General features: G+C 60.1%; 43 protein-coding genes (2 of these 43 running past the window's edge). 22 read left to right on the top strand and 21 right to left on the bottom strand.

Going from position 1 to position 57,671, the window contains the following annotated elements; translation table 11 throughout:
* Positions 1–6, bottom strand: the start of a protein-coding gene (locus tag XX99_RS01250) for a BrnA antitoxin family protein (RefSeq protein WP_082125154.1). It extends 309 nt beyond the left edge of the window; 6 of the gene's 315 nt are visible here — the first part of the coding sequence; the start codon lies at positions 4–6; its stop codon lies beyond the left edge, outside the window.
* Between the two features lie 306 nt (positions 7–312).
* Between XX99_RS01250 and XX99_RS01245 the strand changes: the two genes are divergently transcribed.
* The 5 genes from XX99_RS01245 to XX99_RS01225 all read left to right on the top strand — a co-directional run bounded on the left by XX99_RS01245 (position 313) and on the right by XX99_RS01225 (position 6,737).
* Complete coding sequence (locus tag XX99_RS01245; protein ID WP_050057560.1) at positions 313–1,287, top strand: threonine ammonia-lyase; 975 nt, start codon at positions 313–315, stop codon at positions 1,285–1,287.
* A 135-nt stretch (positions 1,288–1,422) separates the two neighbouring features.
* Positions 1,423–2,460 carry a tetratricopeptide repeat protein gene (locus XX99_RS01240; RefSeq protein ID WP_050057559.1) on the top strand — a complete coding sequence of 346 codons (1,038 nt, stop codon included), beginning with the start codon at positions 1,423–1,425 and terminating at the stop codon, positions 2,458–2,460.
* Between the two features lie 220 nt (positions 2,461–2,680).
* Positions 2,681–3,250: an NYN domain-containing protein gene (locus XX99_RS01235; RefSeq protein WP_197081810.1), complete on the top strand. Its 570-nt coding sequence runs from the start codon at positions 2,681–2,683 to the stop codon at positions 3,248–3,250.
* Positions 3,251–3,400: 150 nt separating this feature from the next.
* Positions 3,401–5,947, top strand: coding sequence for a DNA translocase FtsK (locus XX99_RS01230; protein ID WP_050057557.1), 2,547 nt, complete (start codon positions 3,401–3,403; stop codon positions 5,945–5,947).
* A gap of 157 nt (positions 5,948–6,104) precedes the next feature.
* The gene (locus XX99_RS01225) at positions 6,105–6,737 is read left to right on the top strand and encodes a TetR/AcrR family transcriptional regulator (RefSeq protein ID WP_050057556.1); all 633 of its coding nucleotides are present in this window, start codon (positions 6,105–6,107) and stop codon (positions 6,735–6,737) included.
* A 9-nt stretch (positions 6,738–6,746) separates the two neighbouring features.
* Here XX99_RS01225 and XX99_RS01220 read toward each other — a convergent pair whose 3' ends face one another.
* A complete protein-coding gene (locus tag XX99_RS01220; protein WP_050057555.1) occupies positions 6,747–8,582 on the bottom strand; it encodes a DUF2339 domain-containing protein in 1,836 nt (611 codons plus the stop codon).
* A 264-nt stretch (positions 8,583–8,846) separates the two neighbouring features.
* Complete coding sequence (locus XX99_RS01215; RefSeq protein ID WP_221302288.1) at positions 8,847–12,413, bottom strand: TonB-dependent receptor domain-containing protein; 3,567 nt, start codon at positions 12,411–12,413, stop codon at positions 8,847–8,849.
* 312 nt (positions 12,414–12,725) lie between these two features.
* Between XX99_RS01215 and XX99_RS01210 the strand changes: the two genes are divergently transcribed.
* The 5 genes from XX99_RS01210 (at position 12,726) to XX99_RS01190 (ending at position 17,823) form a co-directional block, all read left to right on the top strand.
* Positions 12,726–13,490, top strand: coding sequence for a response regulator (locus XX99_RS01210; protein WP_050057554.1), 765 nt, complete (start codon positions 12,726–12,728; stop codon positions 13,488–13,490).
* 35 nt (positions 13,491–13,525) lie between these two features.
* Positions 13,526–14,224: a response regulator gene (locus XX99_RS01205; protein ID WP_050058052.1), complete on the top strand. Its 699-nt coding sequence runs from the start codon at positions 13,526–13,528 to the stop codon at positions 14,222–14,224.
* A gap of 174 nt (positions 14,225–14,398) precedes the next feature.
* The gene (locus XX99_RS01200) at positions 14,399–16,021 is read left to right on the top strand and encodes an OmpA family protein (RefSeq protein WP_050057553.1); all 1,623 of its coding nucleotides are present in this window, start codon (positions 14,399–14,401) and stop codon (positions 16,019–16,021) included.
* Between the two features lie 129 nt (positions 16,022–16,150).
* The gene (locus XX99_RS01195; protein ID WP_050057552.1) at positions 16,151–17,032 is read left to right on the top strand and encodes an NAD(P)-dependent oxidoreductase; all 882 of its coding nucleotides are present in this window, start codon (positions 16,151–16,153) and stop codon (positions 17,030–17,032) included.
* 14 nt (positions 17,033–17,046) lie between these two features.
* The gene (locus XX99_RS01190) at positions 17,047–17,823 is read left to right on the top strand and encodes an SDR family NAD(P)-dependent oxidoreductase (protein ID WP_050057551.1); all 777 of its coding nucleotides are present in this window, start codon (positions 17,047–17,049) and stop codon (positions 17,821–17,823) included.
* Positions 17,824–17,826: 3 nt separating this feature from the next.
* On the opposite strand, the gene XX99_RS01185 is transcribed toward XX99_RS01190, so the two are convergent.
* Positions 17,827–18,069 carry a hypothetical protein gene (locus XX99_RS01185; RefSeq protein WP_050057550.1) on the bottom strand — a complete coding sequence of 81 codons (243 nt, stop codon included), beginning with the start codon at positions 18,067–18,069 and terminating at the stop codon, positions 17,827–17,829.
* Positions 18,070–18,157: 88 nt separating this feature from the next.
* Here XX99_RS01185 and XX99_RS01180 point away from each other — a divergent pair, with 88 nt between their 5' ends.
* Together XX99_RS01180 and XX99_RS01175 are read left to right on the top strand one after the other, a co-directional pair.
* Positions 18,158–19,171, top strand: coding sequence for a zinc-dependent alcohol dehydrogenase family protein (locus XX99_RS01180; protein ID WP_050057549.1), 1,014 nt, complete (start codon positions 18,158–18,160; stop codon positions 19,169–19,171).
* 133 nt (positions 19,172–19,304) lie between these two features.
* The gene (locus XX99_RS01175) at positions 19,305–19,586 is read left to right on the top strand and encodes a hypothetical protein (protein WP_050057548.1); all 282 of its coding nucleotides are present in this window, start codon (positions 19,305–19,307) and stop codon (positions 19,584–19,586) included.
* A gap of 150 nt (positions 19,587–19,736) precedes the next feature.
* Here XX99_RS01175 and XX99_RS01170 read toward each other — a convergent pair whose 3' ends face one another.
* Positions 19,737–20,942, bottom strand: a complete 1,206-nt coding sequence (locus XX99_RS01170; RefSeq protein WP_050057547.1) for an acyltransferase family protein — start codon at positions 20,940–20,942, stop codon at positions 19,737–19,739.
* A 321-nt stretch (positions 20,943–21,263) separates the two neighbouring features.
* On the opposite strand from XX99_RS01170, the gene XX99_RS01165 reads away from it, so the two are divergent.
* From XX99_RS01165 to XX99_RS01155, 3 genes are all read left to right on the top strand, one after another.
* On the top strand, positions 21,264–22,208 hold the full coding sequence (locus XX99_RS01165; RefSeq protein WP_050057546.1) for an ABC transporter ATP-binding protein: 945 nt from the start codon (positions 21,264–21,266) through the stop codon (positions 22,206–22,208).
* Entirely contained in the window at positions 22,201–23,013 is an 813-nt protein-coding gene (locus tag XX99_RS01160; RefSeq protein ID WP_331386712.1) for an ABC transporter permease, read from the top strand. The genes XX99_RS01165 and XX99_RS01160 overlap by 8 nt, the downstream gene beginning before the upstream one ends.
* Positions 23,014–23,144: 131 nt before the next feature.
* Positions 23,145–25,391, top strand: coding sequence for a chymotrypsin family serine protease (locus tag XX99_RS01155; RefSeq protein WP_050057544.1), 2,247 nt, complete (start codon positions 23,145–23,147; stop codon positions 25,389–25,391).
* 204 nt (positions 25,392–25,595) lie between these two features.
* Here XX99_RS01155 and XX99_RS01150 read toward each other — a convergent pair whose 3' ends face one another.
* Together XX99_RS01150 and XX99_RS01145 are read right to left on the bottom strand one after the other, a co-directional pair.
* On the bottom strand, positions 25,596–27,494 hold the full coding sequence (locus tag XX99_RS01150; RefSeq protein ID WP_082125151.1) for a sensor histidine kinase: 1,899 nt from the start codon (positions 27,492–27,494) through the stop codon (positions 25,596–25,598).
* 39 nt (positions 27,495–27,533) lie between these two features.
* Complete coding sequence (locus XX99_RS01145) at positions 27,534–28,571, bottom strand: YpdA family putative bacillithiol disulfide reductase (protein WP_050057542.1); 1,038 nt, start codon at positions 28,569–28,571, stop codon at positions 27,534–27,536.
* Positions 28,572–28,687: 116 nt separating this feature from the next.
* Here XX99_RS01145 and XX99_RS01140 point away from each other — a divergent pair, with 116 nt between their 5' ends.
* Positions 28,688–30,223, top strand: a complete 1,536-nt coding sequence (locus XX99_RS01140) for a fumarate hydratase (RefSeq protein WP_050057541.1) — start codon at positions 28,688–28,690, stop codon at positions 30,221–30,223.
* Positions 30,224–30,325: 102 nt separating this feature from the next.
* On the opposite strand, the gene XX99_RS01135 is transcribed toward XX99_RS01140, so the two are convergent.
* On the bottom strand, positions 30,326–31,072 hold the full coding sequence (locus XX99_RS01135; protein WP_050057540.1) for a hypothetical protein: 747 nt from the start codon (positions 31,070–31,072) through the stop codon (positions 30,326–30,328).
* A 178-nt stretch (positions 31,073–31,250) separates the two neighbouring features.
* Here XX99_RS01135 and XX99_RS01130 point away from each other — a divergent pair, with 178 nt between their 5' ends.
* Positions 31,251–31,886: a c-type cytochrome gene (locus tag XX99_RS01130; protein ID WP_050057539.1), complete on the top strand. Its 636-nt coding sequence runs from the start codon at positions 31,251–31,253 to the stop codon at positions 31,884–31,886.
* Between the two features lie 139 nt (positions 31,887–32,025).
* The gene (gene tdh / locus XX99_RS01125; protein WP_050057538.1) at positions 32,026–33,060 is read left to right on the top strand and encodes an L-threonine 3-dehydrogenase; all 1,035 of its coding nucleotides are present in this window, start codon (positions 32,026–32,028) and stop codon (positions 33,058–33,060) included.
* A gap of 198 nt (positions 33,061–33,258) precedes the next feature.
* Here the strand turns inward: tdh and XX99_RS01120 are convergent, their stop codons facing one another.
* Entirely contained in the window at positions 33,259–34,737 is a 1,479-nt protein-coding gene (locus XX99_RS01120; protein WP_050057537.1) for a glycoside hydrolase family 125 protein, read from the bottom strand.
* A gap of 3 nt (positions 34,738–34,740) precedes the next feature.
* On the bottom strand, positions 34,741–37,050 hold the full coding sequence (locus XX99_RS01115; RefSeq protein ID WP_050057536.1) for a GH92 family glycosyl hydrolase: 2,310 nt from the start codon (positions 37,048–37,050) through the stop codon (positions 34,741–34,743).
* Positions 37,051–37,366: 316 nt separating this feature from the next.
* Between XX99_RS01115 and XX99_RS01110 the strand changes: the two genes are divergently transcribed.
* On the top strand, positions 37,367–38,446 hold the full coding sequence (locus XX99_RS01110) for a glycoside hydrolase family 43 protein (protein WP_231581103.1): 1,080 nt from the start codon (positions 37,367–37,369) through the stop codon (positions 38,444–38,446).
* 294 nt (positions 38,447–38,740) lie between these two features.
* On the opposite strand, the gene tsaE is transcribed toward XX99_RS01110, so the two are convergent.
* From tsaE to XX99_RS01080, 6 genes are all read right to left on the bottom strand, one after another.
* Complete coding sequence (gene tsaE, locus XX99_RS01105) at positions 38,741–39,214, bottom strand: tRNA (adenosine(37)-N6)-threonylcarbamoyltransferase complex ATPase subunit type 1 TsaE (protein ID WP_050057534.1); 474 nt, start codon at positions 39,212–39,214, stop codon at positions 38,741–38,743.
* The gene (locus tag XX99_RS01100; RefSeq protein WP_050057533.1) at positions 39,211–40,809 is read right to left on the bottom strand and encodes a bifunctional ADP-dependent NAD(P)H-hydrate dehydratase/NAD(P)H-hydrate epimerase; all 1,599 of its coding nucleotides are present in this window, start codon (positions 40,807–40,809) and stop codon (positions 39,211–39,213) included. Before XX99_RS01100 ends, tsaE begins: the two co-directional genes overlap by 4 nt.
* 338 nt (positions 40,810–41,147) lie before the next feature.
* On the bottom strand, positions 41,148–42,437 hold the full coding sequence (locus tag XX99_RS01095) for a penicillin-binding transpeptidase domain-containing protein (protein ID WP_050057532.1): 1,290 nt from the start codon (positions 42,435–42,437) through the stop codon (positions 41,148–41,150).
* 379 nt (positions 42,438–42,816) lie between these two features.
* Positions 42,817–44,139 (bottom strand): cell division protein FtsZ, encoded by a 1,323-nt coding sequence (gene ftsZ / locus XX99_RS01090; RefSeq protein WP_050057531.1) that lies wholly within the window; start codon positions 44,137–44,139, stop codon positions 42,817–42,819.
* A gap of 86 nt (positions 44,140–44,225) precedes the next feature.
* On the bottom strand, positions 44,226–45,443 hold the full coding sequence (gene ftsA, locus XX99_RS01085; RefSeq protein ID WP_050057530.1) for a cell division protein FtsA: 1,218 nt from the start codon (positions 45,441–45,443) through the stop codon (positions 44,226–44,228).
* Positions 45,440–46,645 (bottom strand): cell division protein FtsQ/DivIB, encoded by a 1,206-nt coding sequence (locus XX99_RS01080; protein WP_050057529.1) that lies wholly within the window; start codon positions 46,643–46,645, stop codon positions 45,440–45,442. The genes ftsA and XX99_RS01080 overlap by 4 nt, the downstream gene beginning before the upstream one ends.
* 253 nt (positions 46,646–46,898) lie before the next feature.
* On the opposite strand from XX99_RS01080, the gene XX99_RS01075 reads away from it, so the two are divergent.
* On the top strand, positions 46,899–49,349 hold the full coding sequence (locus XX99_RS01075) for an ABC transporter permease (protein ID WP_050057528.1): 2,451 nt from the start codon (positions 46,899–46,901) through the stop codon (positions 49,347–49,349).
* Positions 49,350–49,427: 78 nt separating this feature from the next.
* Here XX99_RS01075 and XX99_RS01070 read toward each other — a convergent pair whose 3' ends face one another.
* A complete protein-coding gene (locus XX99_RS01070; protein ID WP_050057527.1) occupies positions 49,428–50,930 on the bottom strand; it encodes a carotenoid oxygenase family protein in 1,503 nt (500 codons plus the stop codon).
* 66 nt (positions 50,931–50,996) lie between these two features.
* Between XX99_RS01070 and XX99_RS01065 the strand changes: the two genes are divergently transcribed.
* Positions 50,997–51,629, top strand: coding sequence for a PadR family transcriptional regulator (locus tag XX99_RS01065; RefSeq protein WP_184084460.1), 633 nt, complete (start codon positions 50,997–50,999; stop codon positions 51,627–51,629).
* Positions 51,630–51,635: 6 nt separating this feature from the next.
* On the opposite strand, the gene murC is transcribed toward XX99_RS01065, so the two are convergent.
* Positions 51,636–53,009, bottom strand: a complete 1,374-nt coding sequence (gene murC / locus XX99_RS01060; protein WP_050057525.1) for a UDP-N-acetylmuramate--L-alanine ligase — start codon at positions 53,007–53,009, stop codon at positions 51,636–51,638.
* A 166-nt stretch (positions 53,010–53,175) separates the two neighbouring features.
* On the opposite strand from murC, the gene XX99_RS01055 reads away from it, so the two are divergent.
* On the top strand, positions 53,176–54,849 hold the full coding sequence (locus XX99_RS01055; RefSeq protein WP_050057524.1) for a carboxylesterase/lipase family protein: 1,674 nt from the start codon (positions 53,176–53,178) through the stop codon (positions 54,847–54,849).
* A 7-nt stretch (positions 54,850–54,856) separates the two neighbouring features.
* Here XX99_RS01055 and larB read toward each other — a convergent pair whose 3' ends face one another.
* The 3 genes in view from larB to larE are tightly spaced (at most 33 nt apart) and all read right to left on the bottom strand, a layout consistent with a single transcriptional unit that may run on beyond the window.
* Complete coding sequence (larB, locus tag XX99_RS01050; RefSeq protein ID WP_050057523.1) at positions 54,857–55,618, bottom strand: nickel pincer cofactor biosynthesis protein LarB; 762 nt, start codon at positions 55,616–55,618, stop codon at positions 54,857–54,859.
* Complete coding sequence (gene larC / locus XX99_RS01045) at positions 55,615–56,997, bottom strand: nickel pincer cofactor biosynthesis protein LarC (protein ID WP_050057522.1); 1,383 nt, start codon at positions 56,995–56,997, stop codon at positions 55,615–55,617. The genes larB and larC overlap by 4 nt, the downstream gene beginning before the upstream one ends.
* Before the next feature lie 33 nt (positions 56,998–57,030).
* Positions 57,031–57,671 carry the 3' portion of an ATP-dependent sacrificial sulfur transferase LarE gene (gene larE / locus XX99_RS01040; RefSeq protein WP_050057521.1) on the bottom strand. Its footprint extends 214 nt past the window's final position, so the window shows 641 of its 855 coding nt (coding positions 215–855); the start codon falls outside the window, past its right edge; the stop codon is at positions 57,031–57,033.

The raw sequence follows: 57,671 nt of genomic DNA, 5'->3' as shown, positions 1-57,671 counted from the left end.
TTTCATCGCGGTCGGCCTTTCTTACAGAAATAAATCGGATATCGTCGCCACGCACACATAGATCGCTGTGACGAGAATTTGCCCAGCGAGGCCGATGCGATCCAGCGGGTCTCGCCATAATCCTCGCTGTCTTCCAGACGCTCTAGACGATTGGAGTCCTTAAAGACTTTCGTCGCGAAAGAAAAGCTCACCCCGTGCAGCCTTGCGTGTGTCCCACTGGAACCCCACGGAATTATGTTGCTACATTTGTAGCTACATCACTTGACCAAACCAGAAATACTCGTTGCCTCCTCGCCTATGATGAAAAGAGACATGACCGACGAAGCCTTGCTCACTCTCGATCAGTTTCAAGCCGCTCAGGCCCGCATACGCGGGGTAGCCGCGCACACTCCTCTGGTCTCTCTCTCTTTCTCCGGCATTGCCGGCGAGGCTTGGATCAAGGACGAATCGAAGCAGCCGATTGGCAGCTTCAAACTACGCGGCGCTTACAACAAGATTGCTCAACTCAGCGATGACCAGCGGCGGCGCGGCGTGATCACCTATTCCAGCGGCAACCATGCGCAGGGGGTGGCGTATGCGGCGCGGGCGGTAGGCGCGAAGGCGGTGATCGTGATGCCGTCAAATGCTCCTGAAGTCAAAAAGCAGGCCACGGCCGCGCTGGGCGCGGAGATCATTGAAGTAGGGCCGGCGAGCTCCGATCGCAAACTTAAAGCCGAGGAACTCGAAGCGAAGTTCGGCTACGTGATGATTCCACCCTATGACGATCCGCAGATCATCGCCGGACAGGGCACGTGCGGCCTGGAAATTCTCGAAGACCTTCCCGACGTTGACCTGGTCCTGTCTCCGGTAAGCGGCGGCGGATTGTTGAGCGGCGTTGCCGCAGCCATTAAGCATCTGAAGCCGGAGGTACGGGTGTTGGGCATCGAACCCGAGCTCGCCGCCGACGCGCAGGAGAGCTTTCGCGGAGGCAAGCTGGTGAGCTGGCCCGCGGAGATGACCACGCGCACCCTCTGCGACGGGCTGCGCACGCAGAGCCTGGGCGAGCTGAATTTTCTGCATGTGCGGGCCTTCGTCGACGACATCCTGACCGTAACCGAGGACCAGATACGCCAGGCCATGCGAACGCTGTACGCTGGCGGGCTGACACCGGAGCCGAGCGGCGCGGTGACAACGGCAGCGGTTCTGTTTCATCAGACCGAGCTGCTTCCCTACCGCAAAGTGGTTGCCATCCTGAGCGGCGGCAACGTCGAGCCTGAGGTACTGCGGGCGATTCTGGCTGATCGCTGACGCTGGGTGTCCACATCTCAGTTGCGAGATGTGGACACCCAGCGTGGTGCGGAAGACCGCACCTGGCGTGATGCGGAAACGTGAGAACCGGCGACGAGGCGGCATTTGATGGGGCGTATATTGAAGTCGAAACCAATGCTGACCAATCGACGTCTCACCATCGTCATGCGACACCTGCGACTCCTCCCCACTCTTCTGCTGATGCTCGGTGCGGCCTGCGCTTTCGCGCAGAAACGCATGCCTCAGCTGCAGATGCCGAAAAACGGTACGCAGGCGACCGTCATCCGCGTCGCCAACCTGTATGTGCAGGCGGATGAATCTGCAGATCGCGGAGGCCAGATCACTCCGGGACGCGAGCTGATCATCGTCGAACGCAGCGGGAAGTGGCTACGAGTCTTTGCCAACGTGGATGCGCCGGAATCGCGCAAGGCCGACCAACCAGTGATGGAGGAGAACCAGCAGGTAACGCCCGTCTCCGGCTGGATGATCGACAAGGGCGTCGTCGATACGAATACGCCGCACGGGGATCAGATTCTCTTTGGCGAAGGAGTAGCAGCGGAGAACGCCGCGACCGAGCCGCACCCTCCGCCGCGCGCCGCGCTGGATGCGCGACTACTCTACCGTCGCGTGGTCGAGATGTATCCGCAATCGCCGTTGACGCCGGAGGCTATGTGGCGCGCTGCGGATGTTCGCTGGCAGCTGCAGCGAGCCGATGCCGCGACCCTGCCCTCGGCGCACGAGAAAGAGAACTATCTCCGCGAGCAGATGGACGAAGACGAGATGCGGAAGATCGAGAAGTATTTTCCGCATACTAAGTGGGCCGACCTCGCTGCTTACGACCTGATCGACAACAAGCTGTGCGGCGACTGGCAGGGAGCGGAGAAGTGTCCCGAAAAAGAGACGGATATCTACCTCAAATACGTAGACGAGCATCCCGACTCGCCGCGCGCGCCTGAAGCGCTCTACAACGCCGCATGGCGCATGGCCGCAGCCGGCGATATGTGGACTGCCGACGGCAACGAGGGCCGCGCCAAAGAGGATCGCGCGCATTCCCAGGACATCGCCGGGCGTCTGCAGTCGAAATACCCACAGTCGGTGTCGGCGTCGCGGGCAGCGGACTTGGCATTCAAGGTGCAGCAGGGGATCGCGATTTACGGCAGCGACAGAGAGTGACTAGATCGGCGGAATGTGTTCTAACAGCTCTTTTGGCAGAGGGTCAGATTAACTGTTGAAACTCTAAAGCGGGAAACGATCACTGTATAACAAACGATGACGATTGATGGCGTTTGTAATACAATGACGCTATATCCGTTACGCTCGTAGGCGAGCATGTATCCAGCCCCCAGAAATGGGGGCTTTATATTTTCTAACTATGAACAGTTCTAAGATTGTTGTGCTGATTGACGGCGGACACCTCCGCGCTCTAGCAAACAAGGCCAAGAAGACTTACGTACCCGATTTCATCGAGAAGTTTGCACACTCCTGCAAATCTGCCGACGAGGATCTTTTTCGGATTCTCTATTACGACTGCGCTCCCTATGTTGGCGTTCAGAAGCTTCCGGTTTCAGGAATGGACTTTCAATTTCAAGGTTCAGATAAGTGGCTACACGAGCTTTCGCACAAAGATCTTTTCGCCGTGAGAAAAGGCGTCTTGAAGTTTCGGGGATTCAAACCGAAGAAGACTCCAGTCTCCTCTCCGGCACAGCTCTCCGATGCCGATTTCGAACCACTCTTCGAGCAAAAGGGCGTTGACATGCGAATCGGCCTCGATATAGCTGCGTACGCCGGCAATCATTCGGTAGATCGGATTGTCTTGATTTCCAACGATACGGATTGCGTTCCAGCACTGAAATACGCCAGGAAGGCTGGACTCCAAACAGTAATGATTGAACTGCCGGGAGTGCGCCTTGCGCCCGAGCTTCTAGCTCATTGCGATTTTAAGCGAGGAGTGCCTTGGCCTTAGAAGGATTACCCGGACGGCAAGTCCCTTAGCGAGGTCGATTCCTCCCCGGCTTTTTCTCCAACCGTTCGCTCTGCTCTGAAATAATGAGAATGCTCTGGGGGTTCGGACTGTTTGGCCGTCTTTCGGCGGCGAACACTGCGTTGTGCCTGAATGAAACCCCTGAAACTCGTTACTACGCCCACCCGCAATCGCCGCCTGAATGAACTGATCGGCCTGCTGGTGCTGGTCTCCGCGATCCTCCTTTTCCTCGCCCTCGTCTCCTATCGACCTACCGACCCGTCCTTCGATACGGTTGGCGGCCTCGGCAACGGACGCCCCGCGCATAACTGGACGGGCCTCATCGGCGCGTGGATTGCCGACCTTCTACTACAAGTTGAAGGGCTCACGGCATTCTGTGTGCCTCTGCTGGCCGGCGCGCTGGGATGGACCTGGCTGCGTTCGCGTCCCGCAGGATCTCCGGGCGCGAAGCTCTTCGGCATTCTTCTGTGCACCATCTTCGGACCGGCGTTGCTGGGACTACTGCCGGGCCACCTGCGCTTTCTCTACGGCCTGCCCATCGCCGGATTGGTGGGACGCCTCACTTCCGACGCGCTGGTCGCGTGGCTGAACTATCCCGGCGCCTGCGTGATTTCGGCCAGCATGGTGGCCATCGCCATCTACCTTTCGACCACCTTCAGCTTCAACACGGCGCGCGAGTGGCTGGCCATCCGCTTCGCCTTCCTGATGGCCTGGCGCGATCGCTGGCGCAACTGGCGCACCGCAGGCGCCCGGGCCAAAGAGTTAAAGGCCGAAGCGCGACAGGACAAGATCCGAGAAAAAGAGCTGGCCAAGGCCCGCAAGGCGGCGGCCAAGCTGGAGAAACAGGATTTCCAACGCGGTAAGATCGTCGAGCCGATTGCCGAACCGTTTGCAGATGCCAGCGAAAGCGACGCGCCAAGCAACGAAAGCAGACCCCGGGAAAGCAGACCCCGGCAGCAAGGCTTCGCCGAGATGTTCGCCGAGGAGCCGGCCGCGCCCAGCATCTGGGAGCAGATTCCTCAGGCCCGGATTCCCGATCCTGAGCCAATTCCGGAGCTGGTAGCCGAGCAGGCGCCTCAGCCGGTAATGAAGCCGCTGCTCGTAACCAAGCGTGAACCCAGGCCCGATCCGACATCCGACCCGAATATTGCCGTGGCCGGCCGCGCCGACGCCGATGCGCGGCCGGTGACCGTCGCGCCCAAATCGGTGAGCGGCTTCAAGCTGCCGCCCAGCACGCTGCTACACCGCAGCGAAGATACGCAGACCGTTCGCGAAGACGAGCTGCGCGTGGAAGCGCAAATCCTGGTGGAGAAATGCGCCGAGTTCGATGTGACCGGCCAGGTGGAGCGGATCAATCCCGGACCAGTGGTGACGACATTCGAATTCCGCCCCGATGCGGGCGTGAAGTACAGCCGCGTGACGGGGCTTGCGGAAGACCTCTGCCTCGCCATGCGCGCGGAGAGCATCCTGATCGAGCGCATGGCGGGCAAGAGCACGGTCGGCATCCAGGTGCCGAACCTTGACCGCGAGACCATCTGGCTGCGCGATGTGATCGAAGCGGAAAGCTTCCGCACCGGCAAGAGCAAGCTAACGCTGGCCATGGGCAAGGACATCAACGGACGCATCGTCGTGGCCGACCTGGCCACGATGCCGCACGTGCTGATCGCCGGATCGACGGGCAGCGGCAAATCCGTCGCCATCAACGCCATGATCATGTCGGTGCTGTTCAAGGCCACGCCGGCGCAGGTGCGGCTGATCCTGGTCGATCCCAAACGCGTGGAACTGGGCATGTACGAAGGCATTCCGCACCTCTTTACGCCGATCATCACCGAGCCCAAGCTGGCGGCGAATGCGTTAAGAAATGCTGTCCGCGAGATGGAGCGCCGGCTGAAGCTGCTGGCTTCGCGCAGCGTGCGCAATATCGACCAGTACAACAAGCTCTTTGAGACTGGATTGCCCAGCCTCTTCGACGACGCTCCGGACGAAGAGCCGCTGCCTTACATCATGATCATCATCGACGAGCTGGCCGACCTGATGATGCTGGACAAGGCCAATGTCGAAGAGGCCATCACGCGCCTCGCGCAGATGGCGCGCGCGGTCGGCATTCACCTCGTTCTCGCTACGCAACGGCCTTCTGTCGACGTGATTACCGGATTGATCAAGGCGAACGTGCCGACGCGCATGTCCTTCCGGTTGGCAACTAAAGTCGACTCGCGCACCATTCTGGACTCGAACGGCGCCGAATCGCTGCTGGGACGAGGCGACATGCTCTTCCTGCCGCCGGGCACTTCGCGCCTGCAGCGCGTGCATGCTCCGTTCGTGACGGAAAAAGAAATCGCTGCAGTTACAGATTTCTGGAAGAAGCAGGGACAGGCCGAGTACGTGCAAGGCTTCCTCGAACCGCCCAAGGATGCGCAGGGTCGCGACCTTGATGCTGGCGGAGATGGTGACGACAACGACGACGAGCTCTTCCAGGATGCGGTGCGCTTGGTGCTGGAGTTCGGCAAGGCATCCACTTCCCTGCTGCAGCGGCGGCTGCGCATCGGCTATGGACGCGCCGCGCACCTGATCGACATGATGGAGCGCGACGGCATCGTCGGTCCGGCCGAGGGATCGAAGCCGCGCGAGATTCTCAAACCGCCGGACTGGCTGAACGAGATGGAGACATCGTTGCGATAACAGAAAAGCGTGACCCCTGGGTCACGCTTTTTTGCTGCAACAAATTCGCATGCAGATCGATGTCTCTTCAGATTTCAGCGGGTGAGCAGAGCGATACGTCGTGTATCGTATCCGGCAGCGTATCCGATTTATACTCGACGGTTGAGGAATTGGAGTCTTGAAGACATCCACAAACGTAAGCCGCCGGCGTGAAGAGAGCGAGAGAACGGCAGCCAAGGGCGGACGCCCGAGAAGCGAACAGCTCCATCAGGCGATTCTCCAGGCTGCCGTGCATCTGGTTTTGACCTCCGGCTTTCGCTCGTTGAGCATGGATGCGATCGCCGCCGAGGCTGGTGTCGGCCGCATGACCATCTATCGGCGCTGGCCCAACAAAGCAGCCATCATCATGGCCGCGTTCGTCATGCGCGTCGACCCGGGCACGCTCTTCAAGCCCGCCGATAACTTTATCGAGAGCATTCGCCTGCAGATGCGGACCATGGCCAAGGCCTTTCGCGGAAGGGACGGAGCACTCATCCGTGTTCTTCTGGCCGAGGCGCAATTCGATCCGGAACTGGCCAAGGCTCTTCGCGAGCAATGGACCCTGCCACGGCGAAAGATGGCGGCCGAATACTTCCGCAGCGGCATACGCGACGGGATTCTACGCGCCGATATCGACCCCGAAGCCATGATCGATATCCTCTATGCTCCGCTTTACTACCGCTTGCAGATGGGTGTCGGCGCACTCTCTGACGCCTATGTGGATGAGGTCTTTGAGCATGCCATGAAAGGGCTGCTCCATGGCACAAAATAGTCGTTCCGCCTATTTTGCGTTTGGGCTGCGCAGGCTGAGCCAGTCTTTCTGATAGGCGAAGCTCACGGTGAGCAGGAGTGCGCCAAGCCCGAGAAAGCTGAAGATGCGATAGCCCTGGCTAAGCTGGCGTGTATCGAAGAGGAAGACCTTGGCGATGCTGAGCGCAAGCAGCACCAGCCCCTGCCAGCGAAGAAATGCTGACTTCTTCCAGAAGCCCGCAGCGAGCAGCGCCGCTCCCGACAACATGAACCAGGCGGAATAGCTGAATTGCTCGTCAATGGAGTTCCCTCCTGAAGTCAATCCAGACGCCCAGTAAGCGTGAATCTCGATGCAGACGGCGATCATCAGCAGCAGCGTTGCGGTCAAGCCGGAAGCCCCGGCGAGGGAACGCCATGACAGGAGCGCATCTTGAATCGGCGTCTCCTCTGCGCTCTTGCTCATGGCCAGTCGCGCCGCGAAGAGGCAGGCCGCGATGGCCCATGCGTATGTCGCGAAGCGGGTATTCAGCAGAATGGTGTTTGCAGCAGGAGGGTTGAAGAAAGCCGTAGGCATGACGAGTGCAACCACTCCCAGCGCCAGCAAGCAGATTGCGAGCGGCCGAAAGACGCGGACATTCCGCTTTGCCGCGAACCACAACAGAATCGCGAATTCGAGAAACCAGCCGATGGCGATCCAGCGCCCGTGCGCTTCCATGGGAATCGCGAGGGTGATGAAGAAGACGCTGAGGATGAGATAGATCGAGGGCAGCACGACCGGTGCACCGGACGACGCTCCCTGGCGGCCGAGGCGCAGCATCCCCAGGTAGAAGGCCGCGAAGGGCAGGGCGATCCAATGCCGCAATTCCAGATGCTGCGGGTTGCTCAACAGAATGAAGACTTCGAGGAAAGCAATCGTCGCATTGAGTGCGGGCAGGATGCGAAGCGTCAGGCTATCTTCGATGAGATAGCCGCCGGAGCCGGTGGAAAACCTGAGACTGCGCAGCAGCTGCGGCGAGATGGCGAAGATCAGAAAGAAGGCCAGGATGAAGAACAGCGTGAGCCCGAATCTCTCGTCGGCGTAGTCGCTCGCATACCATCCGACGGCGTAAAAGGTGGTTCCCGCGAATGCGGCGATCAGCAGCCGCGACCATGGCCGGAGCGTGATCAATGCCACCACCGCAATATCCAGCACCAGGAGATAGCTGAAGAGGGTCAGCTCGTTGCCTACATGCACGGAGAGCAGCATGGGGGTGATGAATCCGCCGATGGCCGCATAGAAGGCGAGCACCTCCGAATTCTGCATCCAGCACATCAAGGCATTCATGGCGGTGATGAGAATCATCGCGACAAACGCCGCGCTGCCGGGGACCAGATGAAAGAGCGCATAGGCCGCCCACATGGAGAGATAGAGCACTCCGGTGGCGATGGCTTTGAGCGAGTAGGAGAAGGCGCGATATCCGGTGATGCGGAAGCGCTCGGAAAAGGCGATGAGACAAGCGCCAGCGACGAGACCGACGATCACCCGGCCAGGCGGCCCGATCCATCGATTATCGATGGCCAGCTTGAGGAACCAGGCCGCGCCGATGAGCACCGCGACGATGCCGATGCGGTTGAAGAGCTGCGAGCCGATGCGCGACTCGAGCGACCTGCCCGAGTTGTCGGCCTGCGAAGGGACAGCACGCGGAGCTTTCGGAGGATTTGCGGCCGGGCTGGCCGGGCTGGGCCATAGTGCGGCCGGCATCGGTGCGGCCGGCATCGGCGCTGAAGTTGCAGAAACCGGCGATTCAACGAATCGTGCCTCCAGCCGGGCGACGCGCTCTTTAAGATCGGCGATTTGCTGACGGAGCTCTTCGTTTTCGCTGCTCATCCCGGCGACTCTAGTTCAATGTACAGGTTGCGGCGAAAAAGAAAAAAGGGAGCCCGATGGGGGCTCCCGGATGGAGGACGAATCTTTGGTGCGAGCGGGCGTTCCCCTCAGCGGCTGAAGCCGCACTCATTTTGCTTGATTGAGTATGGCCTGAAGGCCGTACCCTTCCAAGACCAAGACTTTGGCAACGACCAAGACTTTGGCAACAAATTTGGGAGCCCGATGGGGCTCCCAAATTTGATGCAGTTAAATCTCGTTTGCGGCTCAGTAGATGATCTTCAGGCCGAACTGGATGATGCGGGGCTCGTAGGTGCTGGAGATCTGTCCGCCGCTGGTCGGGATACCGCCAGTGATGGCCGAGATGGGCGTGGTTGCGCCCGTTCCCAGAACTGAGGTCGTCGTTCCCTGCGTGCCGCTGATGGTGCTGGGCAGGTACAGGTTGGTGTGGTTGAAGAGGTTGTAGAACTCGGTACGGAACTCGACCTTCAGGCTCTCGATCGGTGTGCTGAATCTCTTGTTCAGAGCAAGATCGGTTTCGTTGAAGGGCGGCGTGCGTCCGGGATTGCGCGAGGCATTGCCGAAGGGGCTCAGGGCGTTACCCGCCGCATCCTTGATCGCGGGCAGCACGAAGGCGTTGTAGTTGATGTAGTTCACGTAGCCGGAGTTGGCCGCGCGATGCGACGTCCCCTGCGTGACCCTCTGTCCCGCGACCCGGTTGGGACGGTATTCGTTGGCTCCGCGATAGGTAGCCGAAATCTGCTGCGAGACCTGCTGGGCGGAGTTGGGAGTGTAGGTGATGTTGAAGGGCGTTCCGGCATCGGCCGTGTTGATCACGCTCACCTGCCATCCGCCCAAGATCGCATCCGTCGGCGCGTTGATACCGGAGAAGTATTGCCGGTTGCGGCCGAAGGGCAGCTCGTAGACCAGGCTGGTCACGTTGGAGATGGGCAGGTTGTAGTCCGATTGCGAATAATCGGCCGCGATGTTGTAGGCATTCTGGGGCGAGGGCGTATTGCCTTCGAGCGACGCACTGGCGTTATCCAGCGAGTGCGACCAGGTGAAGGAGTTCAGCAGCGTAAGACCGGAGACGAAGCGCTGCTCATACCGCACCTGCAGCGCGTTGTAGTTCGACCAGAATTGGTTCAGCGCTTCGGTGATGTCGCTCGGCCAGTTGCCGAAGGGACGCGCGAAGCCGTTCGCCGGATTCTTCTGGTTTCCGTTGAGGAAGCCCTGCAGCTTCAGGCCGTGGTTGCCGACATACGCGATGTCGAGAACGGTGTTTTTGGCCAACTGCTGCTGAACGCTCAGGAAGTAGCTCTCGACATAGCTGTCGCGCGTATTCTTCGGAACCCAGGTGATGTTGTCGGTGGCGGGATTGAAGGTGGTGACCAGGCCGGTAGGAAAGCCCTGGCTGGCCGTGGCATAGCAGCTTGGAGTTGCCTTACCGACCGCAATGATCTGTGCGGGCAGTGGCGTGGTGCACTGGTTGGTCGTCGACGGAGCGATCTGAGTGACGGCCGCGAACTGCGCCTGCGGCGCGTTAATGCCCAGGATGTCGCCCGAGCCGGCGCGAGTGTAGTGGACGTACGAGGTACCGAAGCCTCCGCGGACTGCAGTTTTCGACGTCGCGGCATAAGCGAAGCCGACGCGCGGCGCGAAGTCGTTCAGGTCGGGATTGACCAGGGTGCTGCCATAAACGCCGCCTTTGCTGACCGGCGTAATGCCCGTTCCCGATGCGCCCGGAGTGGTGGTGAACACGGTCTGCGAGGCGGGGTCGAAGTTCGAGATGAAGTGATTCTGCTCCGAATAGGGCGAGCCGTACTCCCAGCGCAATCCCAGGTTCAGGGTCAGGTTGGGAAGGACCTTCCAGTCGTCCTGCGCGTAGGCGCTGTCCAGCGTCTGGCGCAGGTGGGCGACGAAGTAGTTCGCGAGCTGATAGCTGGTGGTGGTGCCGAAGAGGAAGTCCGCCCAGTAGGTATCGGATACGGGTGAGGTCGGCGCTGCGGTGCCCGACGAAGTCTTGGCGCACGCTGCGTTGATCGCCGGGTCGCACAAGCTGTAGCCGCTGCCGTAGGTCCATGACCCGTACAGCGGATTGTTGTCGTTCACCGCCATCCATACGTGTTCGTATTCATAGCCGAACTTCAGCGAATGATTGCCCTTCACCCAGGTGAAGTTCGCCTTGGGATCGAGCAGCGCCGGGTTCTGCCACTGCGGATTGGTGCTCTGCCGTCCGAAGCCGGTAAAGCCGGAGATGCCGATCGATGGCAGGCCGCCGGAGACTACAGAGTTCTGGGGCAGTCCTGGAATCGAAAAGGCGTTGTCGCCAATCGACAGGCTGAACTTGCCGGCCTTGGTGCGCGAGAGTCCCACACGCGCGTCCAGGATCTTGTTGGCGCCGAAGAGATGCGTGTAGCCCAGCGCCACCTGCTGGTCCAGGATGCGGATGGTGCCGTTGGTCTGCCCATCCAGCGGCAGGGGAATAGCAGGGAAGTTGACGCCGGTCTCTTTACGGTCGCTGATGCGCAGGAACCACGAGCTGCTGGGGTTCTGCTGATAATCGAGGCGAAGATCGCCCTTGTCGGAGTTGTCGGTGAAGGGAATCTGCGCGGAGTAGTCGTTGGTGTTCAGACCGGTGCTGGCAAGCCCCGAAGCCGGCAGCTGGTTCTCGAAGGTCTTGAAGGAACCGACGATGGCGCGGGACAAAGGATCGATGGCTGCGGCCGGAATCGGCTGGCCTGCCTGATAGACCGCGCCCGTCGCTGCATCCTTCACTGGGACCACCAGAATTCCATTGAGCTCGTTCTGGGTCGGAAGCGTGAACACGTTGAGCGGGGTAAGGGTCTGCCGGAAGCCTTCGTAGTCGACGAAGAAGAACAGCTTGTCCTTCATAATGGGACCGCCGAAGTCCATGCCGAACTGGTTGCGGTTGAAGGCAGGCTTCTTGAAAGGAACCACGGCGCCCGTGTTGCTGACTACGTTGGGCTTGAAAAAGCCGTCCGCGTTCAGATCGGTATTGCGGAGGAACTCATACAGCGTGGCGTGGTATTGATTCGTGCCGTTGGCGGAGGCCACGTTGACGGTGGCGCCCGAAGAGCGGCCGTATTCCGCGCTCTCGTTGTTGGTCACCACGCTGAACTGCGCCACCGAATCCGGCGGAACGGCGATGATCTGGTTGTCGAAACCCTGGTTGCTCTCGCCGTAGGCGTTGTTGTCCATGCCGTCGAGCAGGAAGTTGTTGAACATGCTGCGCTGGCCGTTGATGTTGTACGCGCCCTGGCGCACCAGGCTGTTGATCGAGCTGGTGGTTGCTGCGGTCGGAGCCTGGCGGGAGCCGGTCACCAGGCCCAGCAGGTCGGAATAGTTGCGGGTGACCAGGGGCAGAGCCTCGGTCTGGTAGTTCGTAATGTTCTGGCCGCGCTGACTGGAATCGGTCTCGAGCTGGAGCGCTACACCGTTCACTTCGACGGTAGTCTGGGTCTGCCCGGGCTGCACCTTCAGGTCGATACGCTGCCGCTCGCCTACCGAAATGGTGATGTTGTCGGCTGCCGCGGGTGCAAATCCGGTTGCCGTCGCGGTGATGCGATAGGTGCCTCCGCGCAGGGAGGGAACTTCGTATTCGCCGTTGCCATTGGTGGTGGCGGTGTTTTTAATTCCCGTTGCGGTATTTAAGACTTCGATCGCTGCGCCGGAAACCGCGGCTCCGCTGGAGTCGGTGATGGAGCCGACGAGGCTTCCGTTTTCGAATTGAGCGTGAGCTAAGCCACAGAATATAAACGATATAATAAGGCCAACCCAAAATTTAAGTGCTACATTCTGTTTTTTGTACATAGTTCATAGGATAAAAATTCATTGCAAAGACCCGGTGAACTTGTTGCGAACGCACGGTAAATCGGCCCGCTTCCCGGCCGAAAAACATCGCATTTAGGGCAACGCGCATCGAAGCAGTAACTGGGTTCTGTTACTTTTTTCTGTTACCGTCATCGGTTTTTGATTTTGAATCACGCTGTCGGCCCTTATCGCTTTTAGGCCTGCGAGCCAATTCTCTCGTCCTAGCGATGTTTTCTCGGGAAACGAACTAATGCCCGGAAGCACCATTACATCTACATCGTTTCCTCAATCTGTTTTCAGGGAGTACACCTCATGCCGGACAAGGTCCGCAGCCGGGAGCAGCCAACGGTTCTGGTCATCGACGATGACGAGGTGAGCCTTGAGGTCATCAGCGTGATGCTCGATTCGGCCGGCTATCGAGTGCTGCAGGCTCCGGCAGGCGACAAGGCGTTGAAACAGCTGGCCGGGCTTCCAGCGGGAAGCGGACCATCTGTCGTTCTGGCCGATCTTCGGATGCCTGGGCTGTGCGGCCGGGAGTTGGCCTTGGCCATACGGGCTTTGCTGCCGAAGGCGATGATCGTGGCCATGAGCGCGACACCCGGAGACGAGGACGGCTATGACGGATTTGTCGGCAAGCCGTTCCATCCCGCCTCGCTGCAAAAGCTCACTCTGCAGCGGCAGCGAGCCGGTCAACGCGCGCGAGGGAAGACTGCTCCTCTCGACGATCCTAAAGCGCCTGTGCTCGACGAGCAGATCTACAGCAAGCTGCAGCGCATGATGCCGGCCGCGTCATTGGCGGAGGTTTATCGGGTCTGCATCGGAGACGCTCGTACCCGGGCGCTGGAGATGCGGGACTTGGTGTCCAAAGATAAAGCGGACGCGCAAACGCTGCGGCGATTGGCCCATTCGATCAAGGGCGGAGCCGGCATGGTGGGAGCGCGGCTGCTGGCCAAAACCGCGGCCCAGATTGAACTCGGCAGTTACCGAAAGGATGATCTTCCGGATTCGATAAATAATTTGTTGGACTGCTGTGACCAACTCCAGCGTATCCTGATGTCGAAAGTTAAAGCCGGTTGACCAATTAATTGACCATGACCCTGCGGACCAAACCAATGAAAAATCCCCCTGCCCGTAGCAAAACGTCCGGCTTGCCCGATGTTCGCATTCTGCTTGCGGATGACCATCCCGTGGTACGCATCGGCGTACGCAACATGCTGCAATCCGATGAAGGATTCAGCGTGGTCGGCGAAGCTGGCGACGGCGATGAGGCCATCACCCAGACGCTCGACCTGCTCCCCGACATTCTCCTGCTTGACCTGAACATGCCGCGACTCCCTGGTCTCGAAGCGATGCGCGCCATCATGAGCGGATCGCCCACGGTGAAGATCATCCTGCTCACCAGCACCGTCACGCCCCAGGAGATCATCGAGGCGCTGCAGATCGGCGCCCGGGGAATCGTGCTCAAGGATGCCCTTGCCGATCACCTGAGCAATGCGATTCGCACCGTAGTCGCCGGCGATTACTGGATCGGCGGACGGCGCGTCGTGAATCTGGTGGGCGCACTGCACGAACTGATGAAGCAAGCCGCCGTTCCGGAGCGTAAAACCTTCGGTCTCACGCCTCGAGAGATGGAAGTGGTGGGCTGCATCGTGGAAGGCTGCAGCAATCGCGACATCGCCAAGCAATTCACGCTGAGCGAAGAAACCGTCAAGCGGCACTTATCGAATATCTTCGATAAGACGGGCGTTTCGACGCGATTGGAACTTGCGATGTTTGCGCTTGCGCACCGATTGGTTGCCCCGCAAGCATAATTTTTCCTTACCATAGTTACACTTCTTCCGGCTTCGAGCGCTTATGAAAGGCGCTTGAGCCACCCCTATCTTCATTCTTCGCATCCATGCTTATCGGACGCGCGCAATAAGAGCCCTTCAAGCGCGCGATACCCCTGGGCCGCTTCGCGCGCCGGAGAAAGATGGATTGAAGATATGAAGAAGAAACAACTCTTGACTTGGATAACATGTGCGGCGTGCGGAGTAGCCGGCGCGCAGGAAATGAATCCCACAGCGAATCACCAATGGCCTCAACAGCAGCAGCAACAGCCGCAGGCAGAAATGCGGGACGGCGTGCCTGTTTACAAGGTAACTGTGGTCGGCCGGGATATTCCCGCGATCAACTACTTCCATCGCAGCGGAGCGACCAAGATCGGCTTCCAGGGAACGAGCTTGATGGCTCAAAGCAAGGGTTCGGCATCGGTCGAAAGCCGGCGCGGCCGCATGGTCATCGACGCTAAATTCGAAGGTTTGGTTCCGGCCAACAGCTTCGGCGTTGAATATCTCACTTATGTTCTTTGGGCGATTACTCCCGAAGGACGTCCCATCAACTTAGGTGAAGTTCTTCCCGATGGATCGAAGAGCGCGATCACGGTGACCACCGACCTGCAGGCCTACGGACTTATCGTGACCGCGGAGCCATATTACGCAGTGACGATGCCCAGCGATCTCGTCGTTCTGCAAAACTTTGTCGTGCCGGATAAGACCCAGGGAATCATTGAGCAGGTGAATGCTCACTTCTCTCTGTTGCCGCGCGGAGCTTATGTGCAGACCGCGGGCGAGCATTCGGTGCTTCATCCCATCAATCGGAATGAGCGTTCTCCTCTCGAGTTGTACGAGGCTATCAACGCCATACAGATCGCGGAAGCCGAGGGAGCCGATAAGTACGCGGCGGATACCCTGGCGACGGCCAAGCAGGATCTGGGGAACGCTCAGGATTTCGACGAGCACAAGAAAGACCGCAAGCAGGAGATCACCTACGCGCGCGAGGCGGTGCAGACCGCGGAAGATGCGCGCATCATGACCATCCGCAAGATGAAGGCAGAAGACGACCTGCATCAGCAGCAGGCTCGCATGCAGGCCGAACAGTCCGCGCAGCAATCGGCGCTGGCGGCACAGCAAGCGGCAGCCGAAAAGGCTCAAGCGGAAGCCCGCGCTGCGGAGGCGGAGGCGGCGGCAGAGCGAGCGAAGGCAGAACAGGCCGCAGCCCAGCACCAGGCGCAGCAGGCTACCGACCAGACCGAACAGATGCGCGAGAAGCTGAAGACCCAGCTCAGCGCCGTTCTCGAGACTCGGGAAACAGCGCGGGGACTGATCGTGAACATGTCGGATGTATTGTTCGATTTCAATAAGTACACGCTTAAGACGGACGCCCGCGAGAAGCTGGCCAAGGTATCGGGCATTCTTCTCTCCTATCCTGGATTGAATCTGCAGGTGGAGGGCTATACCGACAACGTGGGCACGGATGAATATAACCAGAAGCTCTCCGAAGAGCGCGCCGACGCGGTTCGCGACTACCTGCAGAGCCAGGGCGTATCCCAGAGCAACATCAGCGCCGCGGGCTATGGCAAGAGCGATCCGGTAGCGGATAACTCCAGCGCCTCGGGCCGTGCGGAGAATCGCCGCGTGCAGTTGGTCGTCTCCGGCAACTCGATCGGCGTGCAGGAGTCGGCTCCCACCTCGGGCGGTGCGGCATCGATGAATTCGCCGCAACCTCCTGCTCAACAGCAACCGGCCAAGCCCTATGCCACCGGGGTTTCAAGCGAGCCCCAGCAATAAGACTTCTCTCGTGAACAAACCTATGGCCGCTCGTTCAGAGCGGCCATTTTTTTCTGCCTCGATTCCCTTTGGGTCGATTTCTCTCTGTGCGTCATCCAATCAAGAAAACGGCATTTCGCAGGAGATTGCATGCGCATCGCATTTTTGGGCCTGGGCAAGATGGGGAGCGCCATCGCGCGTCATCTCATCGGGGCGGGTCATGAACTGACAGTCTGGAATCGTAGCCTGGATAAGACGCAGACGCTCAAGAGCGCGGGAGCGAATGTCGGCGGCACGCCGTCAGAAGCGGTGGCCGGCGCTGAGATCGTCTTCACCATGTTGATGGACGACACATCTCTCGTTCACGTTGTCTACGAGAGCGGCTTGCTCGCGGCAATTGCGCCGGGAGCCATTCACGTCTCTCTCAGCACGATCAGCGTTGCGCTTTCCGATCGGCTGACCGCCGATCATCGTGCGAGAGGCCAGGACTTCGTAGCTGCTCCGGTCTTCGGACGGCCGAATGTCGCCGAAGATGGAAAGCTTTGGGTGGTGGCGGCAGGCGCCGACGCTTCAATCCAGCCGGTTCGGCCGCTGCTCCAATCCTTTAGCCGGGGCGTGACCGTCGTCTCGGAAAAACCCTCAAGCGCACATGCCCTCAAGCTCGGCGGAAATTTCCTCATCACCGCAATGATCGCCTCGCTCTCCGAAACGCTGGTGTATGCGGAGGCCAACGGCATCGAGCCTGCGCTTTTTTTAGAGACCATCAACAGCGCGCTCTTCCAATCGCCGTTCTACCAGGCTTATAGCAAGATCATTCTCAACCCGCCTCAACCGCCGGGAGGAACAATCGGCCTGGGCGAAAAGGATATGCGCCTTTTTCGCGAAGCGGCACATAACGCGGGAGTCAAAACTCCTCTGGGCGATGCCTTCGCCGCTCATCTGGAGAATGCCATCGAAGCCGGAATGCGGGACGAAGACTGGGCTGCCGGATACTATCGGCTGGCCAAAGCCAAGACGCTCGAGCAGCAGTGACTTACGATACCTCTATGGGAAAGCTGCAAGGAAAGACTGTCTTCATTACCGGAGCGAGCGCCGGCATCGGCGCAGCCTGCGCACAGGCTTTTGCTCAGGAGGGCGCTCGTTTGCTGCTGGCGGCGCGCCGTATCGATCGTTTGAATGAAATGACGCCCGGACTCAAGCAGGCAGGTGCTGCGGACGTGCATGCCTTTGCGCTCGATGTTCAGCAGAACGCCGCAGTAACGAGTGCAGTCGAGAATCTTCCCGAGGAATGGAAGCGGATCGATGTGCTGGTCAACAATGCCGGCCTCAGCCGCGGCCTGGACAAGCTCTATGCAGGTCACACCGAAGACTGGGACGAGATGATCGACACCAACGTGAAGGGACTGCTCTACGTCACGCGCGCCGTGGTGCCCGGCATGGTGGAGCGCGGGTCAGGGCACGTGATCAATATGGGCTCGACCGCCGGAGAGATGACGTATCCCAGCGGCGCGGTCTACTGCGCCACCAAGGCTGCCGAGAGAGCCATCAACGATGGGTTGCGCCAGGACCTGCTCGGAACGCCGGTGCGCGTGACCAGCATCGATCCAGGCATGGTCGAAACCGACTTCAGCCTGGTTCGTTTTCGCGGCGACGATGAGCGCGCCGCCAAGGTCTATCAGAACATCACGCCGCTTTCACCCGCGGACGTTGCAGACGCGATTGTATGGACGGCAACGCGGCCGTCGCACGTCAACATCGCCCGCGTGTCGATGACATCCATCGATCAGGCGAATTCCATGATGTTCAATAGAAAGCAACGGTAGCAGTTACGGAATTTGATTCAGGCGCGCCTCGATGTCGGCCAAAGCGGCCTCCAGCGCAGCGCGCCGGTGGGGACTCGAGGTACGTTCATCCAAAATGCGCTCACGCTGTAACTCAAGTGCTTGGCGTTGACGCTGTCGTTCGGCGTGCGCGGCACTGGCCACACGGTGGTTGATTGCGTTCGAAGACGCGGCTTCCTGATCGGCGACCTGATCTTCGACTGACTTGCTTTCCCATCCTCTGGCCATACCTTTATGCTAACCCCAAAGCGCCCTATCCGCCGCAGATATGGCGCTTCCCTGAAGAAAAGCGGCAGTCTTTTGTAACGGAGAAACGATGAAAGTTTGGGAAATATCTGCCTTCGGCCTCGACCATCTTGCACTTACAGAACGGCCTATGCCTCAACCCTCGGGCACCCAGGTCGTGGTCAAGGTCTACGCTGTTTCGCTCAATTATCGCGATCTGCTGACGGTCTCGGGCCGCTACAACCCGAAGATGGCGTTGCCACGGATTCCCTGCTCCGATGGCGCGGGTGAGGTTGTTGCGATCGGCGAAAAGGTGACGCGCGTAAAAATCAGGCAGCGTGTGGCCGGCATTTTCATGCAGAACTGGATCGATGGACCTCCCGAGGCGGCCAAGCAGCGCGGCGCACTGGGCGGCGATATCGATGGGACCCTGGCTGAATTCGTGCTGGTGGACGAAAACGGACTGGTTGAGATTCCTGCTCATCTCAGCTGGGAGGAGGCCGCGACTCTACCCTGCGCCGCCGTTACCGCATGGAATGCGGTGGTTCACGCAGGACAAACCAAGGCGGGAGATACCGTCGTGATTCAGGGGACGGGCGGGGTTTCCATCTTCGCCCTGCAATTCGCCAAGATGCTGGGAGCGCGAGTGTTAGGGACTTCGAGCAGCGACGAAAAACTGGCTCGCGCCGGGAAACTGGGGCTCGATGCCGGCCTCAACTACAAGCGCCAGGAGGATTGGGCGAAGTGGGTCGTAGAACAGACCGGCGGCCGGGGAGCGGACCTGGTAATCGAAGTGGGCGGCGCTGGCACGTTTGGGCAATCCGTGAGAGCGATTCGCGTGGGCGGCCGGATCGCACAGATTGGGGTCCTGGCGGAATCACCTCACCCAATCGAAATCCGATCCCTCCTTCACAAGCAGGCTCACCTGCACGGCATTTATGTCGGCTCCCGGGCAGATTTCGAGGAGATGAACCGGGCCATTGCTCTCAACAAGCTTCAACCCCAGGTGGATCAGCGGTTTAGCTTCGACGATGCGCCTAAAGCCTTAGCCCTGATGGAGAAAGCTTCGCACTTCGGCAAGATCGTAATCCGCCTGACAACGTAATTTTTGCCTCCCCAAGCGACATTTTTCCCGGTCGCGCATCCAATAAAGGCGCTTAGTAGCCCTCACTGCCCGCGCACTGCAGGTCCCTCCGAGTGGCACCTCGGATACGAGACGAAAAGGGGAGGCCAGAAAAATGAATATTTTCCTTACGATTTTCAATTTCTTCTATGAGATTTTTTTCGGGTGTAGCCACGAAAGGCTGACTCGTCCCTTCACGCTTCAGGAACAGACCTACAAAGTCTGCCTTGATTGCGGAAACCAAGTTTATTACTCACCCATCACCATGCGCCCGCTCAGCGCGCGCGAAGTTCGCCGCATGAAAGCTGTGCAGGCCAGCGAAGTGAGAGTGATGGCGCCGGTTTCAAGCACGCCTTCGATGATTCAGCCGAACGAGCGCAAGTCGAACGCTGCTTGATTTCATCCGCTCTCTCGAGAGGGCGGGATCCGTGTAAGGGAGTGCATCCGCACTCCTTTTTTATTGCAGGAACAGTTTTCCGCTCCTTACGGCAGAGATAACTCAAGATTCGATCAAGCGCGTTCCCATACCAAAGTAGAAGCCGCGTCTCTACGCCACGGTAAGGTCCTGCGCGCCAGGATTTGCATCTCGGACAGTGAAACGATCTTTCATCCTCAGGAATGGAAGCTCAATGAGGTGATAGCTACACACCGAAACGAACAGGACGATGAGGAAATACAACGCCACGGCGAGCGCTTCACCGAAGGAGCGGACGTGGGCTGGAAAGAGTTTGAGAACAGGCTGGAAAGAATGCCGGAGGAGAGGCTGCAACGGCACATGGTAGACGTAAAAGCCATAGCTGTATCTGCCGAGAAAACGCAGGGGCGGTAACGTCATCACGCGACTCACCACGGACGATGGCCGCAACGAGCAGAGAATAAGGCCGGCCGCCGCAAAGTCGATAAGGCTGAAGCCATACGTAGACACCCAGCCGGAAGAAGTGGACAGATAGCCAAGCCGCCAATGGTTATTCGCCAGATAGGCTGCAACGAAGAGAACCAACGAGACCCCAAAAATCTTATTGGAATGACGCAGCATGCGGTCTTTTTCGGGACCTCTCAGCCAGAGCGCCAACAGTCCGCCGAGAAGGAATGCGTCGCACTGAGTAAAGGTCATGCGGTACAGAAAGTCCATCGATAAAGTGTTTTCCGGCAGAAGCTTCCAGAGAACGGCACGGAGGATCGGCACAAACACGATGGTCAAAATACAAATTCGGATAAGCTTTTTACGTTCGCGGAGATGAAACACAATGAATGGCCAGATCAGATAGAACTGCTCTTCGACAGCAAGAGACCAAAAATGTCCGATTTCCAGAGGCAGCCGAGGACCATTGAAGGTGTAGATCCGATCAGGAAGCTTATTACCGGCGATGAGTCGGATGTAGTTGCCCAGATAGGTCAACCAGAGGAAGTGAATCGGCCTCCACTGCCCTGCTAGCAGCAAAGCCGCCAACAGAATCAATATCCAGGCGAAATAGTACAGCGGGAATATTCTGAGAGTCCGGCGGACGTAGAAATTACGAAAGCGATGAAGTTCGCTCCGATTGTCATAAAGAATGCCGGTGATTAGAAATCCGGAGAGGACGAAGAAGATGGGGACGCCGGTCCATCCTACCGCCAGCGTTCGAGCGCCCAGGTAGTGGAGAGTAAATACCAAAGTCACGGCTATCGCACGAACGCCATCCAGACCCGCATACCAGTGCCTGGGTGAACTCGCAGTGGCGGCAGGTTGTTCGATCACATTGGCCAGGGCCAATCCAGGCTCCTTCTCTCCAGCCACTAAAACCGAATCAGCTGGGACTTGATTACAGATCGCCTCATGGCGGTTTTAAGAGACAATCCTGCGATCAGGTTCGAAATAGCTGAAGGCCAGAACTATTTCCGGGGTCGATCTATCGACGCTTTCGTATCCATACCCGATGCAACACAACGAGCCAAGAGCGAACATGCTCCGCAAGATTCTCGAATATTCATTGTGACCGAAGCCAATCGGCATGCACAATGCCGCGCCAGCTAGCTGCTTTCGTATACTGGAGTCAATGTCTCCTTACTCTTTCGCCGACTGGACAACACCCCGGTGATCGTCGAAATCTCCGGCCTCAGCAAGGTCTATCAGGACAAGCAGCAGCGCGTGACGGCGGTCGACGGCATCGACCTCACCGTCGAAAAAGGCGAGTTATTCGGGCTGTTGGGCCCGAATGGCGCGGGCAAGACCACCACCATCGGCATCTGCACGACGCGCGTTCTTCCTACCAGCGGCAAGGTCACGATTGCCGGTATCGACGTGGTGGCGCATCCGGCGGCTGCGCGCCGCAATATCGGAGTGGTTCCGCAATACAACACCCTCGATCGTTCGCTCACCATCTTCGAGAACCTCTACTTCCATTGCAAATATTTCGGCTACAGCGGTGCGGATGCGCAGCAGCGATCGAAAGACTTGCTGGCCCAGTTCCATCTCGAAGAGCGCGGCACGAACTTTCCTAATCAGCTCTCCGGCGGACTGCAGCAGCGCGTGCAGATCGCTCGCGCGATTGCACATCGGCCGGCAGTGCTCTTTCTCGATGAGCCCAGCGCCGGCCTCGATCCGCAAAGCCGCATCGCCATGTGGGACGCGGTGCGTTCGCTGCGCGAGGAAGGCATCACCGTGGTTCTGACCACGCATTACATGGAAGAAGCCGATGAGCTCTGCGAACGCGTGGCGATCATCGATCACGGCAAGGTGCTGGCGCTCGATGCGCCTGCTCATCTCAAGACGACTCTCGGCGCGGACACGGTAATCGAGTTGACTCTGCGCCAGAACGACGGCAAGCAGCCGCTCATCGACAGGCTGAACGCGTTGCCGCAGATCAGAGGCCTGGAGATGACCAGCGCCGGGCTGCGGCTCTTCGCGCAAGGCGTCGACGGCCTGCTTCCCGAGATCCTGCAGGCAGCGAACAACTACGGGGTGCGCGATATCCGGATGAACGAGCCCAATCTGGAAACGGTATTCATCCGTCTGACCGGGAGAGATCTTCGTGAGTAGCGCGATGGAAACAAAAAATCACTCTTTTGCTTCGGCATTCGCCGGGATGATGCTGCGCGACCTGCGCGTTTTAAGGCGCGAGATCGGTCCCTTCGTGCTCCGCATCATCATGCAGCCGCTGCTTTTTCTCTTCGTGTTCACTTATATTTTCCCGCGCATTGGACAGGGCAACGCTGTAGGCGGCGCAAACTTCGCCACCGTGTTGCTGCCGGGACTGATGGCTGTCGCCATTATGTTCAGCGGGATTGCCGCCGTCGCCCTGCCGCTGTCGCAGGAGTTCGGCATAACACGCGAGATCGACGACCGTGTGATGTGCCCGCTGCCGGTGGCCGCAGTGGCCATCGAGAAGATCTGTTTCAGCTCCGTCCAAAGCATCCTTGCCGCTCTGCTGGTCGTTCCTCTCGCGTATCTGATTCCGGCGACGCCGGTGCACGCGCATGTGGCCAGCTGGCCGATGCTGGTGGCCACCCTGATCCTGGCCAGCCTGGTCTCCGGTGCGTTGGGCTTGACCATCGGCTCCAACGTAAAGCCGCAGCAGATCGGCCTGGTCTTCTCCATTGTCGTGGTGCCAATCACCTTCCTGGGCTGCGTGTACTACCCCTGGGCGGTGCTGAGCCATGTCCGGTGGCTGCAGATTGCGGTGCTGCTCAATCCCATCGTTTATATGAGCGAGGGGTTGCGGGCGGCGCTTACACCCGGGGTGCCGCACATGCCTTCCCTGCTGATTCTGGTCGCGCTTTTGGCCTCGCTGGGGCTGCTCGGGACTTTTGGAATCAAAGGTTTCCTGCGACGGGTTATTTCCTGAAACTAACCTTCTCGCTCCGGCGCTGGTTACGGAAGTGCAAATGTGTTCACCTCAGAGTTAAGCTTCCCATCTAAGATGGAGGCTTCCAGGATGGAAAATTCCAGGACCAGGATTACCCCCTCCTGACGTGTATGTCGAAGCGCTTAAGCCGAAAATTCGCAGCCGCACTGCCGTCTCTGCTCCTGGCCATTGCCGGATGCGGCGTGGGCCAGTACAGCGGCCTGGGCGCAAACGGCGGCTCTTTCTCCATCGCGTCGTCTTCGAATTCCATCGCAACCAACGGGCAGGTGCAATTTACGGCTTTGCTGCCCAGCGGCGAACCCGCGGCGGTGAGCTGGTCGATTGCCGAAGGCGAGAATGCCTCTTCTCTTGGAGAGGGACATGTCGACGCCAATGGCCTGTACACGCCGCCCAGCGCCGTGGCTCGCGACACCGTGCATATTCGTGTTCTGGCTACACTCAAGAGCGATCCGACCTCGCAGGCCAGCCAGCTGATTACTGTCTCTCCGGGATTCGTTCAGTCGCTTCTGCCGCAAAATGCCGCTCTGACCGCGGGGAATTCGGTGGAAGTAACGGCGGAGGTCGCGGAGGTCAACGCGGGGAAGGTGAGCTGGTCGTTAAGTGGCAGTTCGGGAAATGGCGGTTCGGGCGCCGGAGCAGCGGGAGTTCTCACCAACCCAAGCTGCAGCTATAGTCTCGATCAATACACGACCTGCAAGGTCACTTATACCGCGCCCAGCGTGATATCCAGCAAGGAGAGCGTCTCGCTTTCCGCATCAGTGAACGGAACCAACGTGGCATCGCCGCTGAGAATTCTTCTCAACGCGGACGGCTGGAACAGCAATCCCGCGATCAATCAATCCGAACAGAGCGGCGCCATCGCTCTCGGCTCGTCAGGCGGCAACGACAACGACTACGACACCTTCGAAGACCGGGCCGGCACGCCGTATATCGCCAACTGCTGCGGTGGAACCCTCGGCGCGCTGGTCGAGGACACAGCGAAGAACCAATACATCCTGAGCAATAACCATGTGCTCGCGGAATCCGACCAGGGAAAGCCCGGCGACACCATCGACGAGCCCGGCCTGATCGACAACGGCTGCGTGCCGTTGAGCCAGGCGGGGTCTACGCTGCGGCCGGTGGGCACGCTGAAGTATTTCGTTCCCCTGGCCAGCCATCAGAGCAATGTTGACGCGGCGCTCGCCGCTGTCTCCTCAGGCGCAGTCGACCCCGCCGGCAGCATTCTGCAGCTTGGGGAATCAACCGGCAGCGGCGTGCTCGCCTCGGCTCCTCCGGTAGCGGGGACCGGCGAAAAGCTCGACGCCGACAACCTGGGCAGCCTGGAGCTGGTCAAGAGCGGACGAACCACCGGCCTTACCTGCTCCAGCGTGGAGAGTGTGGATCTAAGCATCCGTATCAACTACTTTCAGGACTGCGCCGAGACTCGTCCCTACTCCACCAAAACATTTACCGGCCAGATTGGCATTGCCGGCGATCACTTCTCCGATAGCGGTGACTCGGGAGCGCTGGTTGTGGACGCCAGCAATGCCGAGCCGGTTGCGCTGCTCTTCTCCGGAGGCACGGATGGAAACGGAGCCGGGCTGAGCGTAGCCAACCCCATCTCCGATGTACTGCAGGAACTAAGCTCGCAGGCTGGAAGCCGTCTCACCATCGCCGGCACCAATCAGCCGCACAAGGTGGCGTGCGTGCAGTACGAGACCAAGCCATCCGATCCCTTTGCCAAGCTGGTTGTTCCGCCGGATGCGGCCGCACACGCGAAGTTCATTGCCGAAACCAGCGGCCAGTCGCTGCTGCAGCGGGAGGCAGGCGTGCTGGCCATCGCCAGCGGCAAGAGCCTCGACAGCCCGGGCGAAGCGGCGCTCATCGTCTACACCGATCAGAGCAAGAGCTTTGTCAGCGTGCCCCAGTCCTTCGATGGATTGCGCACGCAGATCGTTCCAACCACCGCCGCTGCAATCGCTCGCGATCAGGCACCCGATCATCCGGCGCCCACGACTGGCATTCATCTCTCCGCGAATGTTCTTGCCGGAGCATCTGCCGTCGTGAAGCAATACGCGCCGGAGATGCTTCGCGACCCGGCGATCTTCGGCGCCGGAGTTACCGAGAGCCAGGACAACCCCAACGAACCAGCCCTGCTGGTGCTCGTAGATATGGACCGCGCTCCGGCATCCATGCCGCAGAGCCTGGGAGGGCTGCGCGTTCGTTATCTCAAGCTGCATCCATTCCACGTGACCCAATCGAAATACTCCAGCGCGAATCATGCCTCAAGCTGCGCGCTGCGCGGGCTGAAGGCGGTCCGGACGGGAAGAGACGCCTCCGCGATCGATAGCGGCTCACCTGGATTCCCGTTGAACTAGCGCCACCTTTGAAGATGGGAAAAAGTGCCCGTCATCCTGAGTGATCCGGGGTCCCCGGCACGCGCGATGTTCGCGTGTTGGGGCGGTGAAGCGAGGAATCTCAGCGATGTGAAATTATTCACGTCGCTGAGATTCTTCCTCCCGTTGGTCGTCAGAATGACGGTGTGAGGCCAATACTCGCGGGATAACTATTCACAGCAACGCTCAAACCGCGTCGGATGGCTGCAATTCCACGGCTTCGGACTGCAGCATCTGCTCCAGATCCGACGGGAAGAAAAGCGAAAAAACCGTCCATCCGCCCCTGCCGTTCTCATTGCGCGCGAGGCTGCGAATTGACACCGAGCCTTTGTGCTTTTGAATGATTTCGGCGCTCACCCATAAGCCGAGGCCGGTGCCGGTGTCTTCTTTGGTGGTGAAGAACGGCTCGAAGATATGGCGGCGCACCTCGCGGCTCATGCCGGAGCCGGTATCCGCAACGGTAACGCGCACTCCGGCGCTGCCGGAGAGCGGATGACGGCGAACCTGCTGCACGCGCATGGACAGACGGCCGCCTCCGGGCGTCATCGCATCGATCGCATTGGCGATCAGGTTGTTAAGCAGCTGGCGCATCTCGCCGGAAAAGCAGAACAGCTCGACGTCAGATTTGTAACTGCGCACGATCTCTATTTGCAGCGCAGCGGCGCGGCGCTGATGCAGCGCCATGACCGAGTCGAGCAGCGCGCAAACATTCGAGAGCACGGGCTTGGTCGACTGGCGGTAGAAGCGAAGCATCTGCTGCGTGATCTCCGACATACGGACGATTTCGTCCTGTGCGAGCTCGACATACTGCATCGAATTCCGATCGAGCTCGCCATGCCGGATGAGATAGAGCAGGTTGGTGACTGCCTCCAGGGGATTGTTGATCTCATGGGCGATGGACGCAGCCAGACGTCCGGTGGCGGCCAGCTTCTCCGACTTGCGCAGCACCTCTTCGGCGCGGCGGCGCTCCGTGGTCTCGACAAGGATCACGCCCACCCAGCGCACCGTCTGCGTGTCGGTGCGTACGGGATAGATATTCGCCAGCCAGCTGCGAGCGTCCGATACCCCCGCGGCCGGCAACTGTCCGGGCTCTTCGTTGAGCAGCTCCAGATCGCGTACTGCGTATCCTTCATGAAAGACCTGCTTGATGCCCGCGCTCAGCCTACTGGCTGCGGCAGGCGCAAACACATCCTCGATCGCTTTTCCCAAATGCCTGCTGACCGGAAGATCGTTCATCCGAGCCAGGAACTGATTGACCCGCACCATGCGCAGCCGATGATCGAAGAAGGCAAAGCCGATGGGAGCATTGGCCAGCATGGAATCGAGCAGAGCCAGTGTGTCGTTCAGCCCCGCGCGCTGTTCGGCCATCGAGGCCACCATGAGATTGAAGGCGAGTGTGAGATCGGCGGCTTCATTGGCGGAGGAAACAGGAATGGGAAAAGAGCTGGTGTCCTCCGGATCGTGAACCAGCTTTCGCGTCGCCTGCATGAGCACTCCGAGCGGACGCGCAATTGCCCCGGCCATGAAGCTGGCGAAGAGGGTACACGCGGCGATTGCCAGAACCGCCGAAAACAGAGTGATGCGCATCAGGCTCTGCAACTGCTTGCGGTCGCGCGAGTCATCCGGATAGATCCAAACCAGCGCCTGCAATTCGCCATGGATGCGGATCGGCGCGACGGCTTCGCGAGCGTGCGGAGCAGACCAGAAGATCGCAGGCTTACTCAGCTCGTGTAAAAATGTCCGCTCATAGGGCGACAGACTCATGCCGCCCTTGGCTTCCGGCCCATTGCTGACCAGGGTCCGTCCCCGCATGTCTGTGATTTGAACAGAGCGGATGCCGGGGGCTGCCCGCATCGCATTGACAATATGCTCGATCGAAGAGAGCTGCTTATCTTCGAGAGCGGTGCCGCTCTGCAGCGCGATGGTGGATGCCTGATATTCAAGGCGCTGGTCGGTGCGCGACTGAAGCTCCTGTCGCTGCTCTTGAAAGATCAGGACCGAGAGAATCACCAGCACGAGAATTTCGAAGAGGATGAGCCCACCCATCAACTGACCGCGAATTGTGCGGGGTCTCAAAATTCTCATGTACCACCTTTCCTGCGCAGCGCACGCAGCAGGTTCTTCTTAACGAGCCGCTGCCGGAAGCGCGCCGCTCAGCGACATCTTTCTGCTTAAATCGACTGCAATCTGGCGGCCATGAAAGCGACCGTTCTCGATAAATATCTCGCTGGTCCGCGATCCCGCAACGATGACCCCGGCCAGGTAGATTCCTGGCACATTACTCTCCAGTGTCTCGGGATTGCAATCCGGAAGAAGATCTTTGCCTTCGAGATGCACGCCCATCTCTCTCAGAAAGTCGAAATCGGGATGATAGCCGGTGAGCGCGAAGACATAATCGTTGGGGATGGTAAGCTCTCCGCGCCGCGTGTCGAGCGTCACACTGTCGGCTTCAATGCGGAGAACCTGGCTCTTGAAGTGGGCGGTGATTTCACCATTCTTGATGCGATTCTCGATGTCGGGCAGGATCCAATACTTCACGTTCTTGTGAATCTCGGGCCCGCGATGGATCAGAGTTACACGAGCGCCGTGCCTCCACAGATCGAGAGCCGCGATCGCTGCGGAGTTCTTTCCCCCGATGATGACTATGTCGAGGTTGTAGTACGGGTGCGGATCGTCATAGTAGTGGTGTACCTTGGGCAGCTCTTCGCCCGGGATATTCATGTAGTTCGGCAGATCGTAATAGCCCGTGGCAACGATCAGCTTGCGCGTGCGATAGACGCTCTCGCGGCCGAACTTGTCCCGGATAAGCACGCGAAAATCTCCATCGCTTCCGCTGATAGAGAGAACCAGACGGTACTGCCGCGTGTCGAGGTGATAGTGATCCGCGACCTTGCGGTAATACTCCAGCGCTTCGTTGCGCGTGGGCTTGGAGTTGGGACTTGGAAACGGGATGTCTCCGATCTCGAGCAGCTCGGAGGTGGTGAAGAACGTCATGTGCGATGGATAATGGAACAAAGAATTGCAGAGACAGCCCTTATCCAACAGAACGGTGCGAAAGCCCGCGCGCTGCGACTCGATGGCGCACGCCAGGCCGGTAGGACCTGCGCCAATCACCAGTACGTCGAAGTTCTCCTCCGCGGCGATTCCGTTCCGATGGCTCATCTCTTAACTATAGACAATGCGTCTCGGTTGCGAGAAGAACCACCGGGGGCAGCGACGCCCTGCATCCCGTTTGCATTTCATTTAACCTAAGAAAAGGGAATAAAAGGCGCAGAAAAATGGCGACGATTCAGCAGGAAGACCTCATCGAGAGCGTGGCAAACGCGCTGCAGTACATCAGCTACTACCATCCGGTGGATTACATCACCAGCCTGGCCAAAGCGTATGAGATGGAAGAGTCTTCCGCGGCCAAGGATGCGATTGCGCAGATCCTGATCAACTCGCGCATGTGCGCCGAAGGCCATCGGCCGATCTGCCAGGACACGGGCATCGTCACCGTCTTTCTCAAGGTCGGCATGGATGTCCGCTGGAACGCGCAGATGAGCGTCGAGGAGATGGTGAATGAAGGCGTTCGCCGCGCCTATCTGCAACCCGACAACAAGCTGCGCGCCTCCATTCTCGCCGACCCCGCAGGCGCGCGCCGCAACACGCTGGACAACACGCCGGCGGTCATCAATGTGCAATTGGTTCGCGGCGGCGAGGTCGAGGTCACGGTTGCTGCCAAGGGCGGAGGCTCGGAGGCAAAATCGAAGTTCGCCATGCTCAATCCTTCCGACTCGGTTGTCGACTGGGTGCTGAAAACTGTGCCGACCATGGGCGCGGGATGGTGCCCGCCGGGCATGCTGGGCATCGGCATCGGGGGCACCGCGGAGAAGGCCATGCTGATGGCCAAGGAATCGCTCATGGATCCCATCGACATCCAGGACGTGATCGCGCGCGGCCCGCAAAACAACATTGAGGCCATGCGCATCGAGCTCTATCGCAAGGTGAATGAGCTGGGCATCGGTGCGCAGGGGCTGGGCGGATTGACCACCGTTCTCGACGTCAAGATCTACGACTATCCCACGCACGCGGCGAATTTGCCGGTGGCCATGATCCCCAACTGCGCAGCCACACGCCATGCGCACTTCGTTCTCGATGGGTCGGGGCCGGTGGCGCTCGATCCGCCGTCGCTCGAAGACTGGCCAAAGCTCACTTACGACGTTTCGACGGCTCGTCGAGTGAACCTCGACGCCGTGACGCGCGAGGAAGTGGCAACGTGGAAGCCCGGCGAAGTGCTGCTGCTCAATGGCAAGCTGCTCACCGGCCGCGACGCCGCGCACAAGCGCATGACCGACATGCTCAACCGCGGCGAAAAGCTGCCCGTGGACTTCACCAATCGCTTCATCTACTACGTGGGCCCGGTCGATCCGGTAGGCAATGAGGTTGTCGGCCCGGCCGGCCCCACAACAGCTACCAGGATGGACAAGTTCACACGCCAGATGCTGGAGCAGACCGGACTTCTCGGCATGGTGGGCAAGGCCGAGCGCGGGCCGGCGGCCATCGAAGCCATTCGCGACAACAAAGCCGTTTATCTCATGGCCGTCGGCGGAGCTGCGTACCTGGTGTCGAAGGCCATCAAAGCTTCGCGCGTGCTGGCCTTCGAAGACCTGGGCATGGAGGCGATCTACGAGTTCGAGGTCGTGGATATGCCGGTGACCGTTGCCGTGAACTCCGAAGGCATTTCCGTACATCAGACAGGTCCGAAGGAATGGCAGGCCAAGATTCAGAGCCGTATTCAGTCGGGGCTGGCGGGGATTCCGATTCTGGCTTGAAAAGACTCAACTAGGGGCCGATCGATCTTCTGCCCTCCGCTGTGAAATAGAAAAGGGGCTGCTCACGCAGCCCCTTTTCTATGACGCATACGACCGGAGTTTTTACTGCCGTCCAAAGCGATAGACGATACCGGCGTTGAATCCCAGATTGTGCTGCAGTTCGCTGCCGTAATCGGTCATCAGGTAATTCGGCGTGAGGCGGATTGCGAGGCCGGGTCCGAGGTTGTAGTCCAGGCTGGCTCCAACGCTCAGATTGACCGAGTTGCCGTCCGGATAGAGGCCGATGAGCGTCGGCGGCAGACCGCCGGTGCCAGTGCCGAAATTGCCGTGGCCGACGCCGACCAGGACATTGCCGCTCCAGGCCCAGTGCTGGCTCTCATAGAACCGCGCCTGCGGGCCCGCCATGAAGCTGTACTGGCTGATGCTGGGCGCGAAGACCTGAAACTCATTGACGTTTGTGTATGTGGTGCCGTAGTAGCCGCGGAAATCGGCGGTCACACCAAGTTTGCCGCGCACATAGTCGGTGACGCCGATATTCCAGTTCGACTCGTTGATCTTCTGCAGCGACGAGCCGGGGCGAAAGCGCAGATAGCCACCGCCGAAGTAGGTCTCGTACTTATGAGAGTAGGTGTCCTGGATGATCTGCTGGACGCGCAGCTTGCGTCTCGCTCGCACTCTGGCCTGGGCTGCGCGGAGCACTTCCGCCCGCTGTTGCGGGGGCTGAGTCGTCGGAGCCTGGGTCTGGCTCTGGTCCGGCTGCTGCTGCTGATCGGTTGTGCTCTGCGCACACGCTAGAGCTGGCGCGATAGAGAGTACGAGCGCCAAAAACTTACGCTTGCTGAAATGCATGAATCTTGAAGCCTCCACTGCCTGCTAACTCTGGGGGTGGTGAAAGATGACAAAAAATTCCTTACTTCTGTATTAAAGCACTTGCGCCGCCCCTCGCGCCCTGCTCTCCTGAAGATTAGACTCTTCGGATCGGCAAATCCGGTGAGATCGAGTCCGAAAACGAGGCATAAAACAGATCATGAAGGCATTTTTGCTGGGGCTCATCCTGGGACTTTGTATTCTTCCTCTTGCGGTTTTCACATATTTCCACGCCGGACACCCGCCCGTAGCCGTCGCTGACAAGTCCTTTGTGATGGAAAAAGAGCTGGTCAGTGTGCCGCTGCACGCCCGCATCGACAAAGAGATGCCCAAGTCGCCCCCCATCGAAGCCAACGCGACGAACCTCGAGACCGGCGCACACATTTATCGCCAGCAATGCGCGGCCTGCCACGGCTTGTATGGACGCCCCTCCAGCTTTGCTTCGCACATGTACCCGAATGCTCCGCAACTGTGGGCTCCGCACGAGGACGGCGTTGTAGGAGTCAGCGACGACCCTCCGGGCGAAACCTACTGGAAGGTGTCGAACGGCATCCGCCTGACCGGCATGCCGGCTTACGACAAGGTCCTGAATCCAACTCAGATGTGGCAGGTCAGCCTGCTGCTGGCCAATGCCGACAAGCCGCTGCCGCCCGGCGTGCTGGATCTCCTGAAGCAGCCGCTCGATCTCGATCCGGCCACGCTGACGCCCGCTTCCGCAGCTACCGGGCCGGCGCAGAAGATCACCGACATCCAGATGAACTCCATGCCTCCGGCCATTCCTGCCGAGCAGAAGTGAGCAATGCTTCACTCGCGGCGCCGGCTCTCCCCAGCAGCCGGATCGCGAGCGAAGCGTGACTGGATATGTAAAGATATCTGGTGGCGTTTCGATTGCTTGAGTCTTTCAGCGCCCGATCGAACTTTTGAAGGCTGACTGAATGAAGGCACTTGTAAAGTCTTACGCCAAGCCCGGTCTGTGGATCGAGGACGTGCCCGAGCCGGAAATCGGCATCAACGACGTCAAAATTCGCGTGCTGGCTGCCGGCATTTGCGGAACCGATCTCCACATCTATTTATGGGACGAGTGGTCGCAGAAGACCATCCCCGTTCCTCTGGTCATCGGGCACGAATTCGTCGGCGAGATCGTCGAGGTAGGCTTCAACGTCACCGACTTTCGCCCCGGCGATCGCGTCAGCGGTGAGGGCCATGTAGTCTGCGGACGCTGCCGCAACTGCCTCGCCGGACGTCGCCATCTTTGCGCGCATACCCAGGGCGTGGGGGTGAATCGCGCCGGCGCATTCGCCGAATACATCGTGCTGCCCATGACGAATATCTGGCGGCATGCTCCCGAAATTCCTCTCGAAGTGGCCGCCATCTTCGATCCCTTCGGCAACGCGGTGCACACGGCGCTGGCCTTCCCTGTCCTCGGTGAAGATGTGCTGGTCACCGGAGCCGGTCCCATCGGCATCATGGCCGCGGCCGTCGCTCGCCATGCTGGTGCACGCAACGTGGTCATCACCGACCTGAATCCCTATCGCCGCGAACTCGCGATCAAGGCGGCGAAAGTCACGCGAGCCATCGATCCGCGCGAGACCACACTGCAGCAGGTGCAAGACGATCTGGACATGCAGGAGGGCTTCGACGTAGGCCTGGAGATGTCCGGCAATTCAAGAGCGTTTTCCGATATGCTGGCCAGCCTCAGCCACGGCGCGAAGGTCGCGATGCTCGGCATTCCTTCCCCTTCGGAGATGTCGATCGACTGGAACAAAGTCATCTTCAATCAACTCACCATTCGCGGCATCTATGGCCGCGAGATGTACGAGACCTGGTACAAGATGACGGCGATGCTGCAGTCCGGACTCGATATCGGCAAGGTCATCACGCATCGCTTTGCATGGCAGGATTTCGATGAAGGATTCCAGGCCATGCGCAGCGGCAACTCCGGCAAAGTGATTCTGGACTGGACGGTTTAGCCGCCCACCTCACCTCCGCTGTCATTCTGACTGATAGCCACGTCATTCTGAACGATCCGGGGTCCCCGACACGCGCGATGTTCGCGTGTTGGGGTGGTGAAGTGAAGAATCTCAGCTCCGTTGGTATGCAAACAGAGCTGAGATTCTTCCTCCCGTTGGTTGTCAGAATGACGTGTTGACTTGAGTTCTGCGCGTCTGTCAGCTCAGGTTCTGCCGCAAAAGCGCTGGCGAGGTCTTCGCCAGATGCAGAATCAGTTCGCCAAACAGCCCGTTGGCCCAGGCGAACCAGGGGCGTGTGTATTTGGCCGGATCGTCCTTGTGAAACGACTCGTGCATGAAGTTTGTTCCCGCGGTCGTGTTGCGCAGCCAGCGCAGGCATTGCAGGGTTTCCGCATCGCTGGTTGAAGAAAAGGCGCGGAAGACGATCGACATCGGCCAGATGTAATCCAGCCCCTGGTGCGGTCCGCCGATTCCCTCCGCAGCCGTGCCCGCGAAGAAGTAAGGGTTGCCCTTGCTGAGCACGAAGCTGCGCGAGGCGCGATAGAGCGGATCGTTGCGCTCGCTGCATCCGAGATAGACCAGCGAAAGGATTCCCGGAGCATTGGCGTCGTCCATCAGCGACGTGCCGCCGTAGCCATCAACCTCGTAAGCCCAGATAGTGCCGTGATCGCCGTGGCGCACTCGCCCGTAGCGTTCCAACGCAGCTGAGACCTCCGATGCAAGCTGATGGCATTCCTGCGCGAAGGCCGGATCGTGATAGACCTGATCGGCAATCGAGGCAAGCTGCTGCAGGCTTTGCACCGCGAACAGATTCGCCGGCACGAAGAGCGGATAGATGCAGGCATCGTCGGACGGGCGGAACATGGAGAAGATCATGCCCACCGGCAGCGCGGGATTGCCATAGCCGCCCAGCGCCAACGTCTCGGTGGGAGTCGGGGAAGCGCGCTGGAAGTGATAGGGGCCGTGATCGGCCTTGCGCTGCTGCTCACGAAATGTCTTCACGATGCTCTGCGCGGCCTGCTTCCATTCGGCATCGAAGGGGCGAACGTTTCCTGTGGCCTGCCAGTATCCATGCGCAAGGCGGATGGGATAGCACAGAGAGTCGACCTCCCACTTGCGCTCGCCGACACCCGGCTTCATCTCGGTATCGTCGTGAACGCTCCAGGAGAGCGGAGTCTCCGATGGCGAACGCAGAAACGCATTCGCATAGGGATCGAGAGCGATGCAGCGCGCGTGCCGATGCATCATGCCTTCGATCAGATCGGCCAGATGAGGGTCCTGCTTGCAGAACTGCAGATAGGGCCACATCTGCGCGGAAGAGTCGCGCATCCACATCGCATCGATGTCGCCGGTGATGACAAAGGTGTCGGGCTTGCCTCCAAACACATCGGGAGACACCGTGGTATCCAGCGTGTTGGGAAGGCAATTCTCGAACATGACCGCCAGTTGCGGATCGGCGATCTGTGCCTTCACCTGAGCAATGGTCTCTTCGACGGCGGTGCTGCGAAAACGCCTGTCGGCCACGGCCGGACGCTCGTGCAACACGGGAGATGCGCTGTCCTGCGCAGCAAAAAGTGAGTGGCTCGTAACGCTGGCCGCACCTACGGCGAGACCTCCACGAAGAAGGTCGCGCCGGGTGATGCCTGAGGAAGCTGCTGCGTTCTTTCGTTCCTCCATCGTCTAGACCTCGAGCGATGGCGGAGCAACGCTCTCTGCCGTTCCGAGCTTGAGATCCGGCTCGCTGCTCATGGTGAAAACGATCTTTGCGCCCTTGGCGATGTCCGCATGCGAGACCCAGAGCCGGTCGTGCTTCTCGCCATTAATGGTCACAGCCTTGATGTACTTCTCGTCCGGCGATTTCCGCTTCGCCTCGATGACCAGCTCGTGGCCGCCGCCGAGATTGACCGTTGCGCGATCGAAGAGCGGTGAGCCGAAGACATAGTTGCCGCTCACCGGATCGACAGCGTAAAGCCCCATCGCACTCATCACATACCATGCCGACATCTGGCCGCAATCTTCATTGCCGGCAAGACCATCGGGCTCGTTGCGATACATGGTGTCGAGCAGCATGCGTATGCGCTCCTGCGTCTTGTGCGGCTGGCCCGCATACAGGTAGAGATATGCCATGTGGTGGCAGGGCTCGTTGCCGTGCGCGTACATGCCTATCAGTCCGGCGATATCCGGCGGCGCATCTGCCGGCAACTCCGAGCTCTGGTTGAAGAGGTTATCGAGCTTCGCGACGAAGGCCTCGCGACCGCCGAAGAGCTCGATGTACGACTTCACGTCATGCTGCACGCCGAAGGTCGACTCCCAGGAATTCGACTCGGTGTAGTCGCGCCACTTCTTCGAGTGGCCCATCTCCTTCGGGTCGTACGGCGTTGCCCACTGCCCATCGCGCAGCTTGGCGCGGATGAACTTGGTCTGAGGATCGAAGAGATGCTGATAGTTCCGCGAGCGCTTCTTGAGCAGCTCAACATCGTCAGTCCGTCCGATGGATTGTGCAACCTGCGAGCAGGCCCAATCACCGTAGTCATATTCGAGCGTCTTGCTGACCGATTCTTCTTCGAGATCGGCGGGGATGTATCCAAACTCGCGATAGTAGCCCAGGCCGCGATAGTTATCGTCCATCGCACGTTTGCGCATTGCCTTGTAGGCGCGCTGGTAATCGATGCCCTCGAACTTCTTCACGCAGGCTTCGGCCATCACCGACGCCGAATGATAGCCGGTCATGGTGCCCGTCTCCCGCGCCTGCAGCGGCCATACCGGCATGCCCGCGGGGCTCTGCTCGGCCATGGTAATCAGGCAGTTGACCAGCGACGGCACACGCTGCGGCTGGAACAAGGTGAAGGCCGGATGCAGGGCGCGATAGGTATCCCACAGCGAGTAGCTGCTGTAGTTGTGCTGCCCGGGATCGAGCTGATGGATCTGGTCGTCCATGCCGCGATAGCTGCCGTCCACGTCATCCATCAGGGTTGGCGCAACCATCATGTGATACAGCGACGAATAGAAGATTTCCTTCTGCTTGCTGTCGCCACCCTCGATGCGAATGCGGCTCAACTCCGTCTGCCACGAGTCGTGCGCGCTCATGCGCGTTGCATCGAAGTTCCAGCCCGGCTGCTCGGCGCGGAGATTCTTGAGCGCGTTCTCGGCGCTCACCGCGGAGATGCCGGTCTTCACATATACGATTTCATTCCTGGCGGTAGTCACGTGCAACACAGCTTTGAGCGCTACGCCTTTGAGCTCGCGCGCGGTTTCCGGCTGCGTCGTACCATCCGCAACCAGCTGCAACTTCTCGAAGGGCTTGGAGAACTGCATGGCGAAGAAAATCTTCCGTCCATTGGCCCAGGAGTTGACGGTTCTTCCGCCGACGATCGTGTCCTCACCGACTACCGAGAGGTTCGCGTCGACAACAGGGTTCTTGGGATCGGCGTATGAGTGGCTCCAGTCCAGGATGAAATGGCTCTTGTCGCTGGCCGGGAAGGTGTACTTGTGAAGGCCGGTGCGTTCGGTCGCCGTCAGTTCCGCGAGAACGTCGTAGTCCTTGAGGCGGACGGAATAGTAGCCGGGCCGCGTGATCTCATCGGCGTGCGAGAAGCGCGAGCGGTATCCGCTCTCCGGATTTTCGCGTGTACCTGGATCGAGCTTCACCTCGCCCACGCATGGCATCAACAGCACATCGAGCAGATCGCCGCAGCCGGTGCCGCTGAGATGTGTGTGGCTGAAGCCCATGATCGAGCTATCGGAGAAATGATAGCCCGAGCACCAGTCCCAACCGGAGTTGAATGTATCCGGACTCAATTGCACCGCCCCGAAGGGAACGGTCGCGCCAGGATATGTGTGCCCGTGACCGCCGGTTCCAACCGCGATATTTACGTACTGCGTCACATCCTCGTCCGATGCTGAGCGAGCGCCTTTGAGCAGTGGTGCAGCGATGAGATCCTTGCAGGCAGTGAGAGACATCAATTCGAGGAAGGTGCGTCGAGAAACCATGCAGCAGTAGATCCTTTCTGTGGCGGACAGGGGGCTGATATCGTTATCATAACGGTTACGGAAGCTAAAAATTCCGCAACCAGACGACAGTTTCCAGCCATCAGACCGTTCTGACCTTATTGTATGACTGCGAAGGCGCAGAAAGGATAAAGCGAGCTGCGTCCACTCCCCGAAGTATTTCATCTAATCTGGAAACAGCGCCGATCCGGATCGTTGAATTCGATTCCGATCTGTGCTTGCTGCATCTGCAGGTTTGAGGTATCTGAGATTGTCTTGGAAATTTCGTTCGCCGGTTCGAAGTCTCCTGCCGGCTTTCGTGCTTTTTGTAATCGCCGTGGGCAGCGCATGGGCCAGCAGCAAAGACCCCCACTTCGACTACGAAAACCCTATTCAGACTGAGCCCATTCGCGATCCTCAGATCGTCAAGGTGGGCAAGACCTGGTACATGACCGGGACCGCATCTCCCTTTGTGGAAGGAACTTCGCAGGGGCCGATTCCGGGGGTCAAGCTGTGGTCGTCGACCAATCTCACCGAATGGAAATTCGTATCCCTGCTGATCACGCCCAGTAAAGATCACTGGTACAAGCGCGGCTTTCATGCGCCCGAACTCTTTCCATACAAAGGCAAGTGGTACCTGACCTTCAGCTGTTCCTCGGGAGAGAGTCCCGACAGCGCGGCAGCGGTTGGACTGGCAGTAGCGGACAAGATCGCCGGCCCCTATCGCGTGCTCACCGAAGATGCTCCCCTGACCGATGGCAATGACGCGACGCTCTTCCAGGATGACGACGGCAAGGTTTATCTCTTTCGCGCCGGCATCTCAGCGATCCAGGTAGATCTGGGAGACGCGGCAACGATCGGCTCGGCCTTCAACGTCATCGAACGCGGCCCCGACTCAGCGTGGGACGGCACCGGCCCCGGCGGTCCGCAAGTTGGCGTCGAAGGTCCTTCGGTGTTCAAGCACGACCACAACTACTACCTGCTCTACGCCTCGTGGGGCCGCGGCTACGAAGAAGGCTATGCCACCGCACCCAGGATCACCGGCCCCTGGCTCAAGTACCACAACAATCCCGTCTACGGTGCGCAGGACGAGGATTGGAGCAGGATCTACAAGCACGAATACACGCAGGCCGCGTCTGTCCCCTACGGGCAGCTCGGCCACGGCACGCCATTCATCGGTCCCGATGGAAATCTATGGTTCGGCTGTCACGGCTACCTGAAGGGAAAAGGACAGCAGCCGCATCTGGTGATCACGCCGCTGACCTTCGATCACGAGGTAATCAACCTGACCGCGACCTGGACACCGCAGGTGATCTTTCTGCCGCATCACTTTCGCGTGCACCTGAACGATACGCGGCTGGCGTCACCCGATCTAGTCAAGCTTGCCGCCCAGCCATGACGGCAAGTGCGCAGCTGCGGGCTTCCAGCACACGTAACATTCGCTTGTTGGGCAGACGTGAAGGATCTCAGCAGGTCATTGCCGCATCGCTGAGATTCTTCCTCGCCCTGATCGCCAGAATGACGATTTATTCCGAAGACCCGGCGCTGACTCTAGTCTCCTGAGTCAGAAGTGCGCCGTATATTTACCAGCTCTGTAATGGCAGAGAGCTTGAGGGAAACTGCAGGTCCCTCCACTTCGCTTCGCTACGGTCGGGATGACAAAATTTGTGCAAGAAATCAATGACTCAGGAGACTAATCTTTGAGCGTAAGGGTGATCTTGCGCGCGTCTCCGCCCGCCGAGAGCATCACGATCTCGCCCTGGCTGCGCTTGACCACACTGGGAAATTTCTCTCCCCACTCCACCAGAACGATGCTGTCCGGAGCGGCCAGCTCATCGATGCCCAGCGTATCGAGCTGGCGCTCGCCCTCGATCCTGTAGAGATCGAGATGGTAGAGCTTGACCGGGATCTTGTGGCCATCCGAACCCTGTGTGCCTTCGTATTCGTGGATCAGCGTGAAGGTCGGGCTGGTCACCTCGTCCGGAGCGGCCGCGTCCAGCGCTTCGGCAATGCCCTTCACCAGCGTGGTCTTCCCTGCTCCCAGATCGCCGCGCAGGATCAAAAACTTCGGTGGATTCAAAAATTTGGCGATCTGATGACCGACGCGAATGGTCTCCGCAGCGCTCGAGCTTTGATATTCGTGAACCTTCGCCGTCTCTGTCGTCATCGCTTCTCCACTGTGGATCGAGGTAAGCCCTGCACCCAAACATAGCCCGCTGCATCCTGTGGACGAAAGCGGAAAGCGCGCCACAGATGCGCTACCGTATCCGTCGCCAGCAGCGTGTGTTCATCCTGCTCGCGCACTGCCAGATCGGCAGCCAAGCCATGCAGATAGACCGCCGCATTCACTGCGTCGGCAATCCGGTCCGGATGCTGCGCCACCATGGCCGCAACGATTCCGGTAAGGATGTCGCCGCTGCCGCCCTTCGCCATTCCCGGATTGCCCGTGGTGTTGATGGCCATCGAACCGTCCGGATGCGCTATGAGTGTACGCCAGCCTTTTAACACCAGTGTTACTTGATGACGAATAGCAAATTCCCGCGCCAGCGGCTCGCGGTTTGCCTGCACTTCCCTGGTGCTGATCCGAGCCAGGCGCGCCATCTCCCCGGGATGCGGCGTCAGCACCATCGCCCGGCCTCTGCCATCGATCTTCTCTGAATGCCTGGCCAGAATATTCAGCGCATCGGCGTCGAGCACCAGTGGAACCTTTGCCTTCTCCAACAGCTTCAGCACCAAGTCTTCGGCAGCCAGGCTCTGACCCAATCCCGGCCCGATGGCCAGTACAGTCATCCTATCGAGCAGCTCATCGAAGTCGACGTGATCGGAATCGATGGAACCATCTGCCGCTTCCTTCAATGCGATGGTCATCAGCTCAGGCGTAACACCCGCAACCTCGGGAAGAATGGACTCGGCGACGGCAGCCGTCACCAGTCCCGCGCCTGTCCGCAGGGCGGCAAGCGACGCCATGGAAGGCGCGCCCGATTTGCCCCTCGCGCCGCCGATCAGCAAAACGTGGCCGTACATGCCCTTGTTGCTGTCGGCCTTGCGCGGCGCGTCTGTGATTTGTTTAAATGCGCCCGCCCAGCTGAGATTCAAATCAGACTGGATTGCCCCTTCCGGCGAACCGATCTGAGCGACGACAATCGCTCCATAGACGCCGCCGGTCAGATCGCCGCAGACGTGAGCCAGCTTGGGAGCGGTAAAGGTTACGACGGCATCGGCGCGATAGGCGCCCTCAGCGTTGAACTCCCGCGAATCCGCGTCCCACCCCGAAGGCAGGTCGACCGCGATCACCGGAGTCGTCATCGCATTCAGGCGATCGCGCAGTGTAGCAGCGATGCCGCGCAGGGGAGGCTTGAATCCCGTGCCGACTACCGCGTCAAGAATCAGCTCCGCATTCTCAAGAATCTTTCGGACTTCGCTGCTCTCGAGATCAGCATCGCTCCCAATGACAACCGGCGCAATGCCCATCTCGTCGAATGCAGTCTTGGCGTCGCCTTTCAGATCTTCCGGAGAGCCTATGAGCAACACCTGCACCTCGCAGCCGCTCGCGGCTAGATTGCGGGCGGCAACAAAGCCATCGCCGCCGTTGTTGCCTTTGCCGCACAGCGCGACGATCCGCCGGCAGCCGGCGTATTCGCGCTCCACAAAGCGCGCCACCGCCGCTCCGGCGTGGCGCATCAGGTCGATCGAGGCAACGCCAAACTTCTCCACCGTCACGCGATCGGTCGCGCGCATCTCTTCTGCCGTCAAAATCTTCATCACGAAAGCATCCTATCTGATCCAAGATGCACGAAAGCGTGGAGGGTATTCACAGCGGGGCCGAAAGAAATCCTTTTGCCCAGGTCCCGTTTTTGAGATGTGGAGCTTTCGCCCGATAGATAACGGCCTCCGCGCGGGAGGCTGAGCGGGCGTTCCCTCAGCGGCTGAAGCCGCACTCCTTTTGCTTGATTTACGTACGGCTTGAAGGCCGTACCCTTCAAGAGAAAGTTGCTTGATTTATTTACTGCTGAAGGCCGTACCCTTCCAAGACCACGACTTTCTCAGCAAGCAAACGGCCTCCACAAGAGGAGGCCGTTTTTGCGTTACGAGAGGAAGTTTTACTGAGGGATGCCCTGGGCGGGAGCACCCATCGCGGGATTAGCAGTCTCGGTCGGCTGCTTGGCTGCGAAGTAGCTGTGATCCCAGAGATTGCGGTAGAAATGGCCAGTCAGCTCCGCCGCCTTGGGGCCGAAGGTGGGCCGTCCGCCTTCGAGGAAGATGACGGTGACGATGCGTCCGTACTGCGTGTCCGCGTAGGAGGCGAACCAGCCGAAGCGCGTGCCGTTGTTGGAGCAGGTGCCGGTCTTGCCCATCACCGGGAACTGATTGAAGTTGGCCTTCAGCGAGCGAGCAGTGCCATACTGGACGGCGCCATGCATGCCATCCTGAATTTCGGGAATCAGCCGGGCAATGTCCAGGGTGCGCTTGATGCGGGGCTGGAAGTTCAAGACCTGGTCGGGCGTGGTCGGATGCTGCAGATAATAGAGGGTTCCGCCGTTTGAAATCGAAGCCACCAGAGCGCCTAGCTGCAGCGGCGTCATGGAGACGCTCTCACCGAAGGAGCACATGCGGCCTACGCCGCCGCGATCGTCGGGCAACGGCTGATCGGGATAGACACCGAGCTGCTCGCCGGGAATGTTGTAGCCGGCCAGCTCGCCCAGCCCGAATTCGTTGGCATAGTGGCGGACGCGTTCGAAGCCAAGGCGACGGCCCAGCGTCTCAAAATATGGATTGATCGAGAGCGCCAGCGCCTCGGTCAGATTTACGTGATACGAACCGCCCAGATTGACCGGCGTGTCCTTGGTGATGATGCCCTCTTCCAGGGCAGCCAGCGCGACGGAAACCTTGATGGTCGAGCAGGGCTCAGCGCCACTCGACAGGGCCAGCTTCTGGTTGACCATGGCCAGGATGCGGCCATTGCTGGGATCGATCGCAACCACCGTGCCGTTCATATTGCCGAGCGCGGCAATCGCGGCCTCGCGGACCACCGGATCTTCCCCGGCCGTCACATCGCCGATGGTCTGATCGGTATCCGTAAAAGAGCTGGCATAGAAGCGTTCATAGCCGCCGCGACGAACGACCAGGCTGGCACGGCGCAGGCGAGCGCCGCCGCGAACCGACGCGCCACGAATCGAAGCTGTGCGCATGGATGTGGTCCGGACCGATGCGGTGCGGATCGAAGCCACTCTCCGGCTGTGCTGCAGGCTGGAAATATGCCTTTGCGCTGCCGCCGACTCATGCACATGCGCTCTCCGGCGTACAGGGCGATGCGTCGTCGCCGACTCGGCGAAGCAGAAGGAGGAGCCCAGGAGGGCAAGCGAAAATACGAATAAAAAGAGGCGTTTCATCGATATCAAACCCTGAGGCCCAGACACCTCTGCTCCATCTTGCCCACAGAACAGCCTGGTAAAACCATTGAAATATGGCTACTTAACGTGACATCCCCGGAAGAAAAACGAGCCGAACGGGGATTGCTGTTCTACACATCGTCTCAACTACTAACAACACGAGAAAATCGCGGATGTTCTCGGTAAAAGAACGTCGACCTAACGATCGGAACAAGTACGAGCGTACGGGGTGAATTGCTTCACTTTACTTTAGAGTAATTCTTTTTGGTAACCAAATGTCTCGGAAAAGCCATTTCTGCATCAAAAGTTGCACTTTGGGATGGCGTTCCAGACCCCAATACGGGCATCTAACGCCATCCCATGCTCGAACAAAAATCGCTTACAGGCCGCCCCGCCGCAGATACGCGGGAATGTCCAGGCTCTCGCCATTCTCGTCGTGATGATCCTCAAGAAACACCTCCGGCTGCATCGCAGGCTCGGCTATGGCTACGGCTGCCTCTGGCGCAGTCTCCTCCATATCCGAAAAGCTCTCGAACAGCGGCTCTTCTACACGGATCGGCTCACGGCGTACGGCCGTCGCGAACGCAGGCTCGTCGTCCGTCTCTTCGCTGGCGAAGCGCGGAGTAATGGGACGGGCGCTGACTTCGACGCCGCCCATCGTTGACCGGGGAGCAATCGGCTCGCGCAGCGATGCGTTCAGCAGGCGCTCGCGGCGCTCCGGCATCTCGCCCTGGCGGAAGCCCGTCGCGATCACTGTGATCTTGACCTCGTCGCCCATGCTCTCGTCGAGCACCGCGCCGAAGATGATGTTGGCTTCCTCGTGCGCCGCGTTCTGGATCAGGGTCGAGGCCTCGTTGACCTCATTCAGCTTGAGCGAGCTCGATCCGCTGATGTTGATCAGAATGCCGCGCGCTCCATCGATGGCGCCCGCTTCGAGCAGCGGAGAGGCCATCGCCGCCTGCGCCGCATCGATGGCGCGGTTCTCGCCCGCGCGCACCGCCGTGCCCATCACCGCATAGCCCATGCCGGCCATGGTGGTCTTCACGTCGGCGAAGTCGCGGTTGATGATGCCGGGGATGGTGATGATGTCGGAAATTCCCTGCACGCCCTGTCGCAGCACATCGTCGGCGATGCGGAAGGACTCGAAGAAGCCGGCATCTTTCGCCACCGCCAGCAGCTTCTCGTTGGGGATGACGATCATGGTGTCGACTGAATCCAGCAGCTCCTGCATGCCGCGCTCCGCCTGCGCCATACGCCGCTTGCCTTCGAAGCTGAAAGGCCGCGTGACTACGGCGACAGTGAGTGCGCCCATTTCGCTGGCCAAGGATGCGATCACCGGAGCTGCGCCGGTGCCGGTTCCGCCGCCGAGACCAGCGGTGACGAAGACCATGTCCGCGCCTTCGAGGGCTTCGATGATCTTCTCCGAATCTTCGAGCGCCGCGCGACGGCCCACATCGGGATTCGCGCCTGCACCCAGACCGCTGGTGAGCTTGGTGCCCAGCTGCAGCTTGACCGGCGCCTGCGAAAGCTGCAGCGCCTGGCGGTCGGTGTTGGCGGCGATGAACTCCACGCCCTCGACGCGCGCCGAAATCATGCGGTTCACGGCGTTGCCGCCGCCTCCACCCACGCCGATGACCTTGATCTTCGCCCCGCGCGGGACCTCATCGTGATACTGAATGCGAATTTCTTCTGAATGACTCATCGGCTTCGACTCCTGATTTCGATTTCCTGTTGGACTTTCGCTTTCTAGTTTCCCTTGAACTGCTCCGTTCGATTTCTTGCGAATTTCTATAAGCTTCCGGCAAAGATGGCGCGCAGCTTGGCGCGCAGGCTATGGTCTTCCGCCGCACGGATCACGCTGGTGCGGTGGGTATAGAGCAAGGTTCCAATCAGCGCCGCGCACTCCGGCTGCGCCAGCTCTTCCGGCATCTTCGAGAGCGGGACAGGCGATCCGATCCGCGCCGGCACGCGCAGCAGGCTCTCGGCCACATCGAGCAATCCAGGCAGCCGCGCGCCTCCCCCGGTCATCACGCATCCCGCACCCAAAGCTTCGAGTACTCCACCCTGGCGGAGGTTGTCACGCAGCATGTGGAAGAGCTCGCGCGCACGAGGTTCGAGAATCTCGCAGATCAGCCGCTGCTTGACCACGCGAGGCTGAAAGCCGGGCATTCCGCTGAGCTCGATCTCCGTAAGCTGCGGAACAGCCGTCACCACCGCATGGCCGTAGTGGCACTTCACCCACTCCGCCTCGGGCGGCGTAACGTGCAAGCCGACCGCCAGATCGTTCGTAAAGTGATCGCCTCCGATAGGAATGACGGACGTGTGCGCTACGGAGCCTTCGAAGAAGACGATCAGCTCGGTCGAGCTGGCTCCGACATCGATCAGGCATACGCCCAGTTCGCGCTCGTCCGCGGAGATGGTGGCCTCGGCTGCCGCGACCGCTTCAAAAACCGTCTCCGTCACTTCCAGCCCGGCCTTGTTGGCGCAGGTCACGACGCTCTGCTGCGCGCTCGCCGAACAGGTGGCGATATGCAGATTCACCTCGAGGCGGCTGCCTACCATGCCCACCGGATCATGAATGCCCGGCTGCTCGTCGAGAATGAACTGCTGCGGCAGCAGGTGAATCACCTCGCGGTCATTCGGTAGAGAAACGCTCCGGGCGCGATCCACCGCGGCTCTCACATCTTCGCGGGTAATCTCGCGCAGACGCGTGCCCAGGCTGATACCGCCGCGGCTGTTCACGCCGCGCGCGTGCGGGCCGCCGATGGAGATTACGCATTTCTCGATGGTGACGTCGGCCCGCTTTTCAGCGAGCGTCGCGGCCTTGTTGATGGATTCCGCTGCCAGCTTCAACTCTGCAATCAAGCCCTTGCGCATTCCCGCCGCATCCACAATGGCGTGTCCAAGATAGCGGAGCGCGCCGTCGTTCAGCTCGGCGATAAGCATGCGCGTCTTCGAGCTTCCCGCGTCGAGCACGGCAATCAGGTTGTCCGCCTTCTGGCTCATCGCTGCGCCTCGCGACGTTGCCGAGCCGCGTGCTTTTTTGCCGCGATAGATTTCGCAGCAGCCATCGTCGCAGGTTTGCTCGCGGGCTTCGCTACCGGGGCATCGGCCTTTGCAGGAGCAGGAGAAGTGTTCGACGTATCAGCCGTTTTGCCATCGCCCGTTTTGCCATCCGCCATCTTCAGGACCACCTGGCCGTCATAGCGCAGATCGACGGCGGCCAGCCGGGGATATTGCTGCTCCCACTCGCTCAGATGCGATTGATACACGCGATACCGCGCGAGGAAATTCTGCTCGCCGAAATGCAGCAGCAGGTCCGTGCTCTTGGCCGGCACCGTGGCGCGCACATCTTCGGGATCGGAGAGATCGATCTCGCTCATCTGCTCGGAGAGCTTCTCGCCGCTTGCGTCCAGCTCGGCGAGAAACTTTTGGTACATCTGCATGCGCGGCTTACGCGCCGACAGCAGATCACCAGGATGAATCCCGGTCACCACGGGAAAGGAAAAATGTTTGGCGGCCATCATGGCCGGCGGCATATCGAGAATGACGCCCTCGGCATCGACCAGCTTGACCTGATCGGCCACGCGAACGAAGGCAATCGGCGTCCGCTCCGTTACAGCGACGCGCAGCTCATTCGGCAGCAGACGCATGACGGTCGCATGCTGCACCCAGGGGATCTGCTCCAACTCGGCTCGCCTCTGCACCAGCGGCACATAGAACAGGTTGCGTCCGATATCCGAGCCGAAGACTGACAGCAGATCGGTGCGGCTCAGTTGGCTGTTGCCGACGGTCTGAATCGAGGAGGCGGTGTCGATGCGAAAGCACGGGTCGTGATCGAAGAAGCTCTTCACCGAGAACACCAGCGCCACTCCTCCAGCCAGCACTGCGATCGCGGCTCCTGCCAGCGCAATCCGTCCCCAGCGCGTTTTGGTCCAGAGTGGAAGAAGACCTTTCTTGACCGGCACCCGCCGGCGCGTGCGCAGAAAGGGCTCATCGTCCTCGATGCGCTGCCCCAGCCCTTCGGCAGCTTTGTCCAGCAGCCGGTCAGACGCCTGGCCGCGCGAAGCATCGCGCTCCGCATTGCGCGACGCGCGAGCACGAGAGGATGGGGCCGCGGACGGCTGAGCGGGACGCAAATATGCGTCATCCGCATCGTCGTCGACGTACGCCGAGCCACGGGTTGAGTATGAATCGTTTTTCGCCACGCCCGAGCCAGGTCGTGAGAGTCGCCATCTCGACTATAGCCTTCCTCCCCTTGTGAATCGCATAGCGAATCGGGGAGGAATCAAGAGAGGGAACGGGTGGAGTGTTGTCCAATTCCGGACTGATCAAACCAAATTCGGACAGGCGAAGAAGCCTCGATGCGCTCCGGCACCGGATAAGGCCTTCCCTTCCAACGCCTGCCGCCAGCAGAGTCCGGCTCTCCGATTGCTTTCTGTAGGCTGAGGATTGCTCCCGGTGATCAAACTCTGGCGCGATATGCGATTCGGCCTGCGCATGCTGGCCCGCAATAAGGGATTTACAGCCATTGCCATCCTGGCCCTGGCGCTCGGCATCGGCCCCAACGTCGCCATCTTCAGCATCGTGTGGGCTACCTTTCTGTCCCCGCTCCCCTATCCCCACTCCGATCAGCTCGTCGTGGCCTGGAAGCATTACCGGGGCCAGCGCAACGGCGTTCCTGCCGAAATCTACGCAGAGTACGCTGCGCAGAGCCATTCTTTTCAGATTCTAGGATTCACCTCCTGGACGACTCTCCACTTCACCGGCGCAGATCATTCCGTTGAGGAAGTTGCCGGGCGCGCCAACACCCCCGGCTCCATAACCAAGTTGCTCGGCTTGCCCATGGCTCTCGGCCGCGATTTTCTGCCGGGTGAAGGCACTCCGGGTAACGATCATGTGGTGCTCCTCACGCACAGCCTGTGGGAGACGCACTTCCACGCCGATCCAAGCATCCTGGGCAAGCCGATTCTGATCGAGGATCAACCTTACACCGTGGTCGGAGTCATCCCCGCCGGCCCTCTCGACCGCATCCCCGGAACCCAATTCACGGTGCCCATGTCCCCGCAGCCCGGTGTGACCAGCAACGAGTGGGGAGACATCATCGGACGTCTCAGCCCGGGCGTCACTCGGGAGCAGGCGCAAGCCGAGCTCTCCATCATCGACCATCGCGTCGAGGAGCGGCGTCACGGAGCCACAGAGGCGAAAAACTGGTCCATGAGCGTGGAGCCGCTCCATAATGACTGGCTCGACCACAAGCTGGAGCGTAATCTCTGGCTGCTGCTGGCCGCGGTCGGACTGGTATTGCTCATCGCCTGCGCCAATGTGGCCAACCTGCTGCTCGCGCGCGGAGCGGCCCGGCAGCAGGAGCTGGCTCTACGCTCTGCTCTCGGCGCCACCCGGCGGCAGATCTTCGCACAGCTCCTCACCGAAAGCCTCACGCTCTCCATACTTGGGGGAGCGATTGGCCTCGGCCTGGGCTGGGGGATCATGAAGCTCAGCATGGCCATACTGCCGCTGGTCCGGCAGACCGCCGAAGCGGTCGTTCAGGTGGACGTGCCGGTGCTCTGCTTCGCCATCGGCCTCAGTGTTCTCGGCGGCATTCTTTTCGGCTGCGCGCCTGCCTGGCAGGCGGCCGGCGTCAACCTCAGCGAAACCCTCAAGCAGGGTTCACGCTCCATCTCCGGGCGCGACCGCAATCATACGCAGGGCATTCTCGTGACTGCGGAGTTCGCTCTCGCGCTCACGCTTCTGGCTGGCGCCGGAATGGCCCTTCACAGCTTCTGGAACCTGAGCCGCATCGACCTCGGCATCACCCCCGAGCATGTGCTGACCGCAGATCTCCAGCGGCGCAGCATCAGCCGCAACCAGCGCGACGCGACGCCGCCCCCAGAGGAAATCATTGCCCGCCAGCGCGCGTTGATCGACAAGCTCGGCTCGATTCCCGGTGTCGAGAATGCCGTTCTCGCAACGAACATGCCCCTGCGTGGCTTCGACTCCTTCCCGTTCGCCGTCGCCGGCCATCCTGCCGATCCCCAACATCCACCGGTTGCCGACCTCCAGGCGGTGACCCCGGGGTTCTTCGCGACATTCGGCATCCGACTGCTTCGCGGCCGCTTTCTTAACGATTCCGATGTCCAGTCCGCGCCGCTCGCCGTAATCGTCAACGAGAGTTTCGTGCGCCGCTATCTGGGCGGCATGGATCCGCTTCAACAGCGTCTTCTCATTGCGTTGCCCGGATCGGGCGAAAACCATCCCGGCGCCATCGTCCCCTTTGAAATCGTCGGCATCTATCACGACGTACTGGACAACAACCATCTCACCGGCGCGACACAACCTGCTATTTACGTCTCCATGTGGCAGGTGCCGGTGCCGTATTTCTCGATCGCGGTGCGCACCGCCCTCGATCCAGGGTCCGTAAGCAGCGGTATGCGCGCTGCCGTGGCCCAGGCTGAGCCCAACACCACGGTTGCCGATCTGCAAACCATGAACGAGGTGGTCGAATCCCAGCTCACTAGCGACCGCTTCGGAATGGTGCTCTTCGGAAGCTTCGCCGGAATCGCTCTGCTCCTCGCCGCGCTGGGCATCTACGGAGTAATGTCGTTCGCCGTCGCACAACGCACCCATGAGATGGGACTGCGCATGGCGCTCGGCGCTCAGAAGAGCGATGTGGTAGCGATGGTGGTGCGCGGCGGTATTCGGCTGGCTCTGCCCGGAATGGCACTCGGGCTCATCGGAGCATTTGCGCTGGGGCAACTGATGCACTCAACGCTTTATGGTGTGGGCTCAGTCGACTTTCTCAGCACTCTGCTGGTGGCCGCGCTGCTATTGGCCGTTGCCGTATTCGCATGCTGGCTGCCGGCAAGGCGCTCAGCGCAGGTAGATCCCATGATCGCCCTGCGCGAGCAATGAGGTGACTCGCGCATTTTTCTCGCGAAGATTTTCAGGTGCCGGTGCCAACAGTTCACGCGCTCCGAAGCCTGACGCGCCCTACACGTCGTAATAAAAATTCCCATGAAATCCGATGGGGAAATGCTGCCCGGTCCACACCCGCGCAGCACGATCGAGCGTAGCTGCGTCGCGAATGTCTAAATATGTTTCGTTGCGCACGGCGCTGTAACCCTGATGCAGCAGCCAGCCGTCATCCTCGCTCGATTTGCCATGCCGCGGCACGAACACCGCCTCTTCGAAGGCATTCCCCGCACCGGCATCGACATGCTGTGTGGTTGCCGAGGCGAAATCGTGGCGAACCAGCGTTTGCTGGGTGAAGTTCTCGCCGCCCTGCATCGTGTAAAGGTGCCGCGTAGCTTTGCCGCTCATGCGCGTGTCGAAGCGCGGAAACTCCTGGCCCTCGCCGATCACGCTGCGTCCGGTCACCCGCTTCTGCTTGAGGTCGAGCGTAAGTCGCGTGAGTTGCGGAAGCTGCGCCTGGGGAGGATTGCTCTCCGACCACGCGGCGAGGTGTTGAAAAATCGAGGCGTCGGGACTGAGCAGGCTGTCCATGGTCATGAGGTCGCCGGCCTCGGCCAGATTCCCGTGGTGAAAGACCATGCCCGCGGGCTGTTCGAGAATGACCGGCTCGCCCGTCCCGTCTTTGCGCAGAACGATTAGCCGCGTCGGATCACTGGCCGCGTAGCGCAGCGCGTCCGCCGGGGTGACGCGCCCGGAGAAGAGTGACGGCAGGTCGTAATGCACGGGCGGAACGACAAAGACCAGGTGCTCGCTGCCCAGCAGCATGTCGTGGACCATGAAGTAGTCGGGCTGCGGAAGCGACGCAATCTGAGTCAGCCGGCCATCGAGCTCCATGCGAAAAACGGTCAGGGCAAGGTCGCGTCCTTTGTGGGTCCCGAAGGCATATCCCACGCCGGTCTCGGGATCGAACTTGGGATGTGCGGTGAAGCTCATATCCTTGGGCAGCGTGCCATGGAAGTCCCAATAGCCTTCAAATGCCAGCGTCTGCTCGTTCACCGCGCTGGGGTGTCCGCCCTCGGAGAGCGCCAGCAGCCGCCCATCCCAGCGGATCACATTGATGCTGGGTTGATTTTTGCCGCCCTTGCCGGGAGCCGGAGCGAGCGTACCAAATTCGTTGTAAAGCATCGTTCCAGTGGCGGCTTCTTCCAGACGCTCGGGCGTTTCGACGAAGCGGGCGCTCACTGTCGCGTTGCCTTCGCGCAGCTGATACTTCACCAGCAATGCATCGCCGTCGAAGAGATGGCGCAGCTGCACGCCATGGTTTGTCTTCTGTCCTGGCGCGACGCGGTAGAGCGTACCGTTTAAATCCTTTGGAATCGCGCCTTCGACATGCAGCGAGGACCACGTGCCTTCGGAGCTCGGCGCCTGCACGGCAAGGCGGCCCAGGTCGCGTTCTCCAGCAAGAACGGAGGCGACCAGCTGCGGCTCGATCAGCCCCGCGGCAGTAAGCATGGAAAGGCTGGCAAGCAGCGAACGGCGGTTGAGAGTGGGCAATGGACGATGGAGAAGAGAGGAATTCATGGAGTCGACCCTCCTATCGAGTCGATATATTGAATAGATATATATCAGCTCGATATAATGCTGGCAATGGGAAAAGAAAAAAAATCTGCGCCTAAAAAGCCGGCCGCTGAGGCCAAGCTGCCGTTATCCGATGGAAATCCCCGTCAAAGCCGCGAAAAAGCCAGCCGCTTCGCTGTCCTGGGCATGCTCAGCCTGGGCAAGAAATCGGGCTACGACATCAAGAAACAGATCGAGACCAGCACCTCGAACTTCTGGAGCGAGAGCTACGGCAATATCTATCCAATGTTGAAAAAACTGCTGGCGGAGGGTGCCATCCGGGAAGAAAAAAGCACTCCGACCGCGGGAGGCCGTCAGAAACAGCTGTACAGCATTACCGCAAACGGGCTGCATGCGTTGCAGGAGTGGCTGCGGCAGCCGGCATTGCCCGGACCGGAAGACAATGAGCTGCTGCTGAAGCTTTTCTTCAGCGCCATCGTGAAACCACAGGATTCGCGCGCCCTGCTCAAGAGCTTCCGCAACCAGGTTGCCGGCGAACTCGCCAGATATGGCGGGATTGAGGACTACATCCTCTCCCTGCAGGCAACGAAGGCCCAGAAAACATATTGGCTGGCCACTCTGCACTACGGCCAGGCGGTCAGCCGCGCGCTTCTGCAGTGGAGCGAAGCCACGGACAAGGCTATCAAGGAGCTGGACGAATAACCTGCCCTAGCCGCGAGTCCCGGCGAGCTTCTCCAATACCAACGGAGCGATCCCCGAGACGCTTCCTGCGCCTAGCGTGAGGATCACATCACCCTCTTCCGCGCGGGCCACAACACGGTCGACGGCTTCTTCAGCGGATGACGCGTACTCGACGCCGTCGCGGCCGATCCTGCGCACCAGCGCCTGAGCCGTCACGCCTTCGATCGGCTCCTCACTGGCCGCATAGATGTCGAGGATCTCGACGCTAGCCGCGTCATCGAACGACGTGGCAAATTCTTCCATCAAATCGTGCGTACGGGTGTAGCGGTGTGGCTGGAAGATGACATGCACATGCCGATAGCCGCAATCTTTCGCCGCACGCAGCGTCGCGCGAATCTCCGTCGGATGATGCCCGTAGTCGTCGACAACTGCAACCTCGCGCACACAGCCCTTCATCTGAAAGCGCCGGTCGACGCCGCGGAAATTCTTCAGACCGAGCGCAATGGCCTCAGGTGCAATCTCCAGTTGCGAAGCAATGGCGACTGCGGCGGTGGCATTCAACACATTGTGCATGCCCGGAACGTAGAGATCGAAGGGGCCCATCACCTTGCCGTTCGCCACTACTTCGAAGCGCGACCGCACTCCTTCGCAAGGCGGCAAGGAACGCAGGATGTAGTCGGCTTTCGATGTTGCGCCGTAGGTGAATACCCGGCGCCGCACGCGCGGCAGAATGCCCGCTAACTGCTCATTGTCCAGACACGCGACGCAGGCGCCGTAGAACGGAACACGGTCCATAAATTCGACGAAGGCGTCTTCCACATCCGCCATATCGCGATAGCAATCCATGTGCTCGCGATCCAGGTTGGTCACGACCGACAGAATCGGCGACAGCTTCAGGAACGACCGGTCGCTTTCGTCGGCCTCGGCCACCAGATACTGCGATTTTCCCAGACGGGCATTCGAACCCAGCGCATCGACTCGGCCGCCAACCACCACCGTGGGATCGAGTTCGCCGGCCGCCAGCACCGTTGCGATCATCGAAGTCGTCGTGGTCTTACCGTGCATGCCGGCGATGGCGATGCCGTACTTTAGCCGCATCAGCTCGGCCAGCATCTCAGCGCGGGCAATCACCGGAATCTTGCGGGTGCGAGCCTCCGCCACCTCGGGATTGCGCTCGTTTACCGCGGAGCTGGCCACGACCACGCCCGAGCCCACCACATTGGCGGCTGTGTGCCCTTCGAAGACGGTCGCGCCCAGCGAGACCAGCCGCTCGGTGATCGGAGAGCGGCGCAGGTCCGACCCGCTTACCGGGTAGCCGAGGTTCAGCAGGATCTCGGCGATCCCGCTCATCCCGATGCCGCCGATGCCGATGAAATGTACGCGCTGCGCTTTTGCAAACATGACTGGTTTAATCGCTTCCGTTACTCTATCAGCGGCACTGCGCGTCCCGCGATCTGCGCGCTTTGCGCGCCATCCGGCCCAGCGCGAGAGTGCTGCTGTGAATGGAGCCCGCCGGGTGCACTGTGTCTCGATTTTGAGACGTGGGTAATATTGTTCCGATAACGCCATGCGACCGCTCTTCGTCAGCTATCTGCTCGCCGCCGCCTCCCTCCTTACGCCTGCCATCGCCGCTGCTCAGGACGAAGCTCCTGGAGAGGCGAAGACCGTCGTCCGCGTGGCCCAAGGCGATCTGGCCGGGATACCCGCGCAGCCCTATTCCCCAATTCTGGTCTTTAAGGCGATTCCCTATGCCGCTCCGCCAACTGGTGATCTTCGCTGGCGTGAGCCGCAGCCGCCAGCATCCTGGAACGGGGTTCGCGATGCAACGCACTACGGCGCGGTGTGCACCCAGGTCGATGGTTCCATCCACTTTCCACACAGCACCATGAGCGAAGACTGCCTCACGCTGAATCTCTGGACCCCCTCTCTCAAGCCCGTCGCGCCGGCTCCGGTGATGGTCTATATCCATGGCGGAGGCTTCGTCGTGGGCTCGGCCAGCGACTCGCCACTGAACGGCAACGCTCTGGCGACGCGCGGTGCCGTGGTGGTGAGCATCAACTATCGCCTCGGGGTCTTCGGCTTCCTCGCCCATCCCGATCTCACGCGCGAATCGCCGCACCACGCCTCCGGCAACTACGGGCTCATGGACCAGATCGCCGCGCTGCGCTGGGTCCGCCAGAACATTGCAGCCTTCGGCGGCGATGCGCGCAACATCACCGTCTTTGGAGAGTCCGCCGGAGCCACCAGCATCGGCTATCTACTGGTCTCGCCGCTTGCCGCGGGCAATGGCAACACGCCTCCAGCATTCGACAAGGCGATCCTCGAAAGCCCTTCGGACCTGTTCACGCCCGACTCCGAATTGCATGCTCCTTATCGCGGACTCACCAACATGGAGGCGGTGGGAACGGCCATCGCTCCCACCATCGCCGAGCTGCGCCAGCTTCCTGCCGGCGAGGTGATGGCGCGTGCTACGGCAGCCACGAATAAACTCTTTGGCCCCAGTGGGAGCGGACATGCCCGGCTGCGTCCCGAAGGTCACACGCAGAATCCAACCGTCGTCGACACGCCATGGTGGGCCTTTGTCGATGGCTACGTCGTGCCCGATCAGCATGCCCGCCTCTTCACCGAGAACCGCGGCCTGCGCATTCCCGTTCTGGTAGGAACGAACACCGACGAAGGCACCAGCTTCGTGAATTCCCTGCCCGCGAAAACCGCACAGCAGTGGCAGGAGTACGTCACGCAGACCTTCTCACCGTGCGGCAAACAGCTTCTCGATCTCTATTCCGCACCAGTGCCGGAGAAAATTCACGCGGCCTCGGATCATCTCGTGACCGATGCGCTCTTTCTTTATGGAGCCTTCGAGACCGCCCGCGCCGAACATGCCTTTCTCTATCGCTTCACGCGCATCGGCCCGGAGAGCGCCAAGGCAAATACCGGCGCATTTCACACCGCGGAGCTCGATTATGTTTTCGGCCTCACCCATGCGCACCCGGAGCGCTATGACTCGACCGACCACAGGCTTTCCGACAAGATGATGACCGCGTGGCTGCACTTCGCGCGGACCGGCGATCCGCGGCTGATGGAAAGTACGGAGTGGACGCGCATCGGTTCCAATGGCGAGACACCTTACATGGAATTCGGCGACACGGTCACCGTAAAGGATCTGCCCGACACGACCTTCCGCGTCTTCGAGCAGCTCTGGCCGCCCAGCGGCAAAGCGTCATCGTGCCCGTCGAAGTAAATCGGGATCAGGATTTTCGGTCGCCGCTGCGGACGATCATGGCAGCGACGTAAGCCGCTCCAAAACCGTTGTCGATATTGACGACGGTGACGTTCGGCGAGCAGGAGTTGAGCATGCCCAGCAGCGCGGCAACGCCCCCGAAGGACGCGCCATAGCCGACCGAAGTAGGCACGGCGATCACCGGCGCAGCGACCAGCCCGCCGACCACGCTGGGCAGAGCGCCTTCCATGCCGGCACAGACGATGACGGCGCGCGCGGTGGCCAGCACTTCGCGCTGGGAGAGAATGCGGTGAAGCCCGGCCACGCCGACGTCGACGACGCGGTGAACTTCAAGCCCCAGATATTCAGCGACGACTGCAGCCTCTTCTGCTACCGGCAAGTCCGAAGTGCCTGCACAGACCACGGCAATCGGTCCGACTCCTGCGACATGCGGTTGTTGGCGCATGCCGATCACGCGTGCGGTCTCGTGATACGTGGCCCTGGGCTCGACCTCATGAACCGCGGCAAAGGCCTCGGCGCTGGCGCGGGTGGCTAGGACATCGCCTCCCGCAGCAGCCATGCGCTCGAAAATTCCCGCTACCTGCGCCGGAGTCTTGCCGGCAGCGTAGATGACCTCGGGCAATCCCAGCCGCAGCGAGCGATGATGGTCGATCTTGGCGAAGCCAGCGTCTTCGTACGGCAACTTGGCGAGTTGCGTGAGCGCATCGGCGGTGGAGAGTTCTCCGCTGCGTACTCCTTCTAGCATCTGCAGGATAGTTTCGCGGGTCATGCGGTAGTTTTTTCCTGATCTGCGCGGGTCTCGTGAAAGGCCAGGAGAGCCGCCTCGGTGACCGTCTTGAGAGCGACCGCGTGTTCGCGCGCGGCGCGGCGGCAATCCTCGTACTCGGGCATGGCGTTCAATGTTTCGCTCCCATTACCCGCTACTTTGATGCGGATTTTGCCGTACGCCGTGTCCACGGTGACGAACGCGCGGTCCAGGATCGAGCGCTGTTCGGTACGCCGCCGAATACCCAAGGTTGTCGTCTCGCGGAAGAGCAGAGCTTCGAGCTCCGCAGCTTGTTCCGGTTTGGCCAGCACGGTCAGCAGCGTGCCCAGTCGTCCCTTCTTCATGGTGACCGGCGCGGCCATCACGTCGAGCGCTCCATTTTCAATGGCCAGGTCGAGGGCGTGGGCCAGAACCTGCGGCGAGGCGTCGTCGATGGCGCACTCGAGAACCGTGACGGTATCGGTCTTTATCGGGGCGATGAATTTCGATTCGCTGCTCTCGCCAATCGACAGGCGAAGAACATTCGGAAAGCGCTCGGGATTACGCGTGCCGGCTCCGTAGCCGATCGCGTCCGCCGTAAATCTCGGGGCTTCGCCGAAAATACAATTCAGGGCGCGCAGCAGCGCGGCGCCGGTCGGCGTCACCAGTTCTTTCTTTGGTCCCGCAGAGTAGGTCGGAATGCCCTTCAGCAGCTCGGCTGTCGCCGGCGCAGGAACGGGAAAGGTTCCGTGCGCGCATTCGACGAAGCCCGACCCTACATTGACGTCCGAGGCATGCCAGCGCTGCACTCCCAGCGAGCAGAGGCCGACCGCGCCGCAAGCGATGTCGGTAATGGTGTCGACCGAACCCACTTCATGAAAATGAACCTGCTCGACGGGGATGCCGTGAATCTTCCCCTCAGCCTGTGCCAGCAGCGCAAACGTCGTCAGCGCAAGAGCACGCGCGTCTTCGGGTAAGGCAGCATGTTGGATCAGCTCGCGAATCTGCGCCCAGCTCCGGCCATGAGTGTGGTGATGGTGATCTTGATGCTCATGCGTATGAGTATGGGTATGCGAGTGCTCGCCTTCGTGCGTGTGTGAATGGCTGTGAGAGTGCTCGTGCGTATGAGAATGAGATTCGGCGTGGGAGTGCGAATGCTCCTCATGCTCATGGTCGTGAGGATGATGGCCGGCCGCTTCCGCGAGCCTTCCGTTCTCCAGAACATCGACCTTCGTTGACCGGATGCCGCTGCGATCCACATGGTGGATATGCAGCTCGGCTCCGATGTTGAGCGCTCTCGCGGTCTGCTGCAGCAGTTCAGGATCGACGCCAGCGTCAATGAGCGAGCCGAGAAGCATGTCTCCGCTGATGCCGGCGAAGCATTCGAGGTATCCGATACGCATAGCTTTTATTTTTTCCAGATTAATTTTTCCCGCTCAATTCTTCCCTGACCGGAGGAGAACTTCCACGGGCAGCACTTCGTTCATCGATCCCGAGCGATAGCCGTCGCAGTCGATCGCGACATATTGGAAGCCGGCCTTGCGCACGGCTGTTGAGATGCGGCGCATCACGCTTACGTCCAGGGCAGCCGGCAGCTCTTCTTCGGCGATCTCGATGCGGGCGACAGCTCCATGATGGCGAACGCGGAAGCGCTTCAGGCCCAGGCCGTGAAGAGCGTCCTCGGCCTCTTCCACCATGCGGAGGTTTTCCGGGGTCACGCGGCGGCCATATTCAATTCTCGAAGATAGGCAGGCGGAAGCGGGTTTGTCCCAGATGGCCAGTCCAGCCTGCTTGGCCAGCGCGCGGACGTCGGCCTTGTTCAGGCTGGCCTCGGCCAGGGGAGCCGCGATGCGATGTTCCACGGCGGCGCGTTGCCCGGGGCGAAAGTCCTTCTTATCATCCAGATTCAGCCCGTACGCCACCCTGTCGAAGGCCAGCCGCTCCCGCTCTTTTTCGAGGACGGTGAACAGCTCATCCTTGCAGTGGAAGCAGCGATTGGCGTCGTTGACCGCATAAGCTTCGCGCTCAAGCTCCGTAGTTTCCAGGGTTTTGAGGGGAATCTTCTGCTCGGCGGCAA

Source organism: Silvibacterium bohemicum (genome assembly GCF_001006305.1).
In the GTDB taxonomy this organism is placed as follows: domain Bacteria; phylum Acidobacteriota; class Terriglobia; order Terriglobales; family Acidobacteriaceae; genus Silvibacterium; species Silvibacterium bohemicum.
Note: the sequence above shows the minus strand (reverse complement) of the source record. Positions and strands in the feature narration are given on the sequence as shown.

Bases quoted from the DNA above. Each gene is read 5' to 3' on its own strand.
- larC (WP_050057522.1), bottom strand. From the start codon at position 56,997: ATGCGTATCGGATACCTCGAATGCTTCGCCGGCATCAGCGGAGACATG.
- XX99_RS01095 (WP_050057532.1), bottom strand. From the start codon at position 42,437: ATGAAACGCCTCTTTTTATTCGTATTTTCGCTTGCCCTCCTGGGCTCC.
- XX99_RS01180 (WP_050057549.1), top strand. From the start codon at position 18,158: ATGAAAGTTTGGGAAATATCTGCCTTCGGCCTCGACCATCTTGCACTT.
- XX99_RS01190 (WP_050057551.1), top strand. From the start codon at position 17,047: ATGGGAAAGCTGCAAGGAAAGACTGTCTTCATTACCGGAGCGAGCGCC.
- murC (WP_050057525.1), bottom strand. From the start codon at position 53,009: ATGTTTGCAAAAGCGCAGCGCGTACATTTCATCGGCATCGGCGGCATC.
- XX99_RS01070 (WP_050057527.1), bottom strand. From the start codon at position 50,930: ATGAATTCCTCTCTTCTCCATCGTCCATTGCCCACTCTCAACCGCCGT.
- XX99_RS01135 (WP_050057540.1), bottom strand. From the start codon at position 31,072: ATGCATTTCAGCAAGCGTAAGTTTTTGGCGCTCGTACTCTCTATCGCG.
- tsaE (WP_050057534.1), bottom strand. From the start codon at position 39,214: ATGACGACAGAGACGGCGAAGGTTCACGAATATCAAAGCTCGAGCGCT.
- XX99_RS01175 (WP_050057548.1), top strand. From the start codon at position 19,305: ATGAATATTTTCCTTACGATTTTCAATTTCTTCTATGAGATTTTTTTC.
- larB (WP_050057523.1), bottom strand. From the start codon at position 55,618: ATGACCCGCGAAACTATCCTGCAGATGCTAGAAGGAGTACGCAGCGGA.
- XX99_RS01120 (WP_050057537.1), bottom strand. From the start codon at position 34,737: ATGGAGGAACGAAAGAACGCAGCAGCTTCCTCAGGCATCACCCGGCGC.
- XX99_RS01215 (WP_221302288.1), bottom strand. From the start codon at position 12,413: ATGTACAAAAAACAGAATGTAGCACTTAAATTTTGGGTTGGCCTTATT.
- XX99_RS01145 (WP_050057542.1), bottom strand. From the start codon at position 28,571: ATGAGCCATCGGAACGGAATCGCCGCGGAGGAGAACTTCGACGTACTG.
- XX99_RS01210 (WP_050057554.1), top strand. From the start codon at position 12,726: ATGCCGGACAAGGTCCGCAGCCGGGAGCAGCCAACGGTTCTGGTCATC.
- XX99_RS01220 (WP_050057555.1), bottom strand. From the start codon at position 8,582: ATGAGCAGCGAAAACGAAGAGCTCCGTCAGCAAATCGCCGATCTTAAA.
- XX99_RS01065 (WP_184084460.1), top strand. From the start codon at position 50,997: ATGGGAAAAGAAAAAAAATCTGCGCCTAAAAAGCCGGCCGCTGAGGCC.
- XX99_RS01150 (WP_082125151.1), bottom strand. From the start codon at position 27,494: ATGAGAATTTTGAGACCCCGCACAATTCGCGGTCAGTTGATGGGTGGG.
- XX99_RS01115 (WP_050057536.1), bottom strand. From the start codon at position 37,050: ATGGTTTCTCGACGCACCTTCCTCGAATTGATGTCTCTCACTGCCTGC.
- XX99_RS01195 (WP_050057552.1), top strand. From the start codon at position 16,151: ATGCGCATCGCATTTTTGGGCCTGGGCAAGATGGGGAGCGCCATCGCG.
- XX99_RS01240 (WP_050057559.1), top strand. From the start codon at position 1,423: ATGCTGACCAATCGACGTCTCACCATCGTCATGCGACACCTGCGACTC.
- XX99_RS01100 (WP_050057533.1), bottom strand. From the start codon at position 40,809: ATGAAGATTTTGACGGCAGAAGAGATGCGCGCGACCGATCGCGTGACG.
- XX99_RS01185 (WP_050057550.1), bottom strand. From the start codon at position 18,069: ATGGCCAGAGGATGGGAAAGCAAGTCAGTCGAAGATCAGGTCGCCGAT.
- XX99_RS01205 (WP_050058052.1), top strand. From the start codon at position 13,526: ATGAAAAATCCCCCTGCCCGTAGCAAAACGTCCGGCTTGCCCGATGTT.
- XX99_RS01130 (WP_050057539.1), top strand. From the start codon at position 31,251: ATGAAGGCATTTTTGCTGGGGCTCATCCTGGGACTTTGTATTCTTCCT.
- XX99_RS01245 (WP_050057560.1), top strand. From the start codon at position 313: ATGACCGACGAAGCCTTGCTCACTCTCGATCAGTTTCAAGCCGCTCAG.
- XX99_RS01230 (WP_050057557.1), top strand. From the start codon at position 3,401: ATGAAACCCCTGAAACTCGTTACTACGCCCACCCGCAATCGCCGCCTG.
- XX99_RS01055 (WP_050057524.1), top strand. From the start codon at position 53,176: ATGCGACCGCTCTTCGTCAGCTATCTGCTCGCCGCCGCCTCCCTCCTT.
- XX99_RS01200 (WP_050057553.1), top strand. From the start codon at position 14,399: ATGAAGAAGAAACAACTCTTGACTTGGATAACATGTGCGGCGTGCGGA.
- XX99_RS01140 (WP_050057541.1), top strand. From the start codon at position 28,688: ATGGCGACGATTCAGCAGGAAGACCTCATCGAGAGCGTGGCAAACGCG.
- tdh (WP_050057538.1), top strand. From the start codon at position 32,026: ATGAAGGCACTTGTAAAGTCTTACGCCAAGCCCGGTCTGTGGATCGAG.
- ftsZ (WP_050057531.1), bottom strand. From the start codon at position 44,139: ATGAGTCATTCAGAAGAAATTCGCATTCAGTATCACGATGAGGTCCCG.
- XX99_RS01155 (WP_050057544.1), top strand. From the start codon at position 23,145: ATGTCGAAGCGCTTAAGCCGAAAATTCGCAGCCGCACTGCCGTCTCTG.
- ftsA (WP_050057530.1), bottom strand. From the start codon at position 45,443: ATGAGCCAGAAGGCGGACAACCTGATTGCCGTGCTCGACGCGGGAAGC.